Annotated in this window: 35 protein-coding genes (1 of these 35 running past the window's edge); 15 read left to right on the top strand and 20 right to left on the bottom strand. The window is 60.3% G+C overall.

The window, feature by feature from the left end:
• Positions 1 to 661: 661 nt before the first annotated feature.
• Positions 662 to 5,584 carry an alpha-2-macroglobulin family protein gene (locus ACIQAL_RS17630; RefSeq protein WP_401147686.1) on the bottom strand — a complete coding sequence of 1,641 codons (4,923 nt, stop codon included), beginning with the start codon at positions 5,582 to 5,584 and terminating at the stop codon, positions 662 to 664.
• A 460-nt stretch (positions 5,585 to 6,044) separates the two neighbouring features.
• On the opposite strand from ACIQAL_RS17630, the gene ACIQAL_RS17625 reads away from it, so the two are divergent.
• Positions 6,045 to 7,382, top strand: coding sequence for an MATE family efflux transporter (locus tag ACIQAL_RS17625; protein WP_401147683.1), 1,338 nt, complete (start codon positions 6,045 to 6,047; stop codon positions 7,380 to 7,382).
• Positions 7,383 to 7,426: 44 nt separating this feature from the next.
• On the opposite strand, the gene ACIQAL_RS17620 is transcribed toward ACIQAL_RS17625, so the two are convergent.
• The 6 genes from ACIQAL_RS17620 to ACIQAL_RS17595 form a co-directional block, all read right to left on the bottom strand.
• Positions 7,427 to 8,296 (bottom strand): alpha/beta hydrolase, encoded by an 870-nt coding sequence (locus ACIQAL_RS17620; protein WP_401147680.1) that lies wholly within the window; start codon positions 8,294 to 8,296, stop codon positions 7,427 to 7,429.
• A 39-nt stretch (positions 8,297 to 8,335) separates the two neighbouring features.
• Complete coding sequence (locus tag ACIQAL_RS17615) at positions 8,336 to 9,583, bottom strand: contractile injection system protein, VgrG/Pvc8 family (protein ID WP_401147678.1); 1,248 nt, start codon at positions 9,581 to 9,583, stop codon at positions 8,336 to 8,338.
• 295 nt (positions 9,584 to 9,878) lie between these two features.
• Positions 9,879 to 11,792 (bottom strand): arginine decarboxylase, encoded by a 1,914-nt coding sequence (gene speA, locus ACIQAL_RS17610; RefSeq protein WP_166595922.1) that lies wholly within the window; start codon positions 11,790 to 11,792, stop codon positions 9,879 to 9,881.
• Positions 11,793 to 11,976: 184 nt separating this feature from the next.
• On the bottom strand, positions 11,977 to 12,348 hold the full coding sequence (locus tag ACIQAL_RS17605; RefSeq protein ID WP_092407562.1) for a translation initiation factor Sui1: 372 nt from the start codon (positions 12,346 to 12,348) through the stop codon (positions 11,977 to 11,979).
• A gap of 186 nt (positions 12,349 to 12,534) precedes the next feature.
• Positions 12,535 to 13,080, bottom strand: coding sequence for an NUDIX hydrolase (locus ACIQAL_RS17600; protein WP_401147676.1), 546 nt, complete (start codon positions 13,078 to 13,080; stop codon positions 12,535 to 12,537).
• Between the two features lie 3 nt (positions 13,081 to 13,083).
• The gene (locus ACIQAL_RS17595) at positions 13,084 to 14,187 is read right to left on the bottom strand and encodes a DUF2333 family protein (RefSeq protein WP_401147674.1); all 1,104 of its coding nucleotides are present in this window, start codon (positions 14,185 to 14,187) and stop codon (positions 13,084 to 13,086) included.
• Between the two features lie 424 nt (positions 14,188 to 14,611).
• On the opposite strand from ACIQAL_RS17595, the gene ACIQAL_RS17590 reads away from it, so the two are divergent.
• Complete coding sequence (locus tag ACIQAL_RS17590; RefSeq protein ID WP_401147671.1) at positions 14,612 to 16,273, top strand: diguanylate cyclase; 1,662 nt, start codon at positions 14,612 to 14,614, stop codon at positions 16,271 to 16,273.
• Between the two features lie 9 nt (positions 16,274 to 16,282).
• Here the strand turns inward: ACIQAL_RS17590 and ACIQAL_RS17585 are convergent, their stop codons facing one another.
• On the bottom strand, positions 16,283 to 17,425 hold the full coding sequence (locus ACIQAL_RS17585) for an alpha/beta fold hydrolase (protein WP_401147668.1): 1,143 nt from the start codon (positions 17,423 to 17,425) through the stop codon (positions 16,283 to 16,285).
• A gap of 180 nt (positions 17,426 to 17,605) precedes the next feature.
• A complete protein-coding gene (gene gcvA / locus ACIQAL_RS17580) occupies positions 17,606 to 18,520 on the bottom strand; it encodes a transcriptional regulator GcvA (protein WP_401147665.1) in 915 nt (304 codons plus the stop codon).
• A 161-nt stretch (positions 18,521 to 18,681) separates the two neighbouring features.
• Here gcvA and ACIQAL_RS17575 point away from each other — a divergent pair, with 161 nt between their 5' ends.
• On the top strand, positions 18,682 to 19,275 hold the full coding sequence (locus ACIQAL_RS17575; protein WP_401147663.1) for an HD domain-containing protein: 594 nt from the start codon (positions 18,682 to 18,684) through the stop codon (positions 19,273 to 19,275).
• Between the two features lie 35 nt (positions 19,276 to 19,310).
• On the opposite strand, the gene ACIQAL_RS17570 is transcribed toward ACIQAL_RS17575, so the two are convergent.
• Together ACIQAL_RS17570 and ACIQAL_RS17565 are read right to left on the bottom strand one after the other, a co-directional pair.
• Complete coding sequence (locus tag ACIQAL_RS17570; RefSeq protein ID WP_401147660.1) at positions 19,311 to 19,676, bottom strand: hypothetical protein; 366 nt, start codon at positions 19,674 to 19,676, stop codon at positions 19,311 to 19,313.
• The gene (locus ACIQAL_RS17565) at positions 19,673 to 20,644 is read right to left on the bottom strand and encodes a hypothetical protein (RefSeq protein WP_401147657.1); all 972 of its coding nucleotides are present in this window, start codon (positions 20,642 to 20,644) and stop codon (positions 19,673 to 19,675) included. Before ACIQAL_RS17565 ends, ACIQAL_RS17570 begins: the two co-directional genes overlap by 4 nt.
• A 190-nt stretch (positions 20,645 to 20,834) precedes the next feature.
• Here ACIQAL_RS17565 and ACIQAL_RS17560 point away from each other — a divergent pair, with 190 nt between their 5' ends.
• The 12 genes from ACIQAL_RS17560 (at position 20,835) to ACIQAL_RS17505 (ending at position 36,212) form a co-directional block, all read left to right on the top strand.
• Positions 20,835 to 22,649: a protein-disulfide reductase DsbD gene (locus tag ACIQAL_RS17560; RefSeq protein ID WP_401147655.1), complete on the top strand. Its 1,815-nt coding sequence runs from the start codon at positions 20,835 to 20,837 to the stop codon at positions 22,647 to 22,649.
• A gap of 164 nt (positions 22,650 to 22,813) precedes the next feature.
• Entirely contained in the window at positions 22,814 to 23,266 is a 453-nt protein-coding gene (gene aroQ / locus ACIQAL_RS17555) for a type II 3-dehydroquinate dehydratase (protein ID WP_074751988.1), read from the top strand.
• Positions 23,267 to 23,345: 79 nt separating this feature from the next.
• Positions 23,346 to 23,801 carry an acetyl-CoA carboxylase biotin carboxyl carrier protein gene (accB, locus tag ACIQAL_RS17550; protein WP_166595933.1) on the top strand — a complete coding sequence of 152 codons (456 nt, stop codon included), beginning with the start codon at positions 23,346 to 23,348 and terminating at the stop codon, positions 23,799 to 23,801.
• A 17-nt stretch (positions 23,802 to 23,818) separates the two neighbouring features.
• The gene (gene accC, locus ACIQAL_RS17545; protein ID WP_166595934.1) at positions 23,819 to 25,183 is read left to right on the top strand and encodes an acetyl-CoA carboxylase biotin carboxylase subunit; all 1,365 of its coding nucleotides are present in this window, start codon (positions 23,819 to 23,821) and stop codon (positions 25,181 to 25,183) included.
• 352 nt (positions 25,184 to 25,535) lie between these two features.
• The gene (gene prmA / locus ACIQAL_RS17540; protein ID WP_401147650.1) at positions 25,536 to 26,414 is read left to right on the top strand and encodes a 50S ribosomal protein L11 methyltransferase; all 879 of its coding nucleotides are present in this window, start codon (positions 25,536 to 25,538) and stop codon (positions 26,412 to 26,414) included.
• A gap of 49 nt (positions 26,415 to 26,463) precedes the next feature.
• The gene (locus ACIQAL_RS17535) at positions 26,464 to 27,843 is read left to right on the top strand and encodes a DUF3426 domain-containing protein (RefSeq protein WP_401147648.1); all 1,380 of its coding nucleotides are present in this window, start codon (positions 26,464 to 26,466) and stop codon (positions 27,841 to 27,843) included.
• A gap of 292 nt (positions 27,844 to 28,135) precedes the next feature.
• Complete coding sequence (dusB, locus tag ACIQAL_RS17530; RefSeq protein ID WP_401147645.1) at positions 28,136 to 29,149, top strand: tRNA dihydrouridine synthase DusB; 1,014 nt, start codon at positions 28,136 to 28,138, stop codon at positions 29,147 to 29,149.
• On the top strand, positions 29,146 to 29,466 hold the full coding sequence (gene fis / locus ACIQAL_RS17525; RefSeq protein WP_007907419.1) for a DNA-binding transcriptional regulator Fis: 321 nt from the start codon (positions 29,146 to 29,148) through the stop codon (positions 29,464 to 29,466). The genes dusB and fis overlap by 4 nt, the downstream gene beginning before the upstream one ends.
• Before the next feature lie 80 nt (positions 29,467 to 29,546).
• A complete protein-coding gene (gene purH, locus ACIQAL_RS17520; protein WP_401147641.1) occupies positions 29,547 to 31,154 on the top strand; it encodes a bifunctional phosphoribosylaminoimidazolecarboxamide formyltransferase/IMP cyclohydrolase in 1,608 nt (535 codons plus the stop codon).
• A 209-nt stretch (positions 31,155 to 31,363) separates the two neighbouring features.
• Positions 31,364 to 32,659 carry a phosphoribosylamine--glycine ligase gene (gene purD, locus ACIQAL_RS17515; RefSeq protein ID WP_401147638.1) on the top strand — a complete coding sequence of 432 codons (1,296 nt, stop codon included), beginning with the start codon at positions 31,364 to 31,366 and terminating at the stop codon, positions 32,657 to 32,659.
• Between the two features lie 94 nt (positions 32,660 to 32,753).
• Positions 32,754 to 35,549, top strand: coding sequence for a response regulator (locus ACIQAL_RS17510; protein WP_401147635.1), 2,796 nt, complete (start codon positions 32,754 to 32,756; stop codon positions 35,547 to 35,549).
• A 66-nt stretch (positions 35,550 to 35,615) separates the two neighbouring features.
• On the top strand, positions 35,616 to 36,212 hold the full coding sequence (locus ACIQAL_RS17505; protein ID WP_166595941.1) for a MarC family protein: 597 nt from the start codon (positions 35,616 to 35,618) through the stop codon (positions 36,210 to 36,212).
• A gap of 3 nt (positions 36,213 to 36,215) precedes the next feature.
• On the opposite strand, the gene ACIQAL_RS17500 is transcribed toward ACIQAL_RS17505, so the two are convergent.
• From ACIQAL_RS17500 to ACIQAL_RS17460, 9 genes are all read right to left on the bottom strand, one after another.
• Positions 36,216 to 36,860, bottom strand: a complete 645-nt coding sequence (locus ACIQAL_RS17500) for a hypothetical protein (protein ID WP_401147632.1) — start codon at positions 36,858 to 36,860, stop codon at positions 36,216 to 36,218.
• Positions 36,857 to 37,555 carry a hypothetical protein gene (locus ACIQAL_RS17495; protein WP_401147630.1) on the bottom strand — a complete coding sequence of 233 codons (699 nt, stop codon included), beginning with the start codon at positions 37,553 to 37,555 and terminating at the stop codon, positions 36,857 to 36,859. The genes ACIQAL_RS17500 and ACIQAL_RS17495 overlap by 4 nt, the downstream gene beginning before the upstream one ends.
• A gap of 53 nt (positions 37,556 to 37,608) precedes the next feature.
• Positions 37,609 to 38,382: a hypothetical protein gene (locus tag ACIQAL_RS17490; RefSeq protein WP_401147628.1), complete on the bottom strand. Its 774-nt coding sequence runs from the start codon at positions 38,380 to 38,382 to the stop codon at positions 37,609 to 37,611.
• Positions 38,383 to 38,722: 340 nt separating this feature from the next.
• On the bottom strand, positions 38,723 to 40,435 hold the full coding sequence (gene cobJ, locus ACIQAL_RS17485; RefSeq protein ID WP_401147626.1) for a precorrin-3B C(17)-methyltransferase: 1,713 nt from the start codon (positions 40,433 to 40,435) through the stop codon (positions 38,723 to 38,725).
• Positions 40,435 to 41,169, bottom strand: coding sequence for a precorrin-2 C(20)-methyltransferase (locus ACIQAL_RS17480; RefSeq protein WP_401147624.1), 735 nt, complete (start codon positions 41,167 to 41,169; stop codon positions 40,435 to 40,437). The genes cobJ and ACIQAL_RS17480 overlap by 1 nt, the downstream gene beginning before the upstream one ends.
• Entirely contained in the window at positions 41,166 to 41,792 is a 627-nt protein-coding gene (locus ACIQAL_RS17475) for a precorrin-8X methylmutase (protein WP_166595946.1), read from the bottom strand. The genes ACIQAL_RS17480 and ACIQAL_RS17475 overlap by 4 nt, the downstream gene beginning before the upstream one ends.
• Positions 41,785 to 43,221, bottom strand: coding sequence for a precorrin-3B synthase (gene cobG, locus ACIQAL_RS17470; RefSeq protein ID WP_401147621.1), 1,437 nt, complete (start codon positions 43,219 to 43,221; stop codon positions 41,785 to 41,787). The genes ACIQAL_RS17475 and cobG overlap by 8 nt, the downstream gene beginning before the upstream one ends.
• Before the next feature lie 397 nt (positions 43,222 to 43,618).
• Complete coding sequence (locus ACIQAL_RS17465) at positions 43,619 to 43,993, bottom strand: hypothetical protein (RefSeq protein WP_401147619.1); 375 nt, start codon at positions 43,991 to 43,993, stop codon at positions 43,619 to 43,621.
• A protein-coding gene (locus tag ACIQAL_RS17460; protein ID WP_401147616.1) for a hypothetical protein crosses the window boundary here: on the bottom strand, positions 43,986 to 44,068 show its final stretch. 892 nt of this gene lie beyond the right edge of the window; 83 of the gene's 975 nt are visible here — the last part of the coding sequence; the start codon falls outside the window, past its right edge — the gene reads right to left on this strand; its stop codon occupies positions 43,986 to 43,988. The genes ACIQAL_RS17465 and ACIQAL_RS17460 overlap by 8 nt, the downstream gene beginning before the upstream one ends.

Raw genomic sequence — 44,068 nt, 5'->3', positions numbered from 1 at the left:
ACAGTTGAACCGCATACATCAGGCAAACCGCGACCGGACGATGATCACGTGCCCACCCAGAGCGCGGAAACGATCCAAAAAATACGCCGCAATCCCTGACACCCCACAACACCCCTGTGGGAGCGAATTCATTCGCGAGACGTTCGTGCAGCCGACACATCGTCATCGGCTGTACGATCTTCGCGAATGAATTCGCTCCTACAGTTAAACCGCATACATCAGGCAAACCGCGACCGAACGATGATCACGTGCCCACCCAGAGCGTAGTAACGATCAAGGACAACGGCGCTACTCCTGACTCACCGCAATACCCCTGTAGGAGCGAATTCATTCGCGAGAGGGCGGTACATCCGATGCAAATTTTTCGGCTGTACCGCCGCTTCGCGAATGAATTCGCTCCCACAGTTGAACCGCATACATCAGGCAAACCGCGACCGGACGATGATCACGTGCCCACCCAGAGCGCGGAAACAATCCAAAAACTACGCCGCAATCCCTGACACCCCACAACACCCCTGTGGGAGCGAATTCATTCGCGAGACGTTCGTACAGCCGACACATCGTCATCGGCTGTACGATCTTCGCGAATGAATTCGCTCCTACAGTTAAACCCTATTAATCAGGCAAACCGCGACCGGATGACGATCACGGCCACTGCTCCTTATTTCTTCCCCTTCACCACCAACTGCGCAGGCGCGTCGCCCAATGCCTGCCAGTTCGGCCGGTACATCGATTCCACTTGCGGCGGCGGGACGCGATAAGTCCCCGGCGTCACCGCCCGCGCCAGGTACAGCAAGTGCACAGTGTTGAACCCCTGCAAATCCACTGCCGCCACATAACGGTCGCCACGGAATTCTTGGTGTTTCAGCCCGGCGTTTTCCATCGACTCGCGCCACTGCTTCACCGACTCGCTAGCGTCTTCCAGACTCGCGGCACTTTGCGCCAGGTTCTGGTTTTCGATCTCAAGACCGGCTGGCAGCAGGTCTACCACCAACGCATCCGGCACGCGCTCCTTGGATTTCAGCTCCAGGTGCACCAGCACCAGTTCGCCACTCTTCAGCGCATTGAGGTTCAGCGCCTCGCCATCCATGCCGAGGTATTCGCGACGAATCGCCAGGTTCTCGCCCCCCGCCACCGGTGGCTGCGACGGATACCCGGAAATCGTCAGTTGCTGGTACAAGGTCTCGCCATTCGTGCTTTGAACGGTCAGCGGCGACGCCAACACCGAGCTGTCGAGCTTCACGCCCGGCTGATCGTTGCTCAGCTCTCGGTTGCTGCTGCCGCTGTTCAACGTCGCGGCCCACTTCGCCTCAGGTTTGCCGAGCAAATCACGTCCGGCAAGGAACAGTGAGTTGCGCTCTTGCGTCGAAAGATAACGACTCGCCGCGACCTGATCGGACAGCGCAAACAGCCGCTCCTCGACCTTGTCCGACGCCAGCTTGTTCTCTTCCAGCAACGACAGAATCAGCGCCTGATCGCGCAACGGGCTGCCGTAATCCGCCAGCCAGTCGTTGGCTTTGCGGCCCGCTGCCAGACCGGCCAGCAACGCCTGATCGGCACGCGGCTTGTCGCCCATTTTCTCCAGCGCGATGGACAACTGCACCAGTGGCAGACCCGAACGCGCATCGGTGCGGCGATCGAACAGACTGCGCAACGCCCCTAACGGCGCCTGCTGGCTGCGCGACAACACGAGGCCCGCATAGGCCTGCACGGCAAAGCGGGTGTGCTCGGCGTTTTCGCTGTAATTGACCTCGATCTGATTGCGCTCCTGCAGATAACGCAGCAGACGCTCGTTGGCCTTTTTCAGCGCATCCGGCGGTACCGCAAAACCCTGATCGCGGGCGCGCAGCAGGAAGTCGGTGACGTACGCCGTCAGCCAATACTCTTCCTCGCCGTCCGCGCCCCACAGGCCGAAGCTGCCGTTATAGCGCTGCATGCCCAGCAGGCGCTCGATGCCGATCTCGATCTTGCGTTTGCGCTCGGCGTCCGACTCGCCTTCCAGGCCAAGACGCTTGAGTATCGCAGCGTCGGCGTAGAGCGAAGGGTACAGCCCGCTGGTGGTCTGTTCCAGGCAACCATACGGGTAGGCTTTGAGCGCGCGGATCTGCTCGCCAAGGTTCAGCGGCGGACGGCTCGACACCGCCAGCAACGCTTCCCGGCCCGCCGGTTCGAAGGCGTCGAGCGCGCCGTCTGGCAGGCTCCAGGCCTGATCCTTGAGCACGGCGCGGTACTGACGCAGCATCGCCGGGTACGCGGGGCGCACGCCGATGGTCCACTCGCGGCTGAACGCGGGCAGGTTCTCACCCGGCAAGTCCAGACCGTTGACGGTCACGCGGATTACGCCCTTGCCGAAACCGCCCTGGGCCTTCACCGGAATCTGCAACGTGGTGCGCTGGCCCTGATTCAGGCTGACGGCTTTCGCACCCTCCCCTTCGCCCAAACTCAGTTGCCCGTCGGCCGTGACCTGCACGTTGAGTTTCTGCGGCTTGCCTGAGAGGTTCGACAGGTCCAGCGCCACTTTGGTCTGGTCGCCACCGGCCAGGAAGCGCGGCGCGGACAGCTCGGCAATCAGCGGCGCGGCCACGACGGTTTTCGCTTCGGCCATGCCGTAGCGCTCGTCGGTCCAGGCCTGCGCCATGATGCGCAGCTCGCCGTTGAAGTCCGGAATGTCGACGCTGACTTCGGCGTCGCCTTGCTCGTTCAACGTCACCGGCGCGCTTTGCAGGGCGACGATGGTCACGCTGGTTTCCGGACGCTTGCCGCCCTTGGCCAACGCCGCGTCACCGCCGAAGGCGAGGCTGGCCAGACGGTTACGTCCGGCTTCGATCAACTGCCCATAGATGTCGAGCTGATCGGCACCGTATTCCTTGCGACCGAACAGACTGGCGAACGGGTCCGGCGTAGCGTATTCGGTGATGTTGAGAATGCCCACGTCCACCGCTGCGACCAGCACGTGCACGTCTTTTGGGATCGAGCCGTCGGCGTTCTTGGCGTTGACCTTGAGCTTGAGCGGCTGCTTCGGACGCATCTTCTCCGGCGCCGTGACAGTCAGCGCCAGCTTGCGCTGCGAGCGATCCAGTGGCAGGTGCAGCACACCGACCGCGCGTTTCGGCGTGACGTTGGCCTTGCGCTCACCGGGACGAATCACCAGCGCGCTGACGTACAGGTCGTGACGCGCCCACTTCTTGTCCACCGGCACGTCGAAGGTCTTGCCCTCGGCAGGCACGTCGATCTCTTGCCACCACAGCGGCCCTTCGCTGGATTCCACCAGCAGGTAACCCTTGCCCGCTGACGGCGGCGTCACCATGACCTTGGCCGTGTCGCCGTCGGCGTAGGCCTTTTTGTCCAGCGCCAGCTTGACCTGATCGGGACGCACGGCGCCACCCTCGGCGTTGTCCTGCCAGCGGTAACCGGCCCAGAAACGCACGCTGCTGACGATGCCGGTGGCCGGGTCTTCGACCTCGACGCGATACGGACCCCACTCCACCGGGAAGCTGACCTTGGCGGTGGAATCCTTCTTCACGCTCACGGTTTCTTCGGACAGGTTCAGGTACTTCTCGTTGTAGTGATAGCTCCAGCCGTCGCTGTCCGAGTAGTTCCAGTAGTAGTCGCGACGCTCACGAATCAGCCGCACCTTGAGGTTGTCGGCGGCCAGCTTGTGGCCTTCGGCGTCGGCCATCAGCACTTCGAATTCCACCGGGCCATCGCCATCGGTGGCTTCACCGTCGAACAGGCCACGCAGGCCCGGCATCGTATCCGCAGGCCAGACCGGCTGGGTCAGACGGCGGGTGATCGGACGCCCGCCGGACTCTTGCAGGCTGGCTTGCAGCACCAATTGCAGCGGCGAACGGGCCTTGGCCCATTGGCTGTCGATGCTCAGGTCGAGCTGGCCGTTGGCGTCGAGGGTGCTGTCTTCGATTTCCAGGTCCTGCTTCAGGTCTTCTTCGGTGACCGAACCGAATTGATAGCCCGGCAGCCCCGGCACCGCTTCACGCAGAGGACGCACGTACAGCTGACCGGTCAGGCGGTTCCCCGACGCAGGCGCACCGTAGAGGTAACGGCCATTGATGGAAATGTCGAACGCTGCGTCAGGCGCCAGTGGCGTGTCGCTGCCTTTGAGTTCGAGGGCCATGCGCTCGGGCAGGAAATCCTCGACCTGAAATTCATACAGCTGCGGCTTGCCATCACCCAGATCGAACACCAGTTGCCAGCGCCCGGTCGGGGCTTCGTCCGACAGTTGCAGTTGATATTGATACAGCCCGGCGGCGTCGGCGTCCCACACGAATTTGCGACTGACCTGCTCATCCGGACGGCGCACTTCCACGGTGATCGGCTGAGCTTTCACACGCTTGCCGTCGTTGTCCCGCAGCAGACCGTTGAGCAGCACGACTTCGCCAGGGCGATACAAATCACGGGGGCCGAAGATGAAGAACTGCAACGGGTGCGCTTGGGGGCCGGTGATGTCGAACTCGGCCAGGTCCAGCGCGGCGCTATTGAGACGCAGCATGCTGGTCTGTTCGGCTTGCTTGGCCAGCAGCACCTCGGCCTTGGCGGGCAACGGCAGTTCGGCGTGACCGGCGTTGTCGGTCTTGCCTTGGCCGACCACGCGGCCCTTGTCGTCATACAGTTCCAGATCGACGCCGCTCAGGGCCTTGCCGCCTTCAAGCGCTTGGGTGAAGACGTCCAGACGATTGCTGTAGCGGTGCACCGAAAGACCGATGTCGCTGAGGGTGAACAGCGTTGCCGGTTGCGAATAGTTGTAGGTGCCCGAGGCGCGCATGACGGCCAGGTACACGCCCGGCTGTTGCAGCTGCTTGAGGCCTGCAATCGGCAGCAGCACGGTTTCCCGGGTGTTGCGCGCAGGGTTCAGGTCGAAACGGCCGCCGTAGACCAGATCGGCCATGGGCAGCAGCTCTTTGGATTCATAACTTTGCAGGCTGGACGCGCTTTCCCACGAACTCAGGAAAGCCGGCAGCGAGTCAGGCTTGATGCGAAAGAATTCGACATCGACTTTGTCGACGTTCAGCGCGATCACCGGCAGGCCTTCGGCCAGACGCGTCGGCAACAGGCTGCCTCGGCTGGCGAAGCCCACTGTGGCTTGCAGGTCGGAGGTTTCCAGACGGGCTGAATATTCCGACGCCAGCGTGTTGTTGTTCACTGCCACAAGACCGGGATCGATGGTCAGCACCAGCTTGCGCTTGGGCTCAAGGTGGCGCAGGCGCAGTTCCATGAGGTTGTCCGACAGCTCCCACGCGCCATCGACCTTGCCGTTCACGCTGTCCACCACGTGCACTTTTTCGGCGAATTTCTGGTCGGGACTCAGTGGGACGGAAAAGCTCAGCGACAGCGTGCTGGCGCCGTCGAGCTGGATTTCCGACACGTCCACCACCGTTAGCTCACGCCCGGCGTAACGCTTGCTCAGGGCTGGCAGGTCGACCGCAGGTTTGGGCTTGGCGGTGTCCACCGCCGCCGCTTGGGGCGCGACAGGTTGCGCGGGGGCTGGAGCGGGTTTGTCGGAGGTGGAGGAATCGCAGGCACTGAGCAGTACCAGCGCGCAGGCCAGGAACAATCCTTTGTTAAGCATGAGGCACTCATTGGCAGCAGTTGGTGTGGGGAGCAGCAGTTATAGCACCGCAATCGTGAACGTACAGCGCGGCGCCGAGATAGACCGTGGGTTTGTGCGTTTGTTCGCAGGGTGCTTCTGCCACAGAATCAAAAGTTCGGCCCGCGCCATCAGTCCGCATCTGCCGAAGGCGTAGGAGCTGCCGGGGTGGCGCTCCACCTTGCCTGCGATCTGGCGCGTAGCGGCAGTGAAACCGGACACCTCGGTTGTGTCAGATACAACTCATTCGTCGGGTTTACTGCCGCTTCGCGCCAGATCGTAGGCAAGCCAACTCCTACGGCCTTCGGCCAGAGTCAAGAGCAGAACGCGGTGTACATAGGCATTCGGCCAGAATCAGAAGCGTGCGTGCGTCGTGCTTAAGATTGCGTCATCTCAACCGCTGCTTTCGCTACAATGCCGCCCTTCCATCGTCGGTGCCCCTATGTCCCACTTCCTCTCCGACTGGCGTCAGCGCGTCACCCATCGACAGGTGTGGGCGCTGGCTGCGCCGATGATTCTGTCGAACCTCTCTGTGCCGCTGGTTTCGCTGGTGGACAGCACGGTGATTGGCCATTTGCCCCATGCCCATCAGCTCGGCGCGGTGGCGGTCGGTGGCACGCTGTACAGTTTTCTGGCCTGGGCGATGAGCTTTCTGCGCATGGGCACCACGGGATTCGCTGCGCAGGCGGCGGGGCGCAATGACGGCTCGGCGTTGCGTCAGGTGCTGCTTCAGGGTCTCTTGCTGGCGCTCGGGTTTTCGGTGTTGCTGGGGCTGATCGGCTTGCCGTTCCAGCATCTCGCGTTGCAGATCATGCAGCCCTCCCCCGACCTCAACGACCTGACGCAAGACTTCTTCCACACCCGTCTGCTGGGACTGCCTGCCGCGTTGGCGAGCTACGCGCTGGTGGGCTGGTTTCTCGGTCTGCAAAACGCCCGGGCGCCGCTGGCGATTCTGCTGACGACCAATCTTGTGAACGTCGCGCTCAACCTGTGGTTCGTGCTCGGACTCGACTGGGGCGTCGTTGGCTGCGCCCGCGCGTCGGTCATCGCGGAATGGGTGGGGGCCATGCTGGGTTTGGCGCTGACTCGCAAAGGGCTTCGTGATTATCCCGGCCAATTGATCGTGTCGGCGCTCAGGCGCTGGCACAACTGGCGGCCGCTGCTCGGGGTCAACCGCGACATTTTTATTCGCAGCCTGGTGCTGCAATCGGTTTTTTTCTTTATCACGGTGCAAGGCGCGCGGTTGGGGGATGCGACGGTGGCCGCCAACGCGCTGTTGCTCAACGGCTTGCTGCTGACCGCCAACGCACTGGACGGTCTGGCTCATGCCGTGGAAGCGTTGTGTGGCCATGCGATTGGTGCTCGGGACCGCGAAGCCCTGCGTCGCTCGTTGAATGTGGCGACAGGCTGGTCTTTGATCTGCAGCGTGGCGTTCGCGGTGTTTTTTCTGTTGGCCGGGCATCTGTTCGTCGAGATGCAGACTGACATCGTGGAAGTCCGCGAGATTGCCTTCGTTTACTTGCCTTACCTCGCCGTGCTGCCGCTGGTAGCGGTCTGGAGCTACTTGCTCGATGGCCTATTCATCGGCGCCACCCGCGCAACCGAAATGCGCAACGCGATGGTCGTCACCGCGCTGATCTCCGCGCCCTTTGCATGGCTGGCCCACGGTTTTGGCAACCATGGGCTGTGGGTGGCGTTTCTGCTGTTCATGGCGTTGCGGGCGGTGACGTTGGGCGTCATTGCGCGGCGGTTGAATCGCACGGGTGGGTGGTTTGTGTAGGTCGAAGTTGGCAACCTGCGGGCGCAGGCCTCAGCCCTGATGGCCTACCGAGTTCGATCTTGCCCATGAACAAACCGAACCACCTCATCCAGCACCGGCGCCAGCCCGCGCATTGGCCGTGAAAACGCGGCCACCAACGTCGCATGCCCCGGCTTGGAGAAGTACAGCTCACGCACCGGCACCCCCAATTCCCGCAACTGTTTGGCCATGCCGCCGGTGTTGCGCTCGGGATTGACGAGGGTGTCGTCCTTCGCCGCCATCAACAGCGCGGGGGGCGACGCGGCGCTGACGTGGTTGATGGGCTGCGAATCGGGTGGCGAATTCGGAAAATAAAACACCGGCTTCACCTCCGGGTTCTCAATCGGCAGGAAATCATAGGGGCCCGCCAAGCCGATCCAACCGCTGAGCATCGACGGTTTCATGCCCACCGTCGCCAACCATTTCGGGTCCAACGCCAGCATCGCCGCGTTGTACCCTCCCGCGCTGTGCCCCATCACGTAAAGCCGATCTGGATCGCCGCCATATTCGCGAATGTGTTGGCGGGTCCAGCCCACCGCACGCGCGCTGTCATCGAGAAAGCCCTGGTAATGCACCTGAGGATAAAGCCGGTAATCCGCCAGCACTGCCACGATGCCCCTCGAAGCCAGCGCCTCTCCGACAAAGCTGTAATCGGTGCGCGAGCCGCTGTTCCAGCTGCCGCCATAAAAAAACACCACCACCGGCGCATCGGCAGGTGCATCGACCGGCGTGTAGATATCCAGCCGATTGCGCGGGTCACTGCCGTACCCAAGGTCCGCCGTCCTGGTGAACGTACCCCCTGGCGTGAATGCGTTGAGGACCTTCAGCGGCGAACAGCCCATCAACAGGCCTAGCAATCCGCCCGCGAGCAACAGTCGACATGCAATTCTGATCATTGAGGCTTGCCAGGGCGTGAGACAAAGAGTCGGTACAGCTTACGACTCCGCCCCGCCCGCTGAATTCAGAACATGTGCGCCTCCTCCCTCACCTTCCGCTTCGATTTCCGCTTCGGCCTCAGCCTCGGCAATGGAAGACAGCATCACTTTCAGCCCGCTCAATGAAACGCTTTTCGAATCGATGGTCACGAGACTCGTGCCCACCCTGAAATGCATTTCATGGTGCGCGGCCAGCCGCATGACCAGTTGGTCGTCGACAGAGAATTGCCGGGATTCGTCGAGAAACGCCGACGTGTCGATCCGGGTGGTCAACACCCGGCGAGTCAGCGAGGCGGGGTCCGGACGGGCACGCGGGTTAATGTCCGGGTCCCATAACCGGTCGCTGATATAAGGCAAGTTGGGGTTCCCATCACGAAAATTCACCACCACTTCCATGCCCCCCCACCACGGCTGATCACGCTGGTTCAGCGCCGGATCGACGGGAATCCAGCAATCGTTGAATCGAGCGCCATCCCCTTGATTGCTCCACTCAAACCGCACCTGAATCCGGCCCCGGTCGTCACGCCGGGCGGGTTCGAACAATCCACCGACGACGCAGGCCTGCTGCATGCACATCTTGGGTGCCAAGGGCGGTATCCGTGCTTGCAGGCTGTGACTCGGCTCCTGGACAACCCATTCGGGTGGCTGAAGGCTCACGCCGTCCGGGAGGTCTTCGGAAAAGACGACGACATGCCCGGTTCGAGCATGCAGGAAGTGGTAGTGCATGTTTTCTTCTTCGCACAAGCGCTGTACCAACTGCAGATCGGTTTCGCAGTACTGGGCGCAATAATCGCGTGTCATGCACGGCTGCTTGCGACGCCAGAAGAAACCCGAGTCATCGATCCCGTGCTCACTCAGCACCTGCGTAATGATCTGCTCGGCGCACATCCCCTGGAAGATCCGTTGGTTGTGACGATAAGCCATCAGACCGAGCCGTGGGCCCACGGTGATCAAGTAACGCGAGGGCGTGCGCTGGTTGAGGTCGCTGGAGGCGCGTTCGCTGCTGCTACTGCGCATGATGCTCTGGACATGGCCGTGAATACCCGACCTCGATCCCGCCGGATACAGAAAGCAGGCACCGAACAGCAGTTCATGGGCATCCACCGCGCCGTTCGGGCTGAGAATTTCAAGTTGAAAGCTATAGGGTTGGTCGGCAAATTCGTGCCCTTCGCAGGTCAACACCTCGAATGAGCGTTTGTGGCGACTGATGTCCAGACGCAGGTGGGGTATGTCGTTAAACGGGTGCATGGCGCGGGATGTCCTCGGCGAGCGGTTTCAGGCGGCCGGGGATTCTGTAACAGAAGATGCGTCAAGTAGAGGGGGTAAACGCAGAACAGGAAATGGCCTACACGCAGGGACAGCAGGCGATTGAGAATCTGTAGGAGCGACGGATTTTGAAGGTATTTATAGCGTCAAAAAACGCCTTGAAAGGGGGCACGCATCTCTGTACAGCACGGCTTGCCGGTGATGGCGGTGTTGAAATCGCCACCGTCGACAAGCCGTGCTGTACAGGTTTACGTCATCGAACGTACCGGCGCATGCCTTACGACGACAGGTACGAAGACCGCGTCAGGCCCAGGCGCAGCGCGTCCAGAAACTGCGTGCGCTCGCGCGGGGTGATGCGCGCACCGGCGACCTTGTCGCGGTAGTGCGTCATCAACTCTTCGGGCGACAAGTGCACGTAACGCAGCATGTCTTCGATGGTGTCGTGGGTTTCGATACCCGCTGAGTACGCGCTGCCGTCCTGATTCTGGTAAATGTTCACCGAGTCGGTGTCACCGAACAGATTGTGCATGTCGCCCAGGATTTCCTGGTACGCGCCGACCAGAAATACGCCCAGCAGATAGTCCTCGCCTTCGTTCAGGGCATGGACCGGCAGGCTGGTTTCGATGCTCTGCTCGTCGACATACTGGTTGATCTTGCCGTCGGAGTCGCAGGTCAGGTCTTGCAATACGGCACGACGGTTCGGCTCTTCGTCCAGACGGTGCAGCGGGATGATCGGCAACACTTGGTCAATCGCCCAGGTGTCCGGCAGGCTCTGGAACACCGAGAAATTGCAGATGTACTTGTCGGCCAGCTTGTCGTTGAGTTCGTCCAGCACCTGGCGATGAGAACGCTGACGCGCTTTCAACGAGTTGTGCAGCCGGCGGCACACGGCGAAATAGCACTGCTCACCCAAGGCTTTCTGGGCCAGGGTGATCTTGCCGTCCGAATACTGGGTGGCGATGTCGCTCATGTAGTGCGTGGCGCGCCAGTAAGTTTCGGTGACCATCTCGATGTCGGTCGGGCCGAGCAGGTCGATCAGCCATTGCAGGGTTTCCGGCAAGCTTTCCTTGTCGTCGATCACCGGCACTTCGTCGTTGTGACGCTCGACGTCGGTGACCTGAATCACCAGCATCGCATGGTGCGCGGTCAGCGAACGGCCACTTTCCGAGAAAATGTGCGGATGCGGCAGGCTTTGCGCATCGCAGAATTCCTTGAGCATGCCAACCACGACACCGGCGTAATCGTCCATGTCGTAGTTGATGGAGCTGGCGTTGCGGGAATGCGTGCCATCGTAATCGACGCCCAGACCGCCGCCGACGTCGATGTGGTCGACCGGCAGGCCCAGATTGCGCAGCTCGCCGTAGTAACGAATCGCTTCTTTGAAGCCGTGCTGGTAGTCCGCCAGGTTGGCGATCTGCGAGCCCATGTGGAAGTGCAGCAGGCGGATGCCTTGATCCAGACCGGCCTTGGTGAAACGCTCGACCACCGACAGCAATTGCGCAGCAGACAGACCGAACTTGGACTTCTCGCCCCCGGTGTCGGCCCATTTGCTCGACGCCAGCGACGACAGACGAACCCGCAGGCCCACCTGCGGCGCGACTTTCAGCTCGGCGGCTTCCTCAATGACCAGTTCGACTTCGGATTCTTTCTCGATGACGATGAAAACGTTATGGCCGAGCTTCTGGCCCATCAGCGCCAGACGAATGAATTCGCGGTCCTTGTAACCGTTACAGACGATGGTGCCGCCTTTCGGGGCCAACGCCAGCACGGCCATCAGCTCGGGCTTGGAGCCGGCTTCCAGACCGATGGAGACGTTTTGCGTGGCGATGATGTTCTCCACCACCGCTTCCTGCTGGTTCACCTTGATCGGGTACAGCGCGGTGTATTGGCTCTGATATTCCAGACGCGCGATGTTCTCGTCGAAGGCGCCCGTCAGTTGGCGCACGCGGTCTTGAAGAATGTCGGGGAAACGCACCAGCAACGGCAAGGACAAGCCGCTCTTGCGCAGTTGGTCGACTTGCTCATAAAGGTCGATGGGCGAACTGCCCGGCCCATTGGGGCGGACTTCAACACGGCCGGCTTCGTTGATTGCAAAATAACCAGCCCCCCAATGACGAATCCCGTAGACACTGCGGCTGTCCGCCACGGTCCATTGGCTGCCATCGTCTTTGCGTGTGCGTCGTACGGACATCGAAGTCCCCTATATAAAAGTCATAAAGCCCCGGCCTGACCGGCTGGGCGCAGTGTATAGAGTGGAAATGACGGTTTGGCGCCAGCCCGCATGGCTCTGTAGACCCATGACACGAACCAGAGTTTGTTTTTTGAAAACAGACGCCCGACCGAAAACGAAACCAGAGGCGATTCGACAGGACGGTTCAACCGCCTGACTTTTTCGCCTTGAAGCCTTGCTTGACCAGTTCCGCCAGCAGTGTCTCGACGTGATCACCCTGAATTTCGATCACGCCATCCTTGAGCGCACCACCGGTTCCGCAACGACGTTTGAGCGTAGTCGCCAGTTCCTTGAGTGCATCCTCGGCCAGCGGCACACCGGTGATGGTGGTCACGGTTTTACCGCCCCGGCCTTTGCTTTCGCGGCGCACACGGGCAATGCCATCACCTTCGGGGATAACGGATTTCTTGCAGATACAGGCATCGACGGGCTGACGGCAGTCTGGACAGTGGCGTCCAGCGTCGGTCGAAAACACCAGGCCACCGAGGGCAGCGAAGGATGCGGCTTTTTTGGCCACCGGGAATCCTCTTCTTGAGGACCAAAGTCTGGTCGGGCAGAACGGTTAAACCCCAGTCTGCGGAACCGACCGCGAAGCCCCACTCAGGCAGGGGCAGCGCAACCGGACCGTGAAGCCAGTCCGGCGTGAAAAGTCGCGCAGTGTAACGGCAAAAAGCGCAGATGCTAAGTGCAAATATGCGCCAATTTACGGGACATTTGCGACGTCGCCCAAATAGCGCTTCAACGCCGCCAGAGAGTCCGGGCAATAAGGCTTTTTGGTGGTTTCGCGCAGCACCTGTTCGATGCCGATGAAACGCGCTTCGAGCACTTCTTCCGGTTGCAGTTTCAGCGGCCCGTCCCAGACCGCCGAGAACACGGCACACCAGAGTCGGTTACCCGGCTGATCGAAAAAAAACTCTTCATGAGCGGTCAGCTCGACGCCCGCCACACCCAACTCTTCTTCCAGTTCTCGCGCAGCCGATTCGACGTAGCTCTCGTCCGCCTGAACCATGCCCCCTGCCGCGACATCCCAGAATCCGGGATAGATCGCTTTGCTGAGGGTGCGGCGGTGCACGCAGAGTTCGCCTGATGAGTTGAACAGCAGAATGTAGGTGCCGCGACCGATCAGGCCACGCTCGCGCAACTCGGCACGAGGCAAGGAACCCAGCAACCGATCCTGACGGTCGACCCAGGCAATGAGTTCGGCGTCGGAAGCCGCGCGGTGCGCGACTTCGTTTTCAGAGACTGACACCGATCAACCCTGAGACAGCAGCTGACGCAGATCGATGACCGCTGCGTTGGCCCGCGACAAATAGTTGGCCATGACCAGCGAGTGGTTGGCGAACACGCCGAACGGGCTGCCGTTGAGAATGACCGGGCTCCACATCGGCTCTTGCGAGGCTTCCAGCTCGCGAATGATCTGACGCACGCTCACGGTGGCGTTTTTCTTGGCCAGCACGTCTGCGAAGTCGACTTCGATGGCGCGCAGCAAGTGGGACAGCGCCCACGCCTGACCACGGGCCTCGTAGAAGACGTTGTCGATCTGCATCCACGGGGTTTCGACGATTTCTTCATCGACCTGCGGCACTTCGCCCGGCTTCACGGTCACGGTGGACTGCGCTTCGGTTTTCAATGTGCTATTGAGCTTCACGCGACCAACGCTGGCGGACAGGCGCTGGGACAGCGAGCCCAGACGGGTGCCGACGTCGCCCAGCCAGTTGTTGAGGTTGTCAGCGCGTGTGTAGAACAGCGCGCCCTTCTGATTCGGGTCGGACAGGCGCGCCTGATAACGGCTCAGCGCGGCGATGCCTTCACGGTACTGGGACTCGCTGGACGGAAGAATCCAGCTCTTGTTGTCGAAGTTGAACAGCGGCTCGGCGCGGGCCAGATCGCCATCTTCAGCCGACTGGGACTGCGAGCGGGCGAAGTCTTTACGCAGTGCACGGCTCAGGTCGCGGACCTGGACCAACACGCCATATTCCCAGCTCGGGGTGTTATCCAGCCAAAGGCCTGGCGGGAAACGGTCGTTGGAAATGTAGCCGCCGGGCTTGTCGAGAAGGGTCGACGCGACGGTCTTCAGGGTTTCGACGGTGGTGTAGCCGATCACCATCTGCTTGCCTTCGCGCTCGGCAGCAGCCTGCGCCTGTTGCTGGACCGGAAACAGTGGGGGCTCGCTGCTCCACCAGATACCGAGCGCCACGGTAACGACCAAGTAAATGCCAACCACCGAGCCCACGGCACGGCTGAGCAGCAATCCACTCAAGTACCCACGAGGCGCGCGCGATTCTTTGCCTACTGGCTTTTCCTCAACACGCTCACTCCCGCCCGCAGCGCCCGAGCGCTTCTTCCAATCCAGCATGGCCTTGTCCTTTCAATCACGGAATTCAGTGCTTCTGACCGCAACCTTACAGCAAGGTGCGTTTGGCAGGAACGTGAAGGATGGCTCAAATGCGTAATCGACGGGTCCGTGTGCGTCATGCGAGGCGCTGTCAGGTTTTGCTGGCCAGGATGGCCGAAGACGGTGGTCGCCATCGGATTTCAGCCTGGAAACGTGAATTGCCATGCAACAAATCTGCTCACGACTGTCACATGCAACGCGCCTGGATGCCTCATCCATTCCCCTACACAACGCCGGTAGCCTTGGCACGTATTTGGCTTGCAAAGACAGAAAGTTGACGTGAATAAATGACAACAAAATGACTTACGGCGCACTTGTGTGGGAAAAGTAGTGCTAGCATAGCGCCAGCATCCGTATCAGGGTTTCCCCTAGAAGTAGTCAGGACATGACCGAAGCAGAAGATCCGAGCCGAGACCGTCTCAAGCACCATTTCGCCCAGCGCGTCATTCACCAGGCCCGTCAGATCCTGGAGGTCTGGCAACGCCTGCAACAAAGCGAATGGACGGCTGCGGATCTGGAAGAACTCAGCGACTCCAACCAGCGCCTGCTGCGGTTCGCCGAGCGCTTCGAACAGGAAGAACACGCGCATCTGGCGCGTGGCATCGCTCAGTCCCTACTGGAAGTGGAAGCCAATCGCGGCCGCTTGAGCAGTGCGTTGATCACCGACCTGAACCGCCTGATGCAGCGCCTTTCCCGCACGGGCTTGCGTCATGGCGATCGGCTGGAACACACGTCGCTGCCACCGCTGCGCAAGCCGATTTACGTGATGCTGCAAGATCACGAACGCGCTGAACGCCTGGCGAAACAGCTGGAATTTTTCGGTCTGAGCGCGCAGTCCATGGAAAGTCCGCAGGCCTTCCACGCCACCCTGGCCGAGCGCTTGCCCGCCGCCGTGGTGATGGACGTGGATTTCGGGGGTGTGGGCGAAGGGTTAAAGCTCGCTGCCAAAATGCAGGAAGGTCTGGAACAGAAACTGCCCCTGCTGTTTTTCAGCCATCACGAGACCGACACGCCCACGCGGCTGGCCGCTGTCCGCGCCGGTGGCGAAGAGTTTTTGACCGGAACGCTGGAAGCTTCCAGTTTGCTCGAAAAAATCGAGATTCTGACGCGGGTCGCGCAGTACGAGCCGTATAAAGTGCTGATCATCGACGACTCTCGTGCCCAGGCCACGCACACCGAACGGCTGTTGAACAATGCCGGCATCGTGACGCGCACACTGTTCGACCCGATTCAGACGATGGCTGAGCTGGCGGACTTTCAGCCGGACCTGATCATTCTCGACATGTACATGCCCGGCTGCACCGGCACCGAGCTGGCGAAGGTCATTCGTCACAACGACCGTTACGTCAGTGTGCCGATCATTTACCTGTCCGCCGAAGACGACCTGGACAAACAGCTGGACGCAATGAGCGAGGGCGGTGACGACTTCCTGACCAAGCCGATCAAGCCGCGCCATCTGATCACGACGGTGCGCAACCGCGCCGCTCGGGCGCGAAACCTCAAGGCCCGGATGGTCCGGGACAGCCTGACCGGCCTTTACAACCACACGCACATCCTGCAACTGCTGGAAGATTGCAGCTTCCGCGCGCGCCGGGAAAACAAGCCCCTGAGCTTCGTGATGCTGGACATCGACCACTTCAAGAAGGTCAACGACGGTCACGGCCACCCCATGGGCGACCGTGTGATCAAGAGCCTCGCGCTGTTCCTCAAGCAACGCCTGCGTAAGACCGATTACATTGGCCGCTACGGCGGTGAGGAATTCGCGGTGGTCATGCCTGATACCGACCTCAAATCGGCCTTCGGCGTGCTGGACGAGATTCGTCGCCGATTCGCGGAAATTCATTACCCGGCGCAACCGGTGGACCTTTTCTGCACCTTCAGCGCAGGCGTAGTGGAACTGGAAGAAGGCGATGATGCGCTGATGCTGGCGTCTCAGGCGGATGACGCGTTGTATCGCGCGAAAAAGGCCGGACGCAATCAGGTCCACACGTTGCGTGAAGACATCATGCAGGCCAAAAAGCACTCGCCGCTGGATGTCGTGAACTGACGAGGATCGTCAACGAGACAATCCCTCGGTGGTTTGAAGAAACGTCATGATGGCGCTGACGACGCTCTCCGGTTGCTCCTGCTGAACCCAGTGCCCTGCACCCGGTATCGACTCGACGAACCGCATGTCGGTGCACGCCGTGTTTTGCATCGTTTCCAGCGCGCCAGGGGCTTGAAAGGCCCCCCAATCTTTCTCGCCATAGATAAAGCACGAAGGCACGTTGATCGTGCGCTCCGCAAACACGTTCAACTCATGATCGTGATCGGCCAAGAAGCTGCATCGATACCAGTTGAGCCCGCCTTGAAAGCCAGTCCGTTGAAATTCCGCGGTGAAGAACGCAAGGTCCGATCCAGTCAACCACTCGCTCCGCTTGGCCTCCGTGGCATCCGGCGCATCAGCATCGATAGCGGCGGGCATGCTGTCATCCAGCCCCATGATGTAGTACGGCGGCATCTTCACGAGCTCATCGGCTGACCATGCGAGTAACAGAAAAGGCGAATTGCCTGACCAGTCGCCGCTTTTGACGTGGAAATACGTTCGTAAAAAACGAGCGAGGCCTCCTTCCGGCTCGGTCATGTCGCGATTGGCGCTCCGGGTGCAGTAATAGTGCTGGTAGTGTTTTTTCGGCGGAGTTAAGGCCGCAAGCATCTCGCTCATGTCGGGCCCATCAACGGCGTTCGCCAACAGCGGAGGCCCACTGAACGGCGCGCTCATCAACACGACAGCGCGAAAGATATCCGGCCTGACCAACGCGCAATAGGCCGCGACGGGTGAGCCGAAGTCGTGCCCTACTACGGCGGCAACGGAGTCACGCCCCATGGCCGCCAGCAACGCAATAGCATCGCGTACCAGATTCAACATGAAAAAAGGCCGCAGGTCCGTCTCGTACTCCGCCTCCCATCCTGTCGTTCGGCCATAACCTCGCTGGTCGGGCGCGATGACGTGATACCCCTGCCGCGACAATCCAAGCAGGGTAGTTCGCCAGCTGTAGGCCAGCTCCGGAAAACCATGGAGCAGCAGGATGCAAGGCCTCTCAGGATTGGAATACCCGGCCTCCAGCACATGCATGCTCAGGCCGTTTACGCCCTCGATCTGACGGGAGCGGATGCCCTCCGGCAGTGGCATCTCGTCGAGATACTCCGTGTCAGTCATCGCGTAAAACCTTCAGGCGAAAGAGCAGGTCAGCCAGGATCGTCATCCGTTCATGACACTACGGGCAACGTCAGTTGCCTGAATCCTAGCCAGCGTCGGATGGGAACGACAAACGAATATTTATCGCCGAATGAATAAGCGTAACTAATGCATGCACGGTTTTACGCGTCCACTCATGAGTCATTCCCAAGGGTGGGAATCCGTTGAACGATCCCGGGCGGCCTCTTCGTGCAGCCAGGCGATGAACTCGCGGATGTGTGGGCGCTTGATCGCGGCGGGCGGGTAGATCACGTAATACGCCGAGTTCGTTTCAACGGTGTGCTCGAACGGCTTGACCAGACGCCCTGCCGCCAGATGCCCGGCAACCAGCGCAAGCCCGCACAACGCCACGCCTTGCCCGTCGATGGCGGCTTGCGTCACCACGTTGGTGTCATCGATGACCACACCGCTTTCCGGCTTCACGCCTTCGGCACCGGCACTGGCCAGCCACTCGCGCCAGCCCTCACGGTCGTAATCATGCAGCAGTGTGTGGTGAGCCAGATCCGACGGGGTGCGCAGCGGAGATGATCCCGTCAGTAGAGCGGGGCTGCACACGGGCGCAAACCCAAGCCCCATCAAACGCTCGGCCGTTAGACCCGGCCAGTCATCGCTCCCCCAGCGCACGGCCAAATCCAGCTCTTCGTGGGCGAATAGCGTTCTTTGCACCGAATGGTGCAAGCGTAAATCGACACCCGGATGGCGTGCCCAAAAACGCCCAAGCCGAGGGGACATCCAGCTCGCACCAAACGAAGGCTCCAGGCCCACTGTCAGGGAGTGAGTGCCCTGGCTTGCGCGAAGCGTGGTGACGGCTTCGCCGATTTGCTCGAACGCGGTTTGCACGACGGGCAACAGCAGCCGTCCCTCGTCCGTCAAACGGAGCTTGCGAATCATCCGATGAAACAACGGGACGCCTAGGTGCTCTTCCAGTTGCTTGATCTGGTGGCTGATGGCGGCTTGCGTGATATGCAACTCATCCGCGGCCCGCGTGAAGCTCAAGTGCCGCGCAGACGCCTCGAAGCCTCGCAGAAGATTCAACGGTGGAAGACGCGACTGCATGGCTTGACCTCATGGATTATGTGCATTGATGCATCCCGTGAGCATTGGTTGTTTGTCACGCCCCACGAAACGGGATAAAAATTGATCCATCGGGGCAAGTCAAGTGATAGCAATGGCGATCCCCATGACGTGAGCCTTATCACCGAAAGGATGAGTTCGACATGCAGCACACTCTTCATCAGGATCGCCTGGCACCTGCTTTTACGAGCTTCACTGAATCAACGGCCGAGGATTGGAAGCACATCGAACACCTGTGCGACGTCTATGAGCGTGGCTTGGCAGACCGCGTGCTGAAAAACCTCGAAACGCTGAAAGGCAGCACCCTGGGTTTCCCGGTTGATCGCTACGAGCATTCACTGCAAGCCGCGACCCGCGCCGTGCGCGACGGGGCCGACGAGGAAACCGTGGTCTGCGTCTTGCTGCACGACATCGGCGACGACATCGCACCTTACAACCACGGCGAATTGGTCGCGGCGATCCTCAAGCCCTACATCTCGGCCGACAACCACTGGATGCTGTCCAAACACGCGATTTTTCAGGGTTATTACTACTTCCATCACATTGGCCGTGATCGCAACGAGCGCGATAAATACCGAGACCACCCGGCCTTCGAGCGCTCGGCGATGTTCTGCGAACGCTGGGACCAGACCGCATTCGATCCCGATTACGACACCCTGCCACTGGAGTATTTCGAACCGATGGTGCGACGGGTTTTCGCCCGTCCGGCGTTTGGGGGTGAGAAGGCGTTTGCGTGAGGGGTCGAGTGAGGATGCTTGATTTTCTAGAATGATCAGGCATCCATGATATTCAGAATCCACATCGCCGCCATCGAAGCTGCCCCGATTGATAATGGCAGAACAGCCAACAGCCTTAACCCCGTAGGAAACTCGACCAGATCAGCGGGTTCAAGCAACCCCCGCTTTATGTAAAGCCGTGGCTGCAGCAGGCATCCGGCAATCATTCCCAAGCGAATCTGCCGTCCAAACACCCCTGTGCCTGAGACGCGATAATTTACGTCGTGCATGATTCGACTTCTGCTCAAATAGCCTTCCATTGTTTCGAGTTTGCCGAACATGGCATAGGCCATAAATCCAACGGCAACCAGAAACACCCCAGCACAAACCAAGTAAACCCCATCAATCACTTCCAGGGTCATTGTTCGAACCACGAAAAAAGATGTTGTCCCGTCACCGCACCCATCGGGCTACCCAGCTCTGCGCCGCCAATAGCGCCCGCCACACCAAACACGACAGCGCAGCCAATCAGCACGGTCCCAGCAGACGGAAGACCCAGAGCTGCGCAAACACTTCCTGAAACTGCAGCACCGGCGCCGCCGACCAACATGGAACCGGCGATCCCCCCAACAGCCCTCCCACTCTCCACATACTTCGCCTTGGTGCAGACATCTTCCTTCCCCAACGAACATGCCTCCTGAATCTCCAGCGCTCCAACCCCGACATCCAGCGCAACGCCCACATAGGTGCCTCGACTCAGCACCTTGGCCGTCGCGGAAATCCGCCTCACGTTGTACGCGTACCCCCTCAACTGCCCGGTGTGCAGGAAGCGTTTAGTGGAAATGCCGAGGATGTCTTTGATTTTGCCTTGATTGCCGAGTCCGGAACCGAGGCGGCCAATGTTCTGTAAACGGGTTTCGATCTTTGAAAACAGCACCTGTCGCTGGGCGAAGAACTGATTATTGGTGAGCGCGCCTGATCGCCAGCGCTGCATAAGGTTTTCGACTTCCTTGAGCAGTTTTTCAAGTTCTCGTAAATGCCCGCCCCACGCACCGGTCGCGCTGCCGATACCGATGGACCCGTAGCCCATGATGCTTTGCAGCACGTCGTAATTCTGGACCATGACCTGACTGCTGTGCGGGTCATGTCCCACCATCGACAGGCGGACATTGCTGGCCAGCAGCATCAGCTCGTTTTCTTCAGGGGTGCACAGGTGCGAAGGCCCATCCATCATCACCACGACTTGGCCGGGCAGGATCGGATGGGGGCGAAGATGGGCGTTGAGCTGGTCGAACTTCGCGCGAGCGCTGGCGGGAACCTTCAGCGTGTAATCCCGGAACTGGTAATAGTCTCGGACTTCGTCATTGATGAACGCATAGGGCCTGGACAATGGGCTCCCTCTCAGGTGCAGGTATGAGGGAAGAACATTGGTTCGGAATGAACGCGCTGTCAGTAAACAACGCGTTGAATTTGTGCTGACTACAAAGGTTTCAGAAAGAACCTACAGCCCCCTCGTCCCTTCTCTGCATCCCCTCCCACCCTGCGTTATCATGCGGCGACTTTTGAGATGCGAGACCGCCATGCGCCGCCTGCTTTGTCTGATTTTGCTGACCCTCGCCCTGCCTGCTTTCAGCGCGAGCCTGTTGGACAGTCGGCCCAGTTCAGGGCTCGGGAGTCCGACGCTGGGCAGTAGCTCGGCACTGGGCAGTTCCAGCATCGACAACAGCAAGGATTTCCTGCCCGTTCGCCAGGCGTTCCAACTGAACCTGATCGATACCTCCCCGGCGTCGATCAAGCTGCAATTCGTCGCCGCTGAAGGCTATTACCTCTATCGCCACCGCTTCCAGTTCCGTACAGAACCTGCGGATGTCTTGGGCGCGGCGCAACTGCCCGACGGTGAGAAGAAACACGACGAATACTTCGGCGACGTCGAGGTGTATCACGGAATTCTCGACATCAACCTGCCGCGCAAAGCGGGCGACACGCGGCCCTTCACGCTGGTCGTGACGTACCAAGGCTGCGCGGATAAAGGCCTTTGCTATCCCCCTGAGACCCAGCGCCTGAGCATCGGCGACACGGCCTCCGTCGCTGACATCGCGGCACCCACGACCACGCCGAGCCAAACGCCTTTCAGCTGGAAACAACTGGCGCTGTTCTTCCTCGCGGGGATTGGCCTGACGTTCACGCCGTGCGTACTGCCGATGCTGCCGATCCTCTCCGGCGTCGTGCTGCGTGGGCAGATCGGTGGACTGCGCGGTTTCTCTCTGTCCCTTGCCTACGTGCTGCCGATGGCGATCTGTTTCGCGATGCTCGGCGCACTGATGGGGATGTTCGGCGCCAGCCTCAATCTTCAGGCCCGGCTGCAATCGGCCTGGGTGCTGGTGCCGTTCGCCTTGTTTTTCGTGGTGTTTGCCATCGCGATGTTCGGGGTGTTCGAACTTCGCTTGCCTCGCGCCTTGAATGAGCGGCTTGACCGCATCGCTGGCAACACCGAAGGCGGATCGCTGTGGGGCGCTGCCGTCCTGGGCGTTGTATCAAGCCTGCTGGTGTCGCCCTGCGTATCAGCGCCCTTGGCCGGTGCCCTTCTTTATATAAGCGCCAGCGGAGACACCGTGGGCGGCGCACTTAAACTCTTCGCCCTCGGACTCGGCATGGGCGCGCCACTGGTGCTGGTGGCGACGGGCGGCGCGGCATGGCTGCCGAAGAGCGGACCGTGGCTGGTCACCGTCAAAAATGCGATTGGCGTGTTGCTGCTGGCGTTGGCCATTGGCCTGCTAGGTCGGGTGATCCCTGGGGAAGCCACGTTGCTGCTGATCGGACTGCTGTGGGCAGGGGTCGCGGTGTTTCTCGGCGCGCTGGAATTCACCGTCAAAACCACCCGGGGCCGCCTCGCTCAGCTACTCGGGGTTTTCCTGTTGGTCTACGCTCTCTGCTGCTGGTACGGGGCCTTCAGCGGCCAGACCGATCCGTTGCGGCCATTGGGGCGTGCATCTACCACGCAACTCTCGGGAGATAGCAGCGGCGGAGAGCAATGGCAGACTGTCACCGAAGTCTCGGCGCTGAAACAGATTCTTGCTGAGGCGAAAAGCGCCGAAAAACCGGTGTTGGTGGATTGGTACGCGGACTGGTGCATCAGCTGCAAGGTCATCGAGCATGAAGTGTTGCCCGATCCAAAAATTGTCAGCCAACTCAAAGGCTTTCGCCTGGTTCGCTTCGACATGACCGACAGCAATGCCGAACAGCGCACGCTGCTCGACACTTACAAACTGTTTGGCCCGCCTGCTCTGCTGTTTTTTGGAAAAGACGGGAACGAGCTGACAAATGTGCGCGTCGTCGGCGAAATCGACGTGGAAGCCTTCTCCGAGCGGCTTTCTAGAGCAAATGACCAAATTTAGCCTCTTAGTCACAAATTTTGCGCGAACATCGGTCATCGTGCTGAACATTGTCGATATCTGGGTCGGTAACTGGACAGTCCAATACGCTTTCCGGCATAGTCGCTCCGCATCAATGGCTCGCACCTGCGGTGAGCGTCGAAAAAGCACCCAACAAGGAACACACGATGGCGACCTTTCTGGTTCTTCACGGACCTAACCTGAACTTGCTGGGCACCCGTGAACCGGGGATCTACGGCTCGATCACGTTGGCCGACATCAACCAGGATCTGGAAAAGCGCGCGCGCGAAGCCGGCCACCATCTGATGTACCTGCAAAGCAATGCCGAGTATGAATTGATCGACCGCATTCACGCTGCCCGCGATGAAGGCGTGGATTTCATTCTGATCAATCCGGCTGCTTTCACTCACACAAGTGTCGCAATACGTGACGCATTGCTGGGAGTGAGCATCCCATTCATCGAAGTGCACCTCTCGAACGTGCACAAACGCGAACCTTTCCGCCATCACTCCTACTTTTCAGATGTTGCTGTAGGTGTGATCTGCGGCCTTGGCGCCAGCGGATACCGACTGGCCCTGGAGGCCGCCCTGGAACAACTGGCCACCCGTTCGAAGGCATGAACGAGCAGTTTCGCACTGAGCCCCATGACCTGAACCGGCCACAAAATACCCCTGACCGTCCCTTGGGAGTTGATGATTAATGGATATCCGTAAAGTCAAGAAACTGATCGAATTGCTGGAAGAGTCCGGCATCGACGAATTGGAAATCCGTGAAGGCGAAGAGTCCGTACGAATCAGCCGTCACAGCAAGACTCCAGCACAGCAGTACTACGCGCCTGCCCCGGTTGCCGCGCCTGCCGCTGCACCTGCACCTGTTGCCGCTCCGGCCGCAGCAGAAGCGCCATCGGCACCCAAACTGAACGGCACCGTTGCCCGTTCGCCAATGGTCGGTACCTTCTACCGCAAAGCTTCGCCAACCTCGCCAGCCTTCGCTGAAGTCGGCCAGACCGTGAAGAAAGGCGACACCCTGTGCATCGTCGAAGCGATGAAAATGATGAACCACATCGAAGCCGAAACCAGCGGCGTGATCGAGTCCATCCTCGTCGAAGACGGCCAGCCGGTTGAGTACGACCAGCCGCTGTTCACCATCGTTTGAACCGCGGAGTGCCTTTGATGACGAATCCTGCGAAGTTGGAAAAAGTGCTGATCGCCAACCGCGGTGAAATCGCTCTGCGGATTCTGCGGGCTTGCAAAGAGCTGGACATCAAGACCGTCGCCGTTTACTCCAAGGCCGACAAGGAACTGATGCATCTGGGTCTGGCCGACGAATCCGTCTGCATCGGTCCGGCATCGGCCTCTCAGTCTTACCTGCACATCCCGGCGATCATCGCGGCAGCCGAAGTGACTGGCGCCACGGCCATCCACCCAGGCTATGGCTTTCTGGCGGAAAACGCCGATTTCGCCGAGCAGGTCGAGAAATCCGGTTTTGCCTTCATCGGCCCGAACGCTGACACCATTCGCCTGATGGGCGACAAGGTGTCGGCCAAGGACGCGATGATCCAGGCAGGCGTTCCGACCGTACCGGGTTCCGATGGCCCGCTGCCCGAAGACGAAGAAGAAGCGCTGCGCATCGGCCGTCAGGTCGGTTATCCGGTGATCATCAAGGCCGCTGGCGGCGGCGGTGGTCGCGGCATGCGCGTCGTGCACAAGGAAGAGGACCTGATTTCCTCGGCAAAACTGACACGTTCGGAAGCTGGCGCCGCCTTCGGTAACCCGATGGTGTACCTGGAGAAGTTCCTGACCAACCCGCGGCACGTAGAAGTTCAGGTGCTGTCCGACGGTCAAGGCCAGGCGATCCACCTGGGCGACCGTGACTGCTCGCTGCAACGCCGTCACCAGAAGGTGCTGGAAGAAGCACCAGCGCCAGGTATCGACGAAAAAGCCCGCGCCGAAGTGCTGGCTCGCTGCGTCAAGGCGTGCATCGACATCGGTTATCGCGGTGCCGGTACGTTCGAATTCCTGTACGAAAACGGTGCGTTCTATTTCATCGAAATGAACACCCGCGTGCAGGTTGAGCACCCGGTTTCGGAAATGGTCACCGGCATCGACATCGTCAAGGAGATGCTGAGCATCGCCGCTGGCAACAAATTGTCGTACACCCAGGACGACGTGAAGATTCACGGTCACGCCCTTGAGTGCCGGATCAACGCCGAGGACCCGAAAACCTTCATGCCGAGCCCAGGCACGGTCAAGCATTTCCACGCCCCGGGCGGCAACGGCGTTCGCGTCGACTCGCACCTGTACAGTGGTTATGCCGTTCCGCCGAACTACGACTCACTGATCGGCAAGCTGATCACCTGGGGCGCGACCCGCGAAGAAGCCATGGCTCGCATGCGCAACGCCCTGGACGAAATCGTGGTTGACGGGATCAAGACCAACATCCCGCTGCACCGTGATCTGACCCGCGATGAAGGTTTCTGCAAAGGCGGCGTCAACATCCACTACCTGGAACACAAACTGGCCGCCGAGAAACACTGACCGGTCAGATTGTGCGACAGAACGACAAAGCCGCTTTCGAGCGGCTTTGTTGTTTCTGAAGCCCGGACCGCCTACCTGCTTCTGCCGAAGGCGTAGGAGTTGGCTTGCCTACGATCGGCTGCAAAGCAGTCGTAAAACCGGCCATCTCGATTCCCCTGATACACCGCATTCGCAGGCTTTGCTGCCGCTTCGCGCCAGATCGCAGGCAAGCCAGCTCCTACGCTCATCGGGCAGAATCAAAAGCCAATCCCCGCATCACCCTCTTTGTTGTTTCCTCCCGAACCCCGTAAACTTGCCGGTCTTTCGCGGCGCTGCGCCGCTCTGTCCATTTTCAATTCGAAGGTAATCCGCCATGCCTTGGCTGCAAGTCCGTCTCGCCATCAGCCCAGAACAAGCCGAAACCTACGAAGACGCGCTTCTTGAAGTCGGTGCCGTGTCCGTGACCTTCATGGACGCTGAAGATCAGCCCATCTTCGAACCTGAACTGAACACCACGCCGCTGTGGTCCCACACGCACCTGCTGGCCCTTTTCGAGGCCGACACCAACGCCGATCAGGTCCTCGCTCACCTGACGCTGCTGACCGGCGCACCGTTGCCTGAACACACCCACGAAGTCATCGAAGATCAGGATTGGGAACGCAGCTGGATGGACAACTTCCAGCCCATGCGTTTCGGACAGCGACTGTGGATCGTGCCAAGCTGGCACGCCGCGCCGGAGCCGAACGCTGTCAACCTGCTGCTCGATCCGGGTCTGGCGTTCGGCACCGGCACCCACCCGACCACTGCCCTGTGCCTGGAGTGGCTGGATGGCCAGGACCTGACCGACGCCAATGTGCTGGATTTCGGGTGCGGCTCGGGCATCCTTGCCATCGCTGCCCTGCTGTTGGGCGCGAAACATGCAGTGGGTACCGACATCGACGTGCAGGCCCTGGAAGCCTCGCGCGATAACGCCGGTCGCAACCATGTACCGGCGGAGAAGTTTCCGTTGTACCTGCCGGAAGACCTGCCAAAAGCGCCAGCCGACGTATTGGTGGCTAATATTCTGGCTGGGCCGCTGGTTTCTCTGGCACCTCAGCTGGCGAGCCTGGTCAAATCCGGTGGCCGACTGGCGTTGTCCGGCATTTTGGCCGAACAAGGCGAAGATGTTGCTGCTGCGTACGCTGACACGTTCGAGCTGGACCCGATCGCCAACCGCGACGGCTGGGTCCGGATCACCGGTCGCCGTCGCTGATAGCCATTGATCACAACCCTTTAGGCGCTCGTTTACCCCGGATACCCGCATGACCGACAGTTTCGTCACCCAGTGCCCTCACTGCCAGACCAGTTTCCGCGTCAGCCACGCTCAACTGAGCGTCGCCCGAGGCATGGTGCGTTGCGGCTCTTGCCTGCAAGTGTTCAATGCCGCGAAACAACTGTTGGAAAAAAGCGCCGAGGCGCGGGCCGCCGCTCAAGCCGCAGCCCAGCCCCCGGAACCAGCGCAGCCCATTCCAGCACCGGTCGTCGAAGTCCTCGCACCTCAGTCCGTGGTCGCCGCTCAGCCTGCACCTTTGCCGGTGCCGGCCGAACGTCGTTCAGTGGACCTGGACAGCCTTGACCTCGATGACCTGGATGTCGAACTTGCCCGGTTGGAACAACGGGAAATCCAGCTGCCGGAATCTTTCGGTCATGCTCGCGGCCATCGCGATCACGACGAAGTGGAATCCTTCAGCGCCCGTCGCGATGAGCCTGAGGTCGCCAGCGAGGCGTGGGATCAGGGCCTGAGCCACGACGACGTGAGCCAGTTACCGGAACTGCGCGCCGAGGTCATCGAAGAAACTGAGGTTCACCACGAACCGGACTCGCTGATCGAACCCCTCGACCGCGACGAAATCGGGCACGATGACCACCGCACCGAGCCGTCCTTCTCTTCGGCCCCCGCCGATCTGGACGACGAGCCGCGCGCCGAAAACCGCATGCACGCCGAAGCAGAACCCGAGGAGCATTCGTCATCCGAACGTTTCTCGGCACTGGACGGTGACGACGCCCATCATCGTCGCCATCCGAATGAACTCGACGACGAAGACGACCTTCCCCCGACGAAAGGGAAGCGCGGGCGCAACGAACCCGGTCTACGCGACCCGGCACTGCTCGACCTCACCGATGACCCGCTGCAACTCGCCTGGCAAAAACCCAAGCCACGCTGGGGACGCCGCGTGCTTTGGCTGCTGTTGGCATTGATTGCCTTACTGGGGCTGGCAGGGCAGTACGTCTGGTATCACTTTGATGAACTGGCGCGTCAGGACCAGTACCGCTCCTGGTTTCAGGACATCTGCCCGCAAGTCGGCTGCAAATTGCCGTCGAAGGTCGATATCAAGCTCCTGAAAAGCAGCAATCTTGTCGTGCGCAGTCATCCCGAATTTCAAGGCGCACTGGTGGTCGACGCGATCATCTACAACCGTGCCTCGTTCTCTCAGCCGTTCCCACTCCTGGAATTGCGCTTCGCCGATACCAGTGGTCAGCTGATTGCCAGTCGTCGGTTCAAGCCGGGCGAATACCTGAGCGGCGAACTCGCCGGAAAGGACGAAATGCCGCCGCAGACGCCTATTCACATCGCCCTGGACATTCTCGATCCGGGACCCAAGGCCGTGAATTACAGTTTGAGTTTTCGCTCGCCGGAGTAAACTCACCTTCCTGACAGGCCACGCGCACCGCGCTATCCAGCGCGTGCTGTCGCACTGAAATGCGGCACGCCGTCATCAGAAAGCTGACGACGGTTTTATGACAATGCGAGCCAATACCTAACCGTTCGCGATAAGAAAGCAACTGTTCAGATTTTATCCAATTCAGCCTTTATCCAGTCATCGAGAGCGGGTATCATGCCCACCCTTTTTCATACTCTGGGTCCCGTCTGAATGGCTGCGAAAGCACTTTTCGGACCAGGCTTCGTGATACGGCCCCACAACAGGTCACCCTATGTCGGCGGTACGCATCGGCCCCTATACATTGCAGAACGGCTTGATCCTCGCCCCCATGGCGGGCGTCACCGACCAGCCCTTCCGACAGCTCTGTCGCCAACTCGGCGCAGGCCTGGTGGTCTCGGAAATGGTCACCAGTGACATGAGCCTGTGGAACAGCCGCAAGTCGCGGTTGCGCATGATTCATGAAGGCGATCCCGAGCCACGCTCGGTACAGATCGCCGGTGGAGATCCGCAGATGCTTGCGGATGCGGCACGCGCCAACGTCGAACTTGGCGCACAGATCATCGACATCAACATGGGCTGTCCGGCCAAGAAAGTCTGTAACAAGGCTGCCGGTTCCGCGCTGTTGAAGGATGAGCAGTTGGTGACCGAAATCCTGCACGCGGTGGTCGCGGCAGTCGAGGTACCGGTCACCCTGAAGATTCGCACCGGCTGGGACCGTGAAAACAAGAACGGTCTGACCGTCGCCAAAATTGCCGAGCAAGCGGGCATTCAGGCGCTCGCGGTGCACGGCAGAACCCGGGCGGACCTTTACACCGGTGAAGCCGAATACGACACGATTGCCGCGATAAAACAGGCGGTGTCGATCCCGGTGTTTGCCAATGGCGACATCGTTTCACCGGAGAAAGCACGGCACGTCCTGGACGCGACCGGTGCCGACGGGTTGTTGATTGGCCGGGCTGCCCAAGGGCGCCCATGGATTTTTCGCGAGATAGAACACTACCTGCGCACCGGGGAAAAACTCCCCGCCCTGGCGCTGGGAGAAGTGGAACGCATTCTGCTAGAGCATCTGGCCGCGCTTCACACGTTCTATGGCGACGTGATGGGCGTGCGGATCGCCCGGAAACACGTCGGCTGGTACCTCGCAACCTTGCCGGGCGCCAAGGAGTTTCGCGCCCTTTTCAATCGTTTGGAAGATACGGAAGCACAGTGCGCCAACGTTCGGGATTTTTTTGCCGAACGCATAAAAAGCCCGCAGTCAGGGACCGAACAAGAGGTGGCCGCATGACGATGATGACAGAGACTTTAGTGAGTGGAACAACACCCGTGAGCGACAACGTCAATTTGAAACAGCACCTCAACACGCCGAGCGAAGAGGGTCAGACCCTGCGCGGAAGCGTCGAAAAGGCGCTGCACAATTATTTCGCTCACCTGGAAGGTGCTGCCGTCACTGATGTCTACAACCTGGTGCTCTCGGAAGTCGAGGCGCCGTTGCTTGAGTGCGTGATGAATTACGTCAAGGGCAACCAGACCAAGGCCTCCGAACTGCTCGGTCTGAACCGTGGCACGCTGCGCAAGAAACTCAAGCAGTACGACCTGCTGTAAGCCTCCAAAAACAGAAAAACGACCCACGTTGATGCGGTCGTTTTTTTTGCTGAATTCTTTTGCTTTTGATGGAAGTTGAGATGACCGACCAGACGACCCGCCTGCCGATCCGCCGCGCCTTGATCAGCGTTTCCGACAAGACCGGTATCCTTGAGTTCGCCCGTGAACTCGAAGCCCTTGGCGTCGAGATTCTGTCCACCGGCGGTACGTTCAAGCTGCTCAAGGACAACGGCGTCGCAGCGGTAGAAGTCGCGGATTACACCGGCTTCGCAGAGATGATGGACGGCCGGGTCAAGACCCTGCACCCGAAAATCCACGGCGGCATCCTGGGCCGTCGCGGCACCGACGACGCAATCATGTCTGAGCACGGCATCAAGCCGATCGACCTGGTGGCCGTGAACCTGTACCCGTTCGAAGCCACCGTTTCCAAGCCTGGCTGCGACCTGCCGACCGCCATCGAGAACATCGACATCGGCGGCCCGACCATGGTCCGTTCGGCCGCGAAAAACCACAAAGACGTGGCCATCGTGGTGAACGCCAGCGACTACGGCCAGGTGCTGGAAAGCCTCAAGGCCGGTGGCCTGACCTACGCCCAGCGCTTCGACCTGATGCTCAAGGCGTTCGAACACACCGCCGCCTACGACGGCATGATCGCCAACTACCTTGGCAGCGTCGATCAGAGCGCCGAAACGCTTTCGACTGAAGGCCGCAGCCAATTCCCGCGCACCTTCAACACCCAGTTCATCAAGGCGCAGGAAATGCGCTACGGCGAGAACCCGCACCAGAGCGCGGCGTTCTACGTGGAAGCCAAGCCTGCCGAATTGGGCATCGCCACCGCGACCCAACTGCAAGGCAAGGAGCTGTCCTACAACAACGTGGCCGACACCGACGCCGCGCTGGAATGCGTGAAGAGCTTCGTCAAACCGGCCTGCGTCATCGTCAAGCACGCCAACCCGTGCGGCGTTGCTGTCAGCCCGGACGCCGAAGGTGGCATTCGCCAGGCGTACGAACTGGCCTACGCCACCGACAGCGAATCCGCCTTTGGCGGCATCATCGCGTTCAACCGTGAGCTGGATGCCGAGACCGCCAAAGCGATCGTCGAGCGTCAGTTCGTCGAAGTGATCATCGCCCCGAGCGTCAGCGTCGAAGCCCAGGCCATTGTCGCCAGCAAAGCCAACGTGCGCCTGCTGACCAGCGGCCAGTGGGATGCGGAACGTGCACCGGCGTGGGACTACAAACGCGTCAACGGTGGCCTGCTGGTGCAGAGCCGCGACATCGGCATGATCAGCGCCGACGACCTGAAAGTCGTGACCAAGCGCGCCCCGACCGAGCAGGAAATCCACGACCTGATCTTCGCCTGGAAAGTCGCCAAGTACGTAAAATCCAACGCTATCGTCTACGCCAAGAACCGTCAGACCATCGGTGTCGGCGCCGGCCAGATGAGCCGCGTGAACTCGGCCCGTATTGCTGCTATCAAGGCTGAACACGCTGGCCTGCAGGTTGCAGGTTCGGTGATGGCATCGGATGCGTTCTTCCCGTTCCGCGACGGTCTGGACAACGCCGCCAAGGTCGGCATCACGGCGGTGATCCAACCGGGTGGTTCGATGCGTGATGCAGAAGTCATCGCTGCTGCCGATGAAGCAGGTATTGCGATGGTGTTCACCGGCATGCGCCACTTCCGCCACTAACATGACAACGGCCGCACTGTAGCAGGCGTCTGCTGCGTTGGACGGGGCTCCGCTGATGCTCATTGCCAGGAGGCAACTCCGCTCAGCAAAGCCCCATCCGCCTTGCATCCACCTACTCCATTGCGACCTCGTATCGCAGTTTTGAAAAGATCCAAAACAAAGCGTTACGAGCGACACCCACAGAATTAGCGTCATCGAGGTTTTTTGAAATGAACGTACTTATCATCGGCAGCGGTGGCCGTGAACACGCGCTGGCCTGGAAGGTCGCGCAGGACCCTCGCGTGCAGAAGGTCTTCGTCGCGCCGGGTAACGCCGGGACCGCCATCGAAGCCAAGTGCGAGAACGTCGCCATCGACGTGTCGGCCCTGGAACAACTGGCCGACTTCGCCGAGAAGAACGTTTCGCTGACCATCGTCGGCCCTGAAGTCCCTCTGGTCGCCGGTGTCGTGGACCTGTTCCGCTCCCGTGGCCTGGACTGTTTCGGTCCGACGAAGGGTGCCGCCCAGTTGGAAGGCTCCAAGGCCTTCACCAAGGATTTTCTGGCACGCCATAAAATCCCGACCGCCGATTACCAGAACTTCACCGAGATCGAGCCTGCGCTGACGTACCTGCGCGAGAAAGGCGCGCCGATCGTGATCAAGGCCGATGGCCTGGCCGCCGGTAAAGGCGTGATCGTCGCGATGACGCTGGAAGAGGCTGAAGAAGCTGTCCGCGACATGCTCGCGGGCAATGCCTTTGGTGATGCCGGTTCTCGCGTCGTGATCGAAGAATTCCTGGACGGCGAAGAAGCGAGCTTCATCGTCATGGTCGATGGCAAGAACGTGTTGCCGATGGCCACCAGCCAGGACCACAAACGCGTCGGCGACGGCGACAGCGGCCCGAACACCGGTGGCATGGGTGCCTACTCCCCTGCCCCGGTGGTCACGGCCGACGTGCACCAGCGCGTGATGGATCAGGTCATATGGCCGACTGTCCGAGGCATGGCTGACGAAGGTAACGTTTACACCGGCTTCCTCTATGCTGGTCTCATGATCGACAAGGCAGGCAATCCGAAGGTCATCGAATTCAACTGCCGCTTCGGCGACCCGGAAACCCAACCGGTGATGCTGCGTCTGCAATCGAGCCTGGTCTTGCTGGTCGAGGCCGCTTTGGCGCAAGCTCTGGACAAAGTGGAAGCCCAGTGGGACCCACGTCCGAGTCTGGGCATCGTACTGGCCGCAGGCGGATACCCTGGCGATTACGCCAAGGGCGCCGCGATCAACGGCCTGGACGCTGCTGCGGCATTGCCGGGTAAAGTGTTCCACGCGGGCACTGCGTTGAAAGACGGTCAGGTCGTGACCTCCGGTGGCCGCGTACTGTGTGCCACTGCACTGGGCGACACCGTTGGCGACGCGCAAAAGCAGGCGTATGAACTGGCTGCAAAGATTGACTGGGAAGGCTGTTTCTACCGCAAGGACATTGGCTACCGCGCCATTGCCCGGGAACGCGGCGAACACCTGGAGTAAGTCCGAGGCCGGACAGTCGCCTGAAACCAGGCGACTGTCCGATCATTCTGGGCCGCACCAGGGTAACTGGCTTCATTCACGAAGGGATTTCGCCGTGCGCTGGCTCAGGATTGCCGCTTGTTCGATCATCGCGATGATGACCCTCCTCTGTGTGCCCACGGCTTCGGCCGAGGTCAGCGCAGGATGGTCAACGCTTGTCGACGATCAGGCCAATCTCCAACTCAGCGACATTCGCTCTCCCCACTACGACACCCAATTCAGCCCCGTCGAACTCGACCAGGTTCGCGCCATCAGCCGTGAAGCTGCGTTGTGGCTGCACTATCGCCTCCCCGCGACCGATCACGAACAACTGGTGCGCATCTTCGCGCCCGATCTGGCCACCGTTGACATGTACGTCATCGACGGCGAAGCCCTGATTGATCACTCGCGCTCCGGCAACAAAGTCCCACGGGCGGCACAACCGTTGCCCTCTATCGACTTTCTGCTGCCCGTGCCGCAAAGCGACAGGCCGCTGGACCTTTATCTGCGTCTGAAATCCGAACAGGAGCTGCGCCCGAACATTTCGCTGGAGTCTGCCGTGGCCAGCGCGGCCGACGAGCGCCGTCCACTGTTGCTCGGGCTGTTCTTCGGTTCGCTGATCATGCTGATCGTGCAAAACATCACCCGATACGCCCAATCCCGTTCAGTGAGCAGCCTGTGGCTGGCGGCGTGTGAAGGTTTTCTGGGGCTCAGCGCGTTGTTGCTGTTGAACCTGCAAGCGTCGTGGTTGCCCCATTGGCACCTTGCACAAACCCCGAGCGCTCACCTCGCTTTGCTGATGGCGGCTGCCACGGGACTGATGTACGCCTACTGTTTCTTCATTCAGCGAGGCGCCGAAACACTCAATCGCCTGCTGATGAGCGTACTGCTGATCGTCGGTTTCGGCGCTCTGCTGGTCCTGTTCGTCGATACCCTGCCGCTGAACATCATGACGTTTTTGCTGGTGGCGCTGACCACGCTGACCATCACGCTCGTGTCGATCTATCACCTGCAAAAAGGCTACCGACCGGCACGACCGTTCGTGATCGCGATGATCGTGTTCAACCTCGGCAATCTGGTCGTTCTGCCTGCGATGCTGTGGCTCACGACCATCGCTGCGCAGACCCTGATCATCGCCGTCCTGGGCATGTTCTGCCTGTGCGGCCTGCTGATGAGCATTGCCCTGAGCGAGCGCCATCGCAGCATCACCGAAGACAACTTCAGCATCAGCCGAGAACTTGCGGCCAGCACGGCCGAAATCAACGCCAAGGCTGAATTCCTGGCGAAGATCAGCCATGAAATCCGTACACCCATGAACGGCGTGCTGGGCATGACCGAGCTGCTGCTGGGCACCCCCCTGTCGGTCAAACAGCGCGATTACGTGCAGACCATTCACAGCGCGGGCAATGAGCTGCTGACGCTGATCAACGAGATTCTCGACATCACCAAACTGGAATCCGGGCAGATCGAGCTGGACGATGTGCAGTTCGACCTCAACGCCATGATCGAGGACTGCCTGAGTATTTTTCGGGCGAAAGCCGAACAGCAAAGCGTCGAGCTGATCAGCTTTATTCAGCCGCAGGTTCCCCGCGTGATCAGCGGCGACCCGACCCGCTTGCGCCAAACCCTGCTGAGCCTGCTGGAAAACGCCCTCAAGAAAACTGACGAGGGCGAGATTCTGTTGGTCGTCGCGCTCGATTCTCGGGGCGGCAAACCGCGACTGCGCATCGCCGTTCAGGACAGTGGGACGCCGCTGACCGCCAAGGAGCGCGACGCCCTGCTCCATGCCGAACTGCACAGCAAAAATTTCCTCGCCGCCAGCAAGGTCGGCGGCCATTTGGGGTTGGTGATTGCCCGCCAGCTGATCCTGTTGATGAACGGGGAATTCGGCATTCAGAGCGGAAGCAATCAGGGCAGCACCTTGTGGCTAAGCTTGCCGCTGGACCCGGAACGGCTGGAGCAACCCCCAGCAGACCTCGACAGCCCACTCAAAGGTGCGCGAGTGCTGGTGGTGGACGACAACGACACCTGCCGCAAAGTGCTGGTGCAGCAGTGCAGCGCGTGGGGGCTGAACGTCAGTGCTGTGCCGTCGGGCAAAGAGGCACTCGCCTTGCTGCGTACCAAGGCCCACCTGCGTGATTACTTCGACATCGTGCTGCTGGACCAAAACATGCCTGGCATGACCGGCATGCAGCTGGCCGCCAAGATCAAGGAAGACCCGAGCCTCAACCACGACATTCTGTTGATCATGCTGACCGGCATCAGCAACGCGCCGAGTAAAGTCATTGCACGCAACGCCGGGGTCAAGCGCATCCTCGCCAAGCCCGTCGCGGGTTACACGCTCAAGACCACGCTAGCGGACGAATTGAATCAACGCAACAAAGGCCAGGCGCCTTACCCCCCTTCCCCAGCCGTCCTCGGCGAAGTGGACGTGCCCAGCGACTTCCGGATTCTGGTGGCCGAAGACAACAGCATTTCCACGAAGGTGATTCGTGGCATGCTCGGCAAGCTCAACTTGCAACCAGACACTGCCAGCAACGGCGAAGAAGCCCTGCAAGCCATGAAAGCCCAGCGCTACGACCTGGTGCTGATGGATTGCGAAATGCCGATCCTTGACGGTTTCTCGGCCACCCAGCAGTTGCGCGCCTGGGAGCTGGGTAACCAGCGGCTCCGCACCCCCGTGGTGGCGTTGACCGCGCACATTCTGACCGAGCACAAAGACCGCGCCCGCCAGTCCGGCATGGACGGCCACATGTCCAAACCGGTAGAGCTCTCGCAGCTGCGGGAACTGGTGGAGCACTGGGTCGAGCAAAGGGCGCGCCGTCAGAGTGGCGACGACACTGACGATCAAGACCGCTATCAGCAAAACTGACCCGCCTCCTCGCTCAACGCCTGATAGACTTCCTCCCGTCCGAGTCTGCCGCCACGAGCTCAAACCATGCTTCATGTGCTGTTCAGCGTTTATCTGAAGATGCTGGTGCTTTACAGCCCGTTCTTCGTCCTGTCGTGTTTTATCAGTCTGAGCCGCGGTTATTCGCGTAAAGAGCGTCGCTATCTGGCGTGGAAAATTGCCTTCGCTACATTGGTGTCCAGCGTGTTGCTGTACCTGTTCGGTCGGGTGATCTTCGGGGTGTTCGGCATCACCGCCGACGCCTTCCGTATCGGCGCCGGCAGCGTGCTGTTCATTTCGGCGTTGGGCATGGCGCAAGGCAAGTCCGGCGTGCAGACCGACAACGTGCAGCAAGACGTCGCCATCGTACCCCTGACCATCCCTATCACCGTCGGCCCCGGCACTATCGGCGCATTGCTGGTGATGGGCGTCAGCCAGCCCCACTGGGACGACAAACTCACCGCGATCGTGAGCATCGCTCTGGCGAGCTTCACGGTGGGTGTGGTGCTTTATCTCTCCCACAGCATCGAACGTATCCTGGGTGATCAGGGCCTGCAGATCGTCAGCCGCTTGATGGGGCTGTTCGTTTGCGCGCTGGCGGCTCAGATCATTTTCACGGGCATCAAGGGCTATCTGGTGCCGTGACGGTCAGATGGGGAATTCCTTGATCGAGCGGTCGGAGCTTCCGATCAATTGATTGCGGATGTCCTCCCTGTATGTCTCATAGACCGTCCGATCAAAGCGGTACACCCCGCCCGAGATGCGCAACAGCATTTCTCGCCGGGTCTCGGTCCAGAATTCGAAATCCTTGGTATCGACCGAACCGTTGAGCCGGATGGCGCAGATCAACATCAGGACATTCCCGTCGGCATCGGTCATGCAGGGCACCATCTGGAAACGTGCCATTTCCCCATCACGGACGCTGTGGCTGAAAAAATGGTCTGCATGATGGTTGATCTCCATCGAACGCCACGCAGCGTGGGTCAGTTCGGCGAGCTCTTTCGCCCCCGCCGACTCGATGATGGCGATTGTGGCGGCGTCCAGCTCCTCAGGCCGGAAAATGACCTGCGGCGTGTGTTTGATCGGATTGATAAGCGTCCACCCACGCATCTCCAGCCGCGTCCGATAACGAAACAGCCAGTTGGAGTAATCCGCTTTCGGGTCGAAATGCTGGCTCGCGAACACGTCAGCATGCAAAACGCAGTCGAAAAGGTCGTCACGGTCCTGTCCGCTGATCCCATCGTAGAAGGAAACAACGCTGGAACCGACGATTGCACCGGTTGCTCCTGTCATAAGCTGAGTCCCTTCACCGGCGAGCAGAGTGACGTACGCTTGTCCGTAAGTGCCGTATCAACACGCTCCCGATAGAGCGAGTAACGCAAATCGTCGAGCATGCCCACGAAGCCAAACGACCTGACCTCGCCGACCAACTGGCTTTTGAGCAATCGCTGTGCGAGCAGATTAGGGTCAAGCGTTTCCTGTGTTTCAAATGCCACACAGAGCAACACTTTCTGCCGTGAAGGCAACAGAAATGCCACCTGGAGGACGACCGACGAAACATATTCAGGCGGGTTTGCTGCCGGAGCACCGGCGGACGTGCGAACCCGGCGTTTCACCATGGTCTTTGCCACATCACTGGCTTCGGCCGTGAACAGCCATGCGAAGAGTTTGTCGAGTTTTTCGCCACGCAGGTTGCGCAGCGGTTCAGGCAAGAGCTTGCGCAGCATATCCGTGACCGAGAATGTCTCGCCGTCCATGCCCTGATTATCCGTGAGGTCCAGGCGTACCCAGCCAAACGTTGCCAGCGCCTTGATAAGGGTCGTCTGCCACTCGTGATAGTGCGTGAATCGGTCGAACTGTTTGCTCGCAGCCAACTGCACGTACAAGCTGGAATCCATTGCATCGCGCTTGAACGCCTCATCCACTGGCGGGGTGAAGACCATCAACACGCCATCATTCAAGTACGTTTCCATGATTTCCTGCGTCATAACACTCACTCCTGTGAAAGAAGGCCGTGGAACACTCCGCGGCCCGAACGCATTTAGATAGCGAATTCCAGGAAAGCGGCATCCGAGGCTTCCAGCAGCTTCTGACGCACGTTTTCACGACGTTGCGCGTAAATCGACTGGTGGAAAACGAAGACATCGGCGCTTCTGTTCATTTCCACCGACACAGCGTTCCAGTTGACGAACAGGAAATTGCCCTCGGACGCTTCGGTTTTCGCTTCAATAGCACCTACCGCCAGAGCGATGACACCATCCTCGCTCTCCGTGCAACCACCGACCATGAATCGGGAGCCGACACCTGGTTTATGGGTGCGACGGTTGAACAGACGGATAGGTTCATCGTTGTCCTTCAGCGCTTCGACAGCGTTACCGGCAGCCTGCAGCATCGCCGCCCCCGAAACACCGCCGGTTGCAGCCGCAGCCAGCGTGGTGGCGACGAGGTCGACACCGAGCTTGCCCATGGTGATGACACGCTCAGAGCTGCTGCTGCTGACGAAGGCGCTGTCTTGTGGAGCCCAATTCAGGGCTTTGACCATGACCTCACGGAAAGTCTTGTACCACTCGCCTTTTTCAGACTTGATGTCATGACGCTTGTCTGCAGCGAGTGTGGCGTAGGTGAAAGTGTCCAGAACGTCCTCACGTGCCTGTTGGCTCATCCCCGCGACGAAACCGATGACTCCTTGGCCAACCACGGCACCCACTGCCGATTCCGCATCGTCCTTCAAGGCGGAACGAGAGGTGGCGGCGGGTGGAATGGTGTTCAGCGAAGGCGCGGTGGAGATGTGATTCAGAAACTGTTCGTTGTTCATTGCTAAGTCCTTTTAGTTAATAAAGTTCGTCCGTCATGGACGTCACCAAGCTAACGTAAAAAGTGAGGCGAGTTAGGGGTGGCGTGCTTACATACGTTTAAGATTCAGCGGTAAAAAGAGCATCAACAAATGCGTACGGGCGCACGAAGTACCCGCAGGTCGGGGGTTGAATTGTTACGGAGGACAAAGCTGACAATGACGGGTTAACGCCGTGGAAAAGATGCGCACTCGACTGGACGCTTTTTCCAGGCTTCAGAGACGGATTTTTCCCATATCAGAAACCCTCTTTCCTACACAGATACGGAGGGATTCCGAAGTCTCCCTCCTTCACATCTGCGACTTAATGAGCAGGTTTGGCGCCGTACCATCTCGGGGTGTAGACCCACTGAGTGCCATCGGCACGTGGAAAGGTGCAGGTCAGCGATGAGCCGACCAGCACCATGGTCCGCATGTCGACCTGCTCGGGGGTGAGCTCGCCCAGCGTGATCACCCGCAGGGTCTGTCCCGGGCGCCCGATGTCACGCCCCAACGTTACCGGGGTTTCAGGCGTCCGATGCTGCCGAACGATCTCCAAAGCGCGCCCCAACTGCCACGGGCGGGAGCGGGAGATCGGGTTGTAGAACGCCAGCGCCAGGTCTGCCTGACAGGCAAGGTCCAGACGTTTTTCGATCACCTCCCAAAGCTTGAGATTGTCCGACAGGGACATCACGCAGAAGTCATGCCCCAGCGGCGCGCCGGCTTGAGCGGCCGTTGCCAGTGAAGCTGAAACCCCTGGCAGGATCTCCAGATCCACCGAATGCCACAGTGGATCATCGGACCCATGCAATGCTTCCAGCACCGCCGCCGCCATGGCGAACACACCCGGATCACCCGACGATACGACCACCACCGAGCGACCTTGGGCAGCCAGTTCGAAGGCGTGACGCGCGCGCTGCATTTCCTCCCGATTGTCGGTGCAATGCAGCACTTGATCGGCCCGAAACGGCCCGGCCATGCGCACGTAGGTTTCGTAACCCAGGACATCGTTGGCCCGCGCCAGCTCGGCTTTGACGGCAGGAATCATGAACTCGGCAGCGCCGGGGCCAAGGCCGATAACGGCGAGCCGACCGCGTCCGCGACCGATCTTTTCGATGTCCAGCGGTTGCGGTGCGACGGCAATGGCGAGGCCTTCAATGGGCGTAACCGGGGGCAGTAACTGGGGCAAGACCTGCTGTGCCATGTCGCTCGGCGACGCCGTTGAGGTAAAGCGCACGGGTACACCCAAGGCATCGGCGGCGGCATGCAATTGCGGGCGAGCCATGTCGCTTTCACCCGCCAGCAAGCAGGCGAGCGATTGCAGCGCGATGCGCGATTCGTGCAGCGTGGCCTTCACAACGTCGGCGATGTTCTCGACCGATGCCTCGACCGCCACCAACACATTGCGCGGGTAGATCAGAAGCTCATTGGCCGACGGCTCACGCTCGGCGTACCCGACATGAATCGCCAACTGCGCGTGATCGTCCTCTGGCAATTGCGCTTGCGCCAGCCAAGGCGCCGCACCTTCAACGCGCACGCTTTCACCGGAGAGCAAATCAGAGACGAAACGCTTGCCCAACTCCAGGTCGCCCAGCGCATAGCCGGATGGCGGGTTGAGCAGGCAGGTGCCGAAACGCAGCTCGCCGCTGGTGGTAATTGCAGGGGTTGTGTTGAGGCCTGCGGCAATCTCGCGGGCCATGACGTTGACGCCACCCAGCCCACCCAAGAGCGGCACCACCGCGCTGCCGTCTTCGGCAACGGCAAGAACGGGCGGCTCGGCGCCCTTCTCCAGCAACACCGGCGCGAGGGTGCGAATGACAATGCCCGCCGCGCACAGGGCGATGATCGGTGTGTCCTGTTGATACAGCTGACGAAGCGTCGCGCCAAAATCGGAATAGCTTCGGTCAACCCCTTCAACGCGCTCGACCAACCCGTGAATCAACGCGTCCGGGTACAACTGTTGAATACGCCGCGCTGTGTTCAGCGCGCCCTTGCCCAGAATGACGATGGCCGGGGCTTTCTGACTGGAAGCACCCATTAGCCTTGCCACCTTTCACCGGGCACGATGATCAGCGAGAAATACGGCGACGACATCGGATCGACCTCGGCCAACGGCACGATTTTCTGATTGCTCATGGTGGCGCGCTCGACATACAGCGCGCGCTCGGCCAGCCCCGTTTCCACCAATACCTGACGCACTTTCGGCAGGTTGCGGCCCAGCTTCATAATGACCGCCGCGTCGGCGTCCACCAGCTTGCGTTTGAGCTCATCGGCGGACAACACGCCCGACAGCACCGACAGGCTCTGATTGCGGTACACCAAGGGCGCCCCCAAAACGGAAGCGCCGCCGAGCATCGAGCAGACACCCGGCACCACTTCAGCTTCGTACCGCTCGGCCAGCCGGTCGTGCAGGTACATGTAAGAGCCGTAGAAGAACGGGTCACCCTCACAGATGACCGCCACGTCACGACCGGCATCCAGATGCGCGGCAACGTCGAGGCTGGCGGTGTCGTAAAAATCGCTGATGATCTGCTCGTAGGACATCGGCGCGGGCAGCACTTCGGTGGTCACCGGATACACCAGTGGCATCATCGTTTGAGCGTCTTGCAGGTGCGCTTCGATGATGCCGAAGGCGTTGCCCTTCTTGCCCTTGGCGACGAAGTAAGCCACCACCGGCGACTCGCGCAACAGGCGAAGCGCCTTGACGGTGATCAGCTCAGGATCTCCGGGCCCCACACCCAGACCTATCAGACGACCGCGAGCCTGCATCATTCAACCTCCGTGGCGAGGGCGTTGACCGCAGCGGCAGCCATGGCGCTGCCACCTCGACGGCCCTGCATGATCACGTACGGGACGCCTCGGCTGTCAGCGGCGAGCATGTCCTTGGATTCCGCCGCGCCGACGAAGCCCACCGGGAAACCGAGGATCAATGCAGGTTTCGGTGCACCAGCGTCAATCATCTCCAACAGGTAAAACAGCGCGGTTGGTGCGTTGCCGATGACCACGACCGCGCCTTCCAGATGTGGGCGCCACAGTTCCAGCGCAGCGGCGGAACGGGTGTTGCCCAGCTCACGGGCCAGTTCGGGCACGCCTTCGTTTTTCAGGGTGCAGATGACCTGATTGTTCGCGGGCAAACGGGCGCGGGTCACGCCTTCAGCCACCATGTGCGCATCACACAAAATCGGCGCGCCTGCCGCCAGGGCTTGACGCCCTGCGGTGCCAGCGCCGGGCGAGAAGCGCAGTCCTTCGACCGCATCGACCATGCCGCATGCGTGGATCACGCGCACAGCGAGCTTTTCCAGGTCGGCCGGAATGGTGTCGAGCCGGGCTTCGGCGCGAATGATCGCGAAGGAGTTGCGATAAATCTCCTGGCCGTCGCGGATGTAATCAATCATCGGTGTTGCTCCGTGAGTCGGCGGTCAACAACGCACCGACTGCTTCTATAGTGAGGTCACGCCCTCGCAGCTCGCCAAAACCCGGCTGCTCTGCGTGGCGAAAATACAGGTCGTAACGGCCAGCGGACACCGCCAGCAACGTAATCGGCGCGACATGAGCGGCGGCGCAGGAGCGGTCGCAACCCGACAGATGCACAGCCTGGCTGACACCCTCACGTTGCAGACAGGTCGCCAGTTGCCGCGCATCGGCCTTGGTGTCGGCCAGCCCTTTGCCGCAGGCGGCGGAGCCGGTGCAGGCAATCATCTGCGACAGGGCTTGATCGGCGTCGCACAGCAGGCCCGCCTTACGTAAACCGCCGACAGCACGTGAACCGTTCTCAGTGCGGACATTGCGCAACATCAGGCTTTGCCACGGGGTCATTGCCAGGGTGCCGTCGCCCAGTTCAACGGCGAGCGTCGCAGCGTTGCGCAACATGGACGGACTCAGGCGCCCCAAAGGCACGACAGCACCCACCGAGGTGAAATCCGGATGGCACTGTGGATAAAACCCGATGTGCGCATTGAGTCTGATCGGCGTGCGACGCCATGTGGTTATTTTTTGATCAACCCGCACGGAATGCGGCAAACGTTCTGAGAGCTGTGAGAGGAACTGATCGGCAGGCATATCGGCCAGCAGATGGCGCATGCGGGTCTGATCGGGACGCGCGTGTTCGAGGAACAGCTCCAGAACCGCCACCACCAGATCATGCCCGGCATCCAGCGACACCGCCGCCAGCGGCGAGTCGGTCGCAGGACAACCTGCCAGGCCAAAGCCCAGCAGCGTCTCGCCCTTCACATTCAGCGCTGACAGCCACAGATCGTGAGGGTGTTCGAGCATCGCCACGCCTTCGCCCGCGTCCAGCGACACGGCGAACTTCGGCGACAGCTCGTGAAAGCGGGGATGGGTTTCCAGCGTGTTCAGGAGCTGTGCAGCCAGCGGACGCACGTCGAACAGTTGCTCGGGATCGACACCCGCCGTGGGGCTCAGCATCAAGTTGCGCACATCGTCACTGGCGGGATTTTTTGGGCCGAGACCTGCGTCCAGCAACGTCGTGATCAAACCCTCGTGATCCGCGCCTATGCCACGAATCTGCACGTTGCCGCGATTCGTCGCCTCGATCACCCCGCCCGCGAAGCGCTCGGCAGCATCAGCCACGGCGAACGCCTGCCCAGCCGTGATCACGCCGCCGGGCAATTTGATCCGACAGATCCCCCCGTCCAGCGCCGGGACGATACGCAACAACCCCGGACAAGCCGAGGGGCGTAGGGGCGCAACGGGAATACGAGCAGACAGCGGCTCGGCCAAAGGGTCACCTGACGTGATCGGGTCGGGAAGTGCAGATCGCGGGATCTGCGAGGGCGGTATTATGCCTGCTTTGGCGGCAGGCATGAAAAGGCGGTCTGTCGGATGGGAAACGCGCGTTAGCCGAATGCGCCAAGGAGGGCCCCGACCGTGAGCACGCCACAGCAACCCACTCCAGTAAACCGCATTGGGAGGTACACCCATCGCCTGTGTCGAAGGGAGAGGCTGTTCACTTGCTCAACATCGATCAAGCCTTTTCGTTCAAGAAGCAGAGGAGACCCCAGCACCAGCCTGAGCATTGAATACCGGTACATCTTCCCGGCATGACTGTACGGCCCCCAGAACTTCTTGGCATCCGTGACCAGTTTGCAGCTGTACAAATGCCGTTCAATCTCCGGGAGGATGAAATAAGCGGCGTAGAGCATGAAGAGAAAACCGATGAGTTGCACTACCGCAGCCGCACTACCCGTCCACATCAATAGCGTTACCAAAGTTTGCCCATCAGCGCCAAAGCAATCATCCCAACGACGAAACCTCCCAGCCCGATCGTGTCAGGTATGCAAATCCACCGCCTCAGGTGAGAGGGCACCTGCTTGACCTCGCCGACATCCACCAGCCCATTCTCAAATAGAAGCTCGGTGGATGTCAGCGCAAGGTTGACTGCCACCAATCTGTGTCGTCTACCTGCGAAGCCACTGCCGCTCCACAGCAAGCGTGCGTCTTCGACGACTTTGCAACTTTTTAGTTGGGCTTCAACTTTTTCCAATACGAAGTATTTGACGTAGACATCAATGCAAAAACTCACAACCACAACGACGCCTGATATCAAAGCGATCCATTCCAAAAACCGGTCACTCATCGCCAATCAACTCGTAGAGCATCGTTCCACTCACGTCGCCTAGGGTTGATCCCCCTTTTCCGCCGACCCACCCGC

It is taken from the genome of Pseudomonas sp. NPDC088368, from assembly GCF_044753445.1.
Classification (GTDB): domain Bacteria; phylum Pseudomonadota; class Gammaproteobacteria; order Pseudomonadales; family Pseudomonadaceae; genus Aquipseudomonas; species Aquipseudomonas bambusae.
This window is presented reverse-complemented; position numbering and strand designations above follow the sequence as displayed.

Bases quoted from the DNA above. Each gene is read 5' to 3' on its own strand.
- fis (WP_007907419.1), top strand. From the start codon at position 29,146: ATGACGATGATGACAGAGACTTTAGTGAGTGGAACAACACCCGTGAGC.
- ACIQAL_RS17475 (WP_166595946.1), bottom strand. From the start codon at position 41,792: ATGATTGATTACATCCGCGACGGCCAGGAGATTTATCGCAACTCCTTC.
- ACIQAL_RS17570 (WP_401147660.1), bottom strand. From the start codon at position 19,676: ATGACCCTGGAAGTGATTGATGGGGTTTACTTGGTTTGTGCTGGGGTG.
- ACIQAL_RS17490 (WP_401147628.1), bottom strand. From the start codon at position 38,382: ATGAACAACGAACAGTTTCTGAATCACATCTCCACCGCGCCTTCGCTG.
- purH (WP_401147641.1), top strand. From the start codon at position 29,547: ATGACCGACCAGACGACCCGCCTGCCGATCCGCCGCGCCTTGATCAGC.
- speA (WP_166595922.1), bottom strand. From the start codon at position 11,792: ATGTCCGTACGACGCACACGCAAAGACGATGGCAGCCAATGGACCGTG.
- accB (WP_166595933.1), top strand. From the start codon at position 23,346: ATGGATATCCGTAAAGTCAAGAAACTGATCGAATTGCTGGAAGAGTCC.
- accC (WP_166595934.1), top strand. From the start codon at position 23,819: ATGACGAATCCTGCGAAGTTGGAAAAAGTGCTGATCGCCAACCGCGGT.
- ACIQAL_RS17630 (WP_401147686.1), bottom strand. From the start codon at position 5,584: ATGCTTAACAAAGGATTGTTCCTGGCCTGCGCGCTGGTACTGCTCAGT.
- ACIQAL_RS17625 (WP_401147683.1), top strand. From the start codon at position 6,045: ATGTCCCACTTCCTCTCCGACTGGCGTCAGCGCGTCACCCATCGACAG.
- ACIQAL_RS17505 (WP_166595941.1), top strand. From the start codon at position 35,616: ATGCTTCATGTGCTGTTCAGCGTTTATCTGAAGATGCTGGTGCTTTAC.
- ACIQAL_RS17575 (WP_401147663.1), top strand. From the start codon at position 18,682: ATGCAGCACACTCTTCATCAGGATCGCCTGGCACCTGCTTTTACGAGC.
- ACIQAL_RS17560 (WP_401147655.1), top strand. From the start codon at position 20,835: ATGCGCCGCCTGCTTTGTCTGATTTTGCTGACCCTCGCCCTGCCTGCT.
- ACIQAL_RS17465 (WP_401147619.1), bottom strand. From the start codon at position 43,993: ATGAGTGACCGGTTTTTGGAATGGATCGCTTTGATATCAGGCGTCGTT.
- ACIQAL_RS17535 (WP_401147648.1), top strand. From the start codon at position 26,464: ATGACCGACAGTTTCGTCACCCAGTGCCCTCACTGCCAGACCAGTTTC.
- ACIQAL_RS17480 (WP_401147624.1), bottom strand. From the start codon at position 41,169: ATGATGCAGGCTCGCGGTCGTCTGATAGGTCTGGGTGTGGGGCCCGGA.
- aroQ (WP_074751988.1), top strand. From the start codon at position 22,814: ATGGCGACCTTTCTGGTTCTTCACGGACCTAACCTGAACTTGCTGGGC.
- ACIQAL_RS17500 (WP_401147632.1), bottom strand. From the start codon at position 36,860: ATGACAGGAGCAACCGGTGCAATCGTCGGTTCCAGCGTTGTTTCCTTC.
- gcvA (WP_401147665.1), bottom strand. From the start codon at position 18,520: ATGCAGTCGCGTCTTCCACCGTTGAATCTTCTGCGAGGCTTCGAGGCG.
- cobJ (WP_401147626.1), bottom strand. From the start codon at position 40,435: ATGGGTGCTTCCAGTCAGAAAGCCCCGGCCATCGTCATTCTGGGCAAG.
- ACIQAL_RS17615 (WP_401147678.1), bottom strand. From the start codon at position 9,583: ATGCACCCGTTTAACGACATACCCCACCTGCGTCTGGACATCAGTCGC.
- ACIQAL_RS17595 (WP_401147674.1), bottom strand. From the start codon at position 14,187: ATGCTGGATTGGAAGAAGCGCTCGGGCGCTGCGGGCGGGAGTGAGCGT.
- dusB (WP_401147645.1), top strand. From the start codon at position 28,136: ATGTCGGCGGTACGCATCGGCCCCTATACATTGCAGAACGGCTTGATC.
- ACIQAL_RS17585 (WP_401147668.1), bottom strand. From the start codon at position 17,425: ATGACTGACACGGAGTATCTCGACGAGATGCCACTGCCGGAGGGCATC.
- cobG (WP_401147621.1), bottom strand. From the start codon at position 43,221: ATGCCTGCCGCCAAAGCAGGCATAATACCGCCCTCGCAGATCCCGCGA.
- ACIQAL_RS17495 (WP_401147630.1), bottom strand. From the start codon at position 37,555: ATGACGCAGGAAATCATGGAAACGTACTTGAATGATGGCGTGTTGATG.
- ACIQAL_RS17620 (WP_401147680.1), bottom strand. From the start codon at position 8,296: ATGATCAGAATTGCATGTCGACTGTTGCTCGCGGGCGGATTGCTAGGC.
- prmA (WP_401147650.1), top strand. From the start codon at position 25,536: ATGCCTTGGCTGCAAGTCCGTCTCGCCATCAGCCCAGAACAAGCCGAA.
- ACIQAL_RS17590 (WP_401147671.1), top strand. From the start codon at position 14,612: ATGACCGAAGCAGAAGATCCGAGCCGAGACCGTCTCAAGCACCATTTC.
- purD (WP_401147638.1), top strand. From the start codon at position 31,364: ATGAACGTACTTATCATCGGCAGCGGTGGCCGTGAACACGCGCTGGCC.